This window comes from Nocardioides maradonensis, assembly GCF_054777115.1.
Genome location: NZ_BAAHAZ010000002.1, coordinates 247131 through 302726, shown reverse-complemented (window position 1 = coordinate 302726; position 55596 = coordinate 247131). Strand labels below are relative to the sequence as shown.

Genomic DNA, 55596 nt, shown 5'->3' with positions numbered 1-55596 from the left:
CGGCCCCGACGGCGTACCTCTCGCGACGCTGCTGCCGGTCGTCTGGGAGGGCGACCGCGTCATCGCGCACATGGCGAAGGCGAACGACCACTGGCGCGCGATCACCGACGACACGCCTGCCCTGGTGATCTGCCCCGGGCCCGACGCCTACGTCTCGCCGTCCTGGTACGCCGCCAAGGCCGAGCACGGCCGCGTCGTACCGACCTGGAACTACACGGCCGTGCACCTCACCGGCACCGCCGTCGTGCACCAGGACCCTGCGTGGTTGCTGTCGGCCGTGACAGCGCTGACCTCGGTGCACGAGAGCGGTCGTGCCGAGCCGTGGGCGGTCTCCGATGCGCCTGAGGCGTACGTCGAGGGCCAGCTGCGCGGCATCGTCGGCCTCGAGATCACCGTCACCGGCGTCGATGGCAAGGCCAAGCTCAGCCAGAACCGCTCGGCCGCCGACCGGGCCGGGGTGGTCGCGGGGCTGCGGGCCGAGGGTGACGCGGGGTCAGCCGCCGTCGCCGAGGCGATGGATCAGTCCCAGTAGAGCTCGCCGATGGTGGTGCCGTCGTCGGCCTGGATGGGTTCGACGTCGCGGGTGCCTCTAGGGGTGACGACGCGGCAGAGGCCGTGGGGTGTGGTCCACCGGTAGGCGCCGAGGCCGATCTGCTCGACCTGCCATCCGGGGTCGTGGGTCTTGATCCGGTGGTGGAGGCGGGTCAACGGGGCGTGGTTGCGGTCGGTGGTCTGGCCGGGTGGGCCGCCGGGGTCGTACGGGGTCACGTGGTCGTGATCCAGGCGGCGGGTGCTGCTGACCGAGTGGGGGAACGCGTCGCCGCCGGTACGCAGGATGCCGCGGGTCCGCATGCGGGTGGGGTGTTCGTAGGCGTGGCTCGTCTGGATCGCGTTGAGGTCCAGCACGGGCTGCAGCTTCACGTTGCGGTGCCCGACCAGGTCCTTCACTTGCTCGAGCAGGAGGGGGCCGAGGTCCTCGCACCGGGCCACACCGGCGTCGGCGAGGGTGGCTGCGGTGACGTGGAAGTAGAGGACCGCCTCACGCCGGGGCTTGTCGGGCAGTGACGGTGCGTCCGGTCCGCCGAGGAGGCGGAGTACGGCGGCGGGGTCGGCCATCAGCGCCAATGCTTGGGCCCGGAGCTGGTCGCGGGTGGGCTGCTCGGTGTGGGGGTCGAGGTTCTGGGCGAGCTTGTCGGCGAGGTCGTCGAGGAAGGTGTCGATCTCGACCAGGTCGGCGAGAGGGAGCTGCGCGGCAAGACGTCCGGTGGCGGGCTCGCAGGCACCGGCTTCTCCACCGAGGCGGTCGCCGGCACGGGGACGGGACCGCCAGACCCCGACCCGCTGTTCGTCGGCGGCGATCCTAGCGCGGTGGGCGTCGAGGTCGGCCTCGATGACCTTCGCTTCGGCGACCTGGAGCAGCTTCCCAGCAGGGAGCTGCCACGCGGCTGCGACCGCCACGTCGACCAGAGCAGCGGCATCGAGCGACAACGGCCGGGTCATGGCGGCGATCTTGCGGGCCACCCACACTTCGATCCGCAGCGCACCGACCTGCTCGAACAGCAGGGGCAGGCGGTGGCGCAGGTCGAGGGCGTCGGCGGCGAGGTTGCGGGTGGCGATCACGCCGGCCTTGCGGGCGATGGCGAGCTCGGCCCAGCACAGCTCGCTGACCGGTGGGGTGCCGTCGGCGCCGAGCTGGATGAGCCGATCCCCACCGGGCCGTTCGATGGGTTGTTCGGTGTGGAGGTCTGCCCAGGCCAGGACGAGCTCGATCTCCTCGACTGCGGCCTGTCGTTGGGTGCGGGCATTGTCGACCAGGCTGGCGAGGATGCCGCTGTGGTCGAGGTGGTGATCGCCCGAGATCATGTCCCCATTTTAGTCGTACAGGTGTGCGAGACAAGTGGATAAGCCTGTGAGTTGTGTGGAGAACTGGTCACATTTCGGAGGGGTGGCTGTGGGTTGGTTTCGATACGCCGCTCGCTGGCGCTCGCAGCTACTCAACCAACGACGAGGAGGGCGGCCGCGCAGCTGCGGCGCGGGCGCAGCGAGCAGCCTTGATGGGGGGTGCCGGGCGGCTACGGTGCAGCCGCCCCCGACCGACCCCGAGGACAAGCCCCCTACCGCATCACCCGCCGCAACGTGACGAAGCGGAGCATCGTGGCCAGCCCGTTCGCGGCCACGAGCACCACGAGCTCGGAGAGGCGCGAGGGGGACGGGTCGTCCAGGTGAAGCACCCCCAGCGCGCCCGAGGTGAGCAGCAGCCCGACCCCGAACGCGATCAGCCCCGCCACGTGGTGGCGCACGAGCCCGGCCCGCGAGCGGATCCCGAAGGTGAGGCGGCGGTTGACGGCGGTGTTGCCGATGGCGGTGACGAGGAGCGCGACGAGGTTCGCGAGCTGGGCGCCGACCGAGATCCGGCCGACCAGGTAGAGCAGCAGGTACGCCGCGGTGCTCAGCACCCCGACCGTCGCGAACCGCGCCGCCTGGGTGGCCAGCTCCTTCCCCGGTTCGGTACGCCGCACCCCCTCGAGATCGATCCGCCCGCCGACCAGGCCGCGGGCGAGCCGGGCGACGCCGAGCAGGTCGTCGCGGATCGTCGTACCGATGTCGACGCGGGAGTCCGGGTCGTCGACCCAGTCGACCGGCACCTCGTGGATCCGCAGGCCCGCGTCCTCGGCGAGCACGAGCAGCTCGGTGTCGAAGAACCACCCGTCGTCCTCGACGAGCGGCAGGAGCCGCTCGGCGACGTCGCGCCGGATCGCCTTGAACCCGCACTGCGCATCGGAGAACCCCGCCGACAGCACGCCCTGCAGCAGCAGGTTGTAGCCGCGCGAGATCAGCTCGCGCTTCGGGCCACGCACCACCCGGCTCCCCCGCGCCAGGCGGGTACCGATCGCGAGGTCGGAGTGCCCCGACAGCAGCGGCGCCAGCAGCGGTGGGAGGGCGCGCAGGTCGGTGGAGAGGTCGACGTCCATGTAGCCGACCACCTCGGCCCGCGACCGGCTCCACGCCTCCCGCAGCGCCAGGCCGCGCCCCTTGCGGTCCAGGCGCAACGCCCGTACGCCGGGCACCTGCCGCTCCAGCCGCGCCGCGATCTCCCAGGTGCCGTCGCTGCTCGCGTTGTCGGCGATCGTCACGGTCGCGTCGACGCCGGCCGAGCCGAGGTAGTCGACGAGGCGACGTACCGACGGCTCCAGCGCTCGCTCCTCGTTGTGGACCGGGATCACCAGCTCGACGGCACTCACGCGTTCTGGCCCATCCCGGTCGAGGTGGAGGAGGTCGACGTCAGGTCGTAGACCGTCGTGCCGCCGATCGTGGTGGCGGTGAAGCTCGACGCGACCCATGCCGTGATCTGCTCGGCGACCGAGTCGCCCGACGCACCGGGACCGCCCATCCCACCGGGGCTCCCGCTCGCGATGAAGTAGTGGATCCTGCCCGCGGCGACCTCCTGCTGGAACTGGGCGAGGGTCGGGCTCGACGCGGTTCCGTTGAAACCGCCGATCGCCATGACCGGCTCGCCGCTCGCGAGCTGGTAGCTCGCTGCGCTGCTGGACCGGACCGTCGCCGCCACCCAGGTGTACGACGCCGCGTCCTGCTGCAGCGCGGCCGTGAGCTCGCTGCTCACGCTCTCCCCACCGAACATCCCGCCGGCCATCCCGCCGGCCATCCCGCCGGCCATCCGCGGCCCGCCGCCCATCCGCGGCCCGCCGCCCATCCCCGACACCGGACCCGCGGTCACGATCGAACCGGTGTGTGCGGTGCCCACCGTGTCCAGCGTGTACGCCGCCGGCCCGATCGACGTGGTCAGCACCGCCGCCAGCACCAGCCCCACCACGGTCCGCCGGTCCAGCCGATCCACCACGAGCAGCAGCGCCGCGACGCCGAAGCCGAGCATGATCACCGGCCAGCGCAGGACGTCGTACGGGCTCCGACCGGCCTGGCCGAGCAGCACGAACGCCCAGGCAGCGCTCCCCGCCACAGCGACGGCGAGCACCACCCGCGCCCACGACTCCGAGCGCGAGCGCCACAGCACCGCCGAGCCGATCACAGCGGTCATCGCGATCCACGGAACCAGCGCCACCGTGTAGTAGTCGTGGTAGATCCCGGCCATGAACGAGAAGGTCAGGCCCGTGACCAGCATCGAGACACCGGTGAGGAGCAGAGCGGCGCGAAGCCGATCGGTGCGGGGCGCGCGACGCAGCGCGACCAGGCCGCCGACGAGCACCACCAGCGCGGCCGGCAGCAGCCACGAGATCATGCCGCCGGAGACACCACCGAACAGCCGCAGGATCCCCGCGTCCGACGAGAAGCCCGCGTTGCCCAGCCCCCCGGTCTCCGATCCGGTGAGGCGACCGAGCCCGTTGTAGCCCAGCACCAGCTCGAGGATGTTGTTGTTCGCGGAGCCGTCGATGTAGGGCCGGTCCGCGGCCGGCCACAGCTCCACGACGCAGATCCACCAGCCCGCACTGGCGATCAGGGCGCCGAACGCCACCAGCAGGTGCCGGACCCGGCGTCCCAGCGAGGTCGGCGCCGCGACCAGGTACACCAGCACGAAGGCCGGTAGCACCAGGAACGCCTGCAGCATCTTGGTCAGGAAGGCGAAGCCCACCAGCACCCCGGCCAGCGCCAGCCAGCGACCCCGCGCGACCTCCGCGGACCGCAGCGTCGCGTAGCCCGCCGCGACGAGCAGCAGGAGCAGCAGCGCGTCCGGGTTGTTGAACCGGAACATCAGCGACGCCGAGGGCGTGAGTGCGGTCGCCGCGCCCGCGATGAGGGCGGCGCGGGCGCCGGCCACCCGGCGTACGGTCAGGTAGGTGAGCCAGACCGTCGCGACGCCCATCAGGGCCTCGGGCACGAGGATGCTCCACGAGCTCAACCCGAACACGCGCACCGACAGGTCCATCACCCACAGCGACGCGGGCGGCTTGTCGACGGTGATCGCGTTGCCGGAGTCGAGCGAGCCGAAGAAGAAGGCCTTCCAGCTCACCGAGCCGGCCTGGACGGCCGCGGAGTAGAAGGAGTTGGCCCAGCCCGACGCCGAGAGCGACCACAGGTAGGTCACCGCGGTGGTGAGCAGCAGCGCGGCGAGGCCCGCCTGCTCGGGGTGCGGCCGTCGGCGACGCGGGGACGTGGGCGCCGACGGCGCCACCGGAGGATCGAGGAGTGCGGTCATGCCCCCGACGATGGCGGCGCGCGCTGTGCCCGGCGTCCGACGGACCTGTGAGCCTGTTGTGACTCGTCGCCGGACGCCGGGGCTGAGGTCATGCGGTGTTCATGCTCACCAGGGCGATCGGCTTGGTCGTGGGGGCGCTGCTGCCGCCCGCCTTCTCGACCGTGATGCCGAGCGCCTTGGCCGGCCCTGCGTTGCCCGTGACCACGTAGGTGAGGTCGGCCCCGTCCTCGAACAGCCCGGCCGGCTTCATCGTGCCCGAGGGGGCCAGCAACCACAGCTCGTAGACGTGACCGGCCGGCGCCTGGGTCATGCCCCGCGCCACCACCACCGCGCTGTTGAGCGCGACCGAGCGGTAGACGGTGACGCTGCCACCGCCGGCCACCTCGCCGGCGTACCTCTGCACGTCGGCAGCGTGGATGACCTGGTCCTGGGCGCTGGGCGGGGCGACCGACGAGCGGTCCCACGGGTGCAGCACGACGGTGGTGCCGCCGGCGACGATCGCGGCCGCCGCGGCGGCCAGGCCGACCTGCTGCCACAGCCGGCGTCGCAGCGGACGGACGTTGTCGGGAGCGGGCTCCGCGGGCACCGGCGGCAGCGGACGTACGTCGGCGATGCCGGCCAGCACGCTCGCGCGCAGGCTCGGCGGCGGCGTCTGCTCGGTGGTCGCGGCGATCTCGACCGCGGCGGCCTGCAGGTCCGCGACCTCCTGGCGGCAGGCCTCGCAGTCCGCGAGGTGCCGCTCGAAGTCGGCTCGTTCGGCGTCGTCGAGGGCGTCGACGGCGTAGGCACCGGAGAGTGCGTGGATGTCGCTGCTCATCGGTTCACCCCCACTCCCAGAGTGTCTCTCAACCGGATCAGGCCGTCCCTGATCCGGGTCTTCGCCGTCCCGAGCGGCAGGTCGAGCAGGCCGGCGACCTCGGTGTGCGTGTAGCCGCCGAGGTAGGCCAGCGACACCGCCTCCCGCTGCACCGGGGTGAGCGTCGCGAGCGCGCTGCGCACCCGGCGCGCCTCCAGCGAGGCGTGCGCCGCCTCGGCGGTCGAGTCGTGCTCGACCTCCTGGTTGCGCCGCTCGTAGGCCTCGTCCCGGCGGCCCGCGGCCTCGGCGGACCGCACCCGGTCCACCGCGCGCCGGTGGGCGATCGTCAGGATCCAGGCCTGCGGGCTGCCCTTCGCGGCGTCGTACCGGGCCGACGTGCGCCACACCTCGAGGAACGCCTCCTGGGCGACCTCCTCGGCCTGGTGCGGGTCGCGGACGACACGGCGCACGAGCCCGTAGACCCGGGCGGACGTGGCGTCGTACAGCTCGGCGAACGCGGCCTGGTCACCGCGCGCCGAGCGGCGCAGCAGGTCGGCCAGGTCGGGGATGCCCGCACCGGGCGGCGCCTCCGGCGAGGAGGTGCCGCCCGGTTCGGGGTGTGGCTGGTCCATGGGACTGATTCTTCCCTCAGGTCACATCTTGGGGAGGAGGACCTGGTCGATCACGTAGACCGTGGCGTTGGCGGTGGGGATGTTGCCGCACAGGACGTGCGCACCGTCGACGGTCATGCCGTCGGTGCTGCCCGCCACGGTGACCTTGTCCTTGTTGAGGGTGGTCTGGGTGCCGACGACCTGGCTCGGGTCGAGCTGGCCGGCGATGACGTGGTGGGTCAGGATCTCGGTGAGCACCTTCTTGTTGGCGAGGACGGCCTTGAGCTGCTTGGCCGGGATCTTCGCGAACGCGTCGTCGGTCGGCGCGAAGACGGTGAGGCCCGAGGCACCGTTGAGGGTGTCCACGAGGCCCGCCTTGGTGACGGCGGCGACGAGGGTCTTGAGCAGCGGGTTGTTGCTGGCGGCGGTCGCGACGGGGTCGTTGACCATGCCGTCGAAGGAGCCCGCGCCGGAGGTCGGGATGGCCGAGCAGGCCGGGCCGAAGGTCTGCGCGCCGGCGTCGGAGGCCATGCCGGTCGAGGCCGCCGTCGTGGTGGTCGTGTCGGCCGCGTTGTCGTTGTTGCTGCCGCATGCGGACAGACCGCCGGTCAGGGCGAGGGCGAGGGCTGCGACAGCGCCGGTACGGCGAAGGGTGCTGGTCATGGTCATGCCTTCCGAAGAGTCAGACCCGTGGTGGGTCCTGGTGAAAGTGGTTCGGAGCGAGTCGGGGATCGGATGGGTCGGAGTCGTCACGAGACCGACACCGAGATGGACTGGATGCCGCTGGAGCCCGACGGGAACGGGGTCGCGCGGACGGCGGACTGGACGGTGCCGGCGCCGTCGGTGACCCGGCAGCTGAGCAGGTGGGTGCCGGGCGTCGCGGACCACCGGTGGAACCACTGGCGCCAGTAGTCGTTGCCGCCGGAGGGTCCGAGCTGCGCCTCGGTCCACGCGCCCCCGTCGATGCTGACCTCGACCTTGGCGACGCCGCCGGACTCCTGCGCCCACGCGACCCCGCCGATCACGACGTCGCCGGCCTTCAGCTGCTGCAGCGCGCGCGGGGTGTCGATCCGGCTGGAGATCCTGATCGGCGCGTCGGTGGCCCACCCCCGCTGCGTCCAGTACGCCGCGTGCCCGGCGTACGTCGTGAGGGTGAGCCGGGTGACCCACTTGGTGGCGCTGATGAAGCCGTAGAGGCCGGGGATCACCATCCGGGCGGGGAAGCCGTGCTCCCGCGGCAGGGGTACGCCGTTCATGCCGACCGCCACGATCGCGTCGCGGCCGTCGGTCGCCAGGGCAAGCGGGGTGCTGATGGTCATCCCGCCCACGTCGGTGCTGAGGATCTGGTCGGCGCCAGCCTGCACGCCGGCCCGGTCCAGCAGGTCGGCGAGTCGTACGCCGAGCCAGCGCGCGCCGCCGACGTACGGGCCGCCGACGCTGTTGCTCACGCAGGTGAGGGTGATGTCGCGCTCGACCAGCGGCATCGCGAGCAGCTCGTCGAAGCCGATGCTGAACGGGTGGTCGACCATCCCGTCCACGGTGAGGCTCCACGAGGAGCTGTCGACGACGGGGACGTCGAGGCGGGTGTCGACCCGGTAGAACCGGCCGTTCGGCGTCACGAACGGCGTGATCCCGGGGACGGTCCGGTCCAGTCCGGCGGCGAGCGGTCGCGCCGCGTCCACCGGCGGCGGGAGCGTGATGTTCTCCGGTCGGGCGCGGTGGCTGATCACCTTGCGGCCGAGCTCGCCGATGCCGGTGGCGCCGACCGCGACCACGCCGAGGCCGATCAGCACGGCACGTCGCGAGCCCGCCTCCGCGCCGGAGGGGTGCTCCAGCCGGAGCAACCCCAGCAGCGCGAGGGACGCGACCACCGCGGCCGCCACGCTCGGCAGCACGTCGCTCGCCGTCGCGATCGGCCGGGTCAGCGCGCACACCGCCGCCACGGCGGAGAGGAGCACGAAGGCACCCACCCCGAACGCCGTACGCCGCCGGGCCAGCGGCCCGACCACGCAGCTCACCAGCAGCACCACGACGAGCACCGAGCCGGTGAGGATCGTCTTGTCGTGGGTGCCGAAGTGGCTGATCGCCCACTCCTTGACCGGGGTCGGGGTGTGGTCGATGACGACCGATCCGACGGCCAGGACGGGCGACGCGGCGGGCGTGGTGAACGCGGCGAGCAGGTGTCCGGCGGCGAGGCCGAGGCCTCCTGCGGCGGGTCCGAGGGCGGCGGTGGCCAGGCGGTTCCTCATGGCACCTGTTCGGTGCCGGGACGTGTTCCGGATGGGACCCATCCGCTGAGCACAGCGGCTCCGAACACCGGTCATGATGCAACCGACGCACCCTCGCCGGGTGGCCGTGATCGGGTCGGGCGTGGCCGGCCTGACGGCGGCGTACGTCTGCTCGTACGACGCGCAGGTGACCCTGTTCGAGGCGGCCGGCCGGCTCGGCGGGCACGCCGACACCCACCGCGTCACCGACCCCACCGGCCGCGAGCTCGGCATCGACACCGGCTTCATCGTGCACAACGGGCGCACGTACCCGACGCTGCTGCGGCTGTTCGCCGAGCTCGGCGTCCCGACCCAGGAGTCGGAGATGTCGATGTCGATGGCCGACGAGGCCAGCGGGGTGACCTGGGCCGGCGCGCGCGGGCTCGGTGGCCTGGTGCCGGCCGGCGGTGCGCGCCACCTCGGCGCACACCTGCGCATGCTGCGCGAGATCCCGCGCTTCCACCGCGCCGCGCGCGCCCTCCTCGAGACGAGCGGCGAGGACCTCACGCCACTGGCCGACTTCCTCGAGCAGGGCGGCTTCTCGGCGTACTTCGTCCGGCACTTCATGGAGCCGCTCGTGGCGGCCGTGTGGTCCTGCGACCCGGAGCTGGCGGGCGCCTACCCGGCCCGCTACCTGTTCGCTTTCCTCGCCCACCACGGCATGCTGTCGGTCACCGGCAGCCCGACCTGGCGCACGGTGACCGGCGGCTCGAAGGTGTACGTCGACCGCGTGGCCGCCGCCCTCGAGCAGCGCGGCGGACACGTCCGGCTCGGCGCCGCGGTCACCGGCGTCCTCGACACCGGCAGCGCCGTCGAGGTCACCGTGGACGGAGTCCGCGAGACCTACGACCAGGTCGTCATCGCGACGCACCCGCACCAGGCCCTAGCGCTGCTCGACGACGCGACGCCGGCGCACAAGGAGGTGCTCGGCGCGATCACCTACTCGCCGAACACCGCAGTGCTGCACACCGACATCTCCCTGCTCCCGGACGCCGACCGGCTGCGCGCCTCCTGGAACTTCCGGCGCCGCCGCGAGGGCGCGGGCCCGGTCACCATCACCTACGACCTCACCCGGCTGCAGCGGCTGCCCACCGAAGCGCGCTACCTCGTCACCCTCGGTGGCGAGGGACTGATCGACCCCGAGCACGTCATCGACGTGATGTCCTACGAGCACCCGCTCTACACCCCCGAGAGCGTGGCGGCGCAGCGCCGACTGCCCGAGCTCGACACCGATCGGATCGCGTTCGCGGGCGCGTACCACGGCTGGGGCTTCCACGAGGACGGCGCACGCTCGGGCGTCGCGGCAGCGGGTCGGCTCGGCCATCCCTGGGGGACGACCGGGCCGGCCCGCGAACCCGCCCCGCAGCTCTACCGCACCACCGTCGAGCACGTACGCCGCCGCCCCTGGCCGCGTGCCTTCCGGCTGAGGTCGTGGATGTGGGTGGTCGACCTGGACGAGGGCGCCGAGCCGCCGTCGTACGGCGTCCTCGGCACCTTCGAGGCGCGCGACCACCTCGGCGACCCGCACCTCTCGATCCGGGAGAACCTCGCCCGCTTCCTGCGCAGCCACGACATCGACCTGACCGGCGCACGCGTCAGGATGGCCGCCCAGCCCCGAGCCCTCGGCCACTGCTTCAACCCGATCAGCGTGTTCTGGTGCACGGCACCCGACGGCAGCCCGCTCGCGACCGTCGTCGAGGTGCACAACACCTACGGCGACCGGCACGCGTACCTGCTCGAGCCCGGCAGCACCACCGTCGGCAAGCAGATGTACGTCTCGCCCTTCCACGGCGTCGACGGCTCCTACCGCGTCTCCGCACCCGAGCCCGGCGACCGGCTGCGCATCTCCGTGGTGCTCCGCACCGATGACGGCGCCACCTTCACCGCCACGCTGAACGGCACGCGGGAGCCGGCCACCGGCTCCACCTTCGTGCGCGCCGCCATGGCCGGGATCCGCGACAGCCTGCTCATCCGCGCGCACGGGATCGCCCTCTGGCTGCGGCGTCTTCCCGTGCAGCCCCGCCCCTCCCACCACCAGGAAGGTGTCCGATGACCGTCACCCAGACCCGGACCGTGCCGCTGTGGCGCGACCTGCCCGCGCCCCCGCCGGGCCCCCGCACCGCCGTCAGCGCGGCGATCGCCCGGGCCCTCTTCGTGGCGGCGGTCGACCGGCTGCCCGTGACGGTCCGGCTGCACGAGGAGTCGGGCGTGCGGGTCCTCGGCCGCGGCGGTCCCGAGATGCACGTACGCCGCCCCGACGAGCTCTTCGCCCGGCTCGGCCGGGACGCCAACATCGGGTTCGGCGAGGCGTACCTGACCGGCGCCTGGGACGCTCCCGACCTGGCGGGCTTCCTCACCGTTCTGGCCGCTCGCCTGGAGCACCTGGTGCCCCGGCCGCTCCACGCGGCACGCGCCGTCGTGATCCCGCGGATCGGCCGCCACGACCACGGTCGCGAGGAGGACACGCAGCGCAACATCGCCCACCACTACGACCTCTCGAACGACCTCTTCGCGACCTTCCTCGACCCGACGATGACCTACTCCAGCGCCTGGTTCGAGGAGGGCGACGACCTGGAGCGGGCCCAGCTGCGCAAGATCGACGCGCTGCTCGACCTGGCCGGCGTCGGTGCCGGCACCCGGGTGCTCGAGATCGGCACCGGCTGGGGCGCGCTCGCGATCCGCGCCGCCTCGCGCGGAGCAGTCGTCCGGTCGATCACGCTGTCCGAGGAGCAGGCCGAGCTGGCGCGCTCGCGGGTCGCGGACGCCGGCTTTTCCGGCTCGGTGGAGGTCGACCTGTGCGACTACCGCGCCGTCTCCGGTCAGTACGACGCGGTCGTGTCGGTCGAGATGATAGAGGCCGTCGGCTGGCGGTACTGGTCGACGTACTTCTCGACGATCGACCGGGTCCTCGCCCCGGGCGGCCGGGTCGCGATCCAGGCCATCACGATGGCCGACCACCGGATGCGGGCGACCCGCGACGGCGCGACCTGGATCACCAAGTACATCTTCCCCGGTGGCTTCCTGCCCTCGGTCGCGGCGCTCGACCGCACCACCCGCGCGGACACGACGCTGCGGCTCACCGGCCGCACCGCGCTCGGGACGCACTACGCGGAGACGCTGCGCCGCTGGGACGAGGCGTTCACCGCGCAGGCCGACCGGGTGGCGGAGCTCGGGTTCGACGGCGACTTCCGCCGGATGTGGCACTACTACCTGGAGTACTGCCGCGCCGGCTTCGCCGCCGGCTACATCGACGTCCACCAGCTGCTGTTCACCCGGGAGTCCGCATGACCACCGACCTCGCCCCTCGGCTCGCACACGTGGTGAGCCCGCTCGTCGAGGAGCTCCCCGTCCGGCTGCGCGCCTGGGACGGCTCCGAGGCCGGGCCCACCGACGCTCCGCTCGTCGAGCTGCGCAGCCCGCAGGCACTGCGCCGGCTGCTGTGGAGCCCGGGCGAGCTCGGTGCCGCGCAGGCGTACGTCAGCGGAGACGCGGACCTGCCGGGCGACCTGGACACCACCCTGGGGCTTCTGATGGGTGCGGGGCGAGAGGCCGCTCCCGGCGTACGTCCTCGGGTGCGGGCGCTGCTGCGGGCGCTGCGGGTGGCGCGGGAGGCCGAGCTGCTCGGGCGCCCGCCGGCCGCTCCGGCGACGCAGGCAAAGATCCGGGGCCGGCTGCACTCGCGGGCCCGCGACCGGGCCTCGATCAGCCACCACTACGACCTCTCCAACGAGTTCTACGCGCTGATCCTGGACGAGTCGATGGCCTACTCCTCGGGCTACCACGCCACCCCCGGCACGCCGCTGGCCGAGGCCCAGCAGGCCAAGCTCGACCTGATCATCGCCAAGCTCGGTCTGCAGCCGGGCGACACGCTGCTCGACGTCGGCTGCGGCTGGGGCTCGCTGACCCTGCACGCGGCGAAGAAGGGCATCCGGGTCACCGGCGTCACCATCGCCGCCGAGCAGCAGCGGTTCGTGAAGGAGCGCATCGACGCGCTCGGGCTCGGCGAGCTGGCCCAGGTGCGGGTGTGCGACTACCGCGACGCCACCGGCCAGTACGACGCCGTCGCCTCGGTCGAGATGGGCGAGCACGTCGGCGAGGGCAACTACCCGACGTACGCCCAGCTCCTGCACGACCGCGTCCGGCCCGGCGGGCACGTGCTCGTCCAGCAGATGTCGCGCACCGGCCGGCACCCGGGCGGCGGCCCGTTCATCGAGTCCTTCATCGCGCCCGACATGCACATGCGACCCGTCGGCGAGACGGTCGCCTTCCTCGAGCGGGCCGGCCTCGAGCTGCGCGACGTCCACGCCCTGCGTGAGCACTACGTGCTCACTGTCGCCGGCTGGCTGGAGCGCTTCGAGAGCAATGTCGACCGGCTGACCGAGCTCGTCGGCGAGGAGATGGTCCGCGTCTGGCGGCTCTACCTCGTCGGTGGAGGCGCCGCCTTCCGCGACGGCCGGATGGGCGTCGACCAGATCCTGCTCGTGCGTCCCGGCGCCGACCACCACCTCCCGCTGGCGCGGTCGTGGTGACCGTCCTCGCTGCCGCCCTCGCGGTGGCGGTCGTGATGGTGGGCGCGGCCGCGTGGTCGCGCCGCCTCCAGAGGTACGCCGTCGTGGACGCCGCCTGGGGAGCGGCCTTCGTGGCAGCGGCCGTTGTGGGGGCGGTCGCTGCCCAGGTCGCGTCCGGCGGGTCGGGTGGCACGATCGCCCGGCGCTGGCTGCTCGTCATCCTCGTCGCGGTCTGGGGCGGGAGGCTGACCTGGCACCTGCTGGGACGGGTGACGACGTCCGACCACGACGACCCGCGCTACGAGCAGATGATGGGCGGGCCCTTCCGCGAGGTGCCCTTCGGGCGGGTGCTGGTCAAGGTGTTCCTCCTCCAAGCCGTCGCGGTGGCGATCGTGTCCGCCCCGGTGGTCGCGGGCGAGGCCCTCGCCCCGGACGGTGCGTGGGCCTGGCAGGTCGTCCCCGGGGTCATGCTCTGGGCGGCCGGCCTGGTCTTCGAGGCGGTGGGCGACGCGCAGCTCGCGGCGTACCGCGCCGACCCCGACCGCGGACCGGTCCTCGACACCGGCCTGTGGGCCTGGACCCGCCACCCGAACTACTTCGGCGACGCCTGCGTCTGGTGGGGACTGTGGCTGGTCGGCGGTGTGGCCTCCGGGCCCTGGGTCGCCCTCGCCACGCTGCCCGGGCCCGTCGTGATGACGTGGTTCCTCACCGTCGTCTCCGGCGCCCGGCTCACCGATCGCCGCATGGAGGGGCGTCCAGGCTGGGCGGAGTACGCCGCCCGCACCCCGATGTTCCTCCCCCGCCCACCCCGACGCTGACCCTCCTACGTCGAAGTCAGGCCGACCCCAGCACGTGCCGCAGCGCTGGCTCGAGGGTCGGGAAGCGGAAGCGGTGGTCCAGCCGCTCGAGCACGGCGGGCTGGACGCGCTGGCTTGCGAGCGCGACCTCGCGCGCACCGTCCGCGCCGAGCAGCAACCTGGGGCCGAACGACGGGACCGGCAGGACCGCGGGCCGGTGGACCGCCCGCCCCAGCGCCTTCGCGTACGCCGATCCGGTGACCGGAGTGGGAGCCACCGCGTTGACCGGCCCGGACAGGCGCTCGTCGACGAGCGCGCGCAGGTAGACGTCGAGCAGGTCGTCGATGCCGATCCACGACTGCCACTGGCTGCCGCCGCCGACCGGGCCGCCGAGGCCGGCGGCGTACAGGGGGCGGAGCAGCGCGAGGGCGCCACCGGCCGGGCTCTGCACGATGCCGGTGCGGACGCACACCACCCGCGACGCACCCGAAGCCGCCGAGGCCGCCTCCTCCCAGCCCGCCACGACGTCGGCGAGGAAGCCGTCGCCCCGCTCGCTGTCCTCGGTGAGCAGCTCGTCGCCCCGGTCGGCGCCGTACAGGCCGATCGCGGAGGCGGAGACGAAGGTGCCCACGCCCGCCCGCGCGGCCAGCTCGGCCAGCCGCCGGGTCGGCTCGATCCGGCTGTCCCGGATGGCCGCGCGGTGCTCCGCCGTGAAGCGTCCGGCGATGCTCGCGCCGGCCAGGTGCACCACGGCGTCGACGCCGTCGAGCAGGTCGGGCGCCGGCGAGGACGGGTCCCACTTCCGCTCGTCCGGACTCGACACCGCTCCGCGGACCAGCCGCACGACCCGGTGGCCGCCGGTGGTCAGGAACGCGGTCAGCGCCATACCGACGAGCCCGCTCGCGCCGGTGACCGCCACCGTCAGGGGCGCGTCCCGCAGCGACCGCGCCCACGAGTGCGCGGTCAGGTCTCCGAGCAGCTGGCGCTGCCGGTAGCCGAACATCGGCGCCACGAACCGCGCCGGCGCCGTGGTCGAGACACGGTCGGTCAGCGAGGACCCACCGGCCGCCGGCTCGATCCGGTGCTGGTGCCGCCACCGCACCGGTACGACGAACGGCCGCGACACCAGCTCGTCGACGAACTGCTCGCCCTCGACGTACCCCTCCGGGTCGTGCCGCGCCACCCAGCGCCGTCCCGCGGGCAACGCGAAGACGGCCTCCCCGTCACGCAGCGAGGACGCCTCCTGCAGCACCCTGATCGGCTGCCACGGCGGGGTCAGCCGGTGCACCGCGCCGGGGCGCGCGTGCCAGGCGAACACCTCCTCGGCGGGAAACGGCAGGTCCTGGATCCGCTCGAACATCGCTCTCCTCCTCGACGCCTCAATGGCCGCGCCGCAGCTCCTCGTACGCCGCCAGCGCCGACGCGCGCTCCTCGCCGTGGTCGACGATCGGAGCCGAGTACCCGTCCGGCGGCCCCGCACGCCACGGCTCGTGGATCTCCTTCGGCCCGAGCCCGCGCAGCTCGGGCACCCAACGCCGGATGTAGTCGCCCGAGGGGTCGAACCGGCGCGACTGGGTGACCGGGTTGAAGATCCGGAAGTACGGCGACGCGTCGGTCCCGCAGCCCGCGGTCCACTGCCAGCCGTGCTGGTTGCTGGCCAGGTCGCCGTCCACGAGGCGCGTCATGAAGTGCCGGGCACCGTGCCGCCACGCGACCTTGAGGTCCTTGACCAGGAAGGACGCGACGAGCATCCGAACCCGGTTGTGCATCCAGCCCTCGGCCCGCAGCTGCCGCATCCCGGCATCGACGAGCGGGTAGCCGGTGCGGCCCTCCGCCCACGCGGCGAGCCGCTCCGCCAGCAGGTCGCCGCTCACCCACGGGAGCCCGTCGAGCTGCGGGTGCAGCGAGGAGCGCGCCGACTCCGGCTGGTGGTGCAGCACGTCGGCGTAGAACTCGCGCCAGGCCAGCTCGGCGCGGTACGTCGTGTCGTCGGGCCCGAGGTCGGCGAGCAGGGTGCGCGGGTGGATCGCCCCGATCTTGAGGTACGCCGAGAGCCGTGACGTCGAGTCCAGGTCCGGGCGGTCCCTCTCCTCGGCGTAGTCGGGCAGCCGCTCCAGGAACTCCGACCAGGTCCGGTGGGCGGCGGCCTCACCGGCCTCCGGGAGGACCGTGCCGTCGAGGTCCGGGTCGTCGGGGAGGTCCTCGGTCGGCAGTCCCTTCCACGTCGTCGCCGCGGCGTCCGAGGCGGCCGGAGCCCGCCAGCCGTGGGCCAGCCAGGCCTTCAGGAAGGGCGTGAACACCTGGTACGGCGTCCCCCCGCCCGTCAGCAGCCGCCCCGGCGCCACGGCGTACGGCGATCCGGTCCGGACCAGCGGGACGGTGAGCGCGGACTCGACGCGGCGGTCGCGCTCGGCGCCGTACGGACCGAAGTCGGCGGAGACGTGCACGGCCTCCGCGTCCGCCTCCGCGGCCACCTGCGCCAGCACGTGCTCCGGGCGCCCCGACCGCACGACCAGGCCCGGCCCGCTCGCACGCAGGTCCGCGTCGAGGGCGCGCAGCGAGCGCAGCAGGAACGCGACCCGCGGAGCGCCGGAGGGCCGCAGCAGCGCGGGATCCAGCACGAACAGCGGCACCACGCCGTCACGCCCGCCCGCCGACGCCGCGGCCAGCAGCGCGGCGTGGTCGGCCAGGCGGAGATCGCGGCGGAACCACAGCACCTGCGTCGCCATGCGTCGTCCTCCCCGTCGGTCCTCGTCCGTGGTTCGGAGCCGTGCCGATATCGGATGGCCGGCCGATCTGCCTCGACCGTAGCCTCTGGTCCGTGCCCGCCCCCGACGTCCCTGACATCGCCGACGTCCAGCGCCGCACCCTCGCCGTGGTCGTCACCGGCCAGGTCCTCGGCGGCGCCGGGCTGGCCGCCGGCATCACGGTCGGGGCGCTGCTGGCCCAGGACATGCTCGGCTCCGACGGGCTCGCCGGCCTCCCGATCGCGCTGTTCACCCTCGGCTCGGCGCTCACCGCCTACCTCGTCGGCCGGATCAGCCAACGCGCCGGCCGCCGGGTCGGCCTCGGCCTCGGCTTCGCGGCCGGCGGTGTCGGCGCGCTCGGTGTCGTGCTGGCGGCCGCGCTGGACAGCGTCCCGCTGCTCTTCCTCTTCCTGTTCGTGTACGGCGCCGGCAGCGCCACCAACCTGCAGGCCCGGTACGCCGGCACCGACCTCGCCACGCCCGCGACCCGCGGCCGCGCGATCAGCACCGCCCTCGTCGCGACGACGGCCGGAGCGGTGGCGGGGCCGAACCTCACCGAGCCCCTCGGCCACCTCGCGCACCACCTGGGTCTGCCGCCGCTGGCCGGCCCGTTCCTGCTGGCGGGCGTCGCCTACCTGGCCGCCGGCACCGCCCTGTTCGTCCTGCTCCGACCGGACCCGCTCCTCCTCGCCCGCAGCCTGACCGACGCGACAACACGGGATGCGTCGACCGACGTACCGAACAGGCGGATCCCGGCCGGCGCCTCCCTCGGCGCCACGATCATGGTGCTCACCCAGATCGCGATGGTGGCGATCATGACGATGACGCCGGTGCACATGCGCGAGTTCCACCACTCGGTGGGTGACGTGGGCGTGGTGATCGGCCTGCACATCGCCGCGATGTACCTGCCCTCGCCGCTCACCGGCCTGCTCGTGGACCGGCTCGGCCGAGTGCCGATGGCGGTGGCCTCGGGCGTGGTCCTGCTCGCCGCGGGCGTCGTCGCGGCCACGTCACCGGGTGGCTCGATGACCCTGACGGTCCTCGCGCTCGTGCTGCTCGGGCTGGGCTGGAACCTCGGCCTGATCTCGGGCACCGCCATCGTCGTCGACGCGACGTCACCCGCCGATCGGCCGCGCACCCAGGGCACCATCGACGTCCTCGTCGCCCTGTCCGGCGCGGGTGGCGGCGTGCTGTCGGGCGTCGTGGTCGCGGTGAGCAGCTATGCCGCGCTGTCGCTCGGCTGCGGTCTGCTGGCGCTGGGCCTGGTGCCGGTCCTCGCCCTCACCCGGAGCGCGGTTCAGCCGGCCAGGTAGGCGACGCCGACGGCGTGCTCCTTGTCGAAGCCCTCACCGGTCAGGTCGCACACGAGCTTCTCGATCTTGCCGCCCACGAGCGGCACGCTCGCCTTCACCTCGAGGTCGTAGGTCACGACGGCGCCGTCCCCCTGGGCGGCCACCCGGACGGTCCCGGACATCGAGGTCGGCTTGCCCGGGGTGTCCACGGCGTAGGACGCCTGCGCGCCCGTCCACGACGCCGTGATGATCGCGCGGGTGCTGTCGCCGACGAACTTCTTCGCGAATGACGGCACCCCGACCACGGCCTGCTGCTGGTCGGTCACCACCTCGACCTCGTCGCCCGACCCCGTCACCGTGGTCGCGCTGGAGATCGCCGCGGTCGCCTCCGCCACCCCGTCCCAGTACGCCGGATCCTGCAGCATGGCGAGCACGTCGGCGACGGGGGCGGCGTAGGCGAGGTCACGGGTCAGGCGCATGCGCCCATCATGGCTGAAACACGTTCTACCGACCAGCGCTACTGACCGCGGCGCGCGATCGCCAGCAGGTCCCGCACCGGCCCCGCCGGCGGCCGCGGGCCGCCGATCCACGCGGCCCGGAACTCTCGGGTCAGGTCCAGGTCGACCGGGACGGAGACCAGCGTGCCGAGCTCGACGTCGGCACGTGCGGCCTGCGCCGACACGAAGGCGGGCGGCCCACCGGCGCGGACCGCGGCCAGGATCGCGGCGTTGGTGGCCAGCTCGACCTCGGGCTCCGCGAGCCGCCTCCCCGCGTCCGCCATCGCCGCCTCGACGACCGCCCTGGTCCCCGAGCCGCGCTCGCGGCAGATGAGGGCCCGCTTGGCGAGGTCGCCGGCGCCGACCGGCCGCCGCCGTCGCGCCCACGCGTCGTCGACCGCGGCGACCAGCACCAGCTCGTCGACGCCGACCACGACGGTGGACAGGCCGGCCAGGTCGTCGGGTCCCTCGATGAAGCCCAGGTCGGCCTCGCCCCGGCGTACCGCTGCGACGACCTCGCCGGAGTTGGCGGCTCGCAGGCTGACCGTGACGTCGCGGGTCTGCCGGAGCCGGACGAGCCAGCGCGGCAGCAGGTACTCCGCCGTCGTCATCGACGCGTGCACGTGCAGCTCCTCGGAGCGACCGCGGCGCAGCGTCGCGAGGGCCACCTCGATCTCGGCGGCCCGCGAGAGCAGGTCGTTGCTCCACTCGACCATCAGCCGGCCGGCGGGCGTGAGCACGGACCCGCGCGGAGCGCGCTGCACGAGGACCAGCCCGGTCTGCGTCTCCATCGCCCGGATCCGCTCCGACGCCGACTGCTGGGAGATCCCGTTCGCCCGGCCCGCGGCGCCGATGCTGCCGAGCCGCGCCACGTCGACGAGCAGCCGCAGCGAGGGCAGGTCCGGGAGCGTCGTCGCCATGGTCACAGGCTAGCCCTGTGGGGCCACAGCGAAGCGGTCCCTACTGCGGCGCGCCCCCGACGACGACGCTGGAGGACATGAGGATCCCCTACGGCCCGAACTGGTACGCCGCCGTCATGGGCACCGGCATCGTCGCCGTCGCCCTGGTCGGCCTGCCCGTCGCCGTGCCCGGCGCGACCAGCGTCGCGCTCGGGTTCTGGGTCGCGGCTGCCGCACTGCTCACCGCGATCACCGCGGTGCTGGTGCGCGAGTGGCGCCGGGATCCCGTCCTCCTCCGTCGTCAGTACGACGACCCGCAGCTCTCCCACTTCTACGGCGCTCCCGCGATGGCGCTGATGACCGTGGGCGCGGGCGCGCTCGCCGTGGGGCACCGGCTGATCGGGGCCGACGCAGCCCTCGCCCTCGACGGCACGCTCTGGACGTCCGGCACCCTGCTCGGCCTGTGGACCGCGGTGGCCGTGCCGTTCCGCGCGATCACCGCCCACGAGGTGCGCGACGACAGCGCGACCGGCGGCTGGCTGATGCCGGTCGTGCCGCCGATGGTGTCCGCCACCGTCGGCGCCGGCCTCGTCCCGCACCTCCCGGCCGGTCAGCCGCAGCAGACGCTGCTGCTGCTCTGCTACGCGATGTTCGGCCTCACCGTCGTGGCCGGCCTGCTCGTGCTCACCCAGCTCTGGCAGCGCCTGGTCCGGTACGGCGACCTCGCCCCGGCCGCCGTGCCGACCGTCTGGATCGTGCTCGGCTTCCTCGGCCAGTCGACCACGGCTGCCCACCACCTGGGCGCGATCGCGCCGACCGTCGTCCCCACCTACGGCCACGCCCTCGCCATGCTGGCCGTGGTCTACGGCGTCCCAGTGTGGGGGTTCACCCTCCTGTGGACCGCGCTGGCGCTGTCGCTGACGATCCGCCAGGTCCGCGCCGGGCTGCCCTTCGCGCCGACCTGGTGGTCGTTCACCTTCCCGATCGGCACCGTCGTCACGGGCACCAGCGCGCTGGCCGCCGCGACCAGCCTGGATCTGTTCCGCTACGCCGCCGTGCTCGTCATGCTCGGCCTGCTCACCGGCTGGCTGGTCGCTGCGACCGGCACCCTCCGGGCGTTCGTGCCCGTAGCGTGGCCTCATGGACGAGCACCTGCTCCTGCTACGACATCTGACCGCCTGGGCCGACAGCAAGAGGCGATCCTTCGACCCTGATCTCCTCACGGAGATCCTGGAGCTCCGCGACCGGTACGACGACCTGCCCTACGGCGAGTGGCCGGCCGGCAGTGCGGAGCGCCTGCTGCTCGTCACCTGGCCCGCCTACGGCGACAACCTGCCGGAGTCCGACCTGCTGGCCGAGACCCTCGACACCTACTGGGGCTTCCTGCGGGCGACAGGTCGGATGAACGCGCGATCCGCCAGTCCGGCGGACCTGCGCAAGGAGACCCGCCGCGCCCTCCCCAAGATGGCAGCGGCGTACGACGACCCCGCGAACCACTCGCAGTCCCGGGTGCTGCAGTCGTTCGGCAACAGCATCGGGATCTCGCTCGACGGGGCAGAAACCGTCGAGGAGCTCCAGCAGCGGATGGACCAGATCACGGCCGCCTGGAATGCACTGCCCCAGGACGAGCGCATCCGACTGATGCCGGACCCCTCACCGAAGAGCACCCGTGCTGCGGCGTACACGGCCCAGGCCAACGCGCTCGTCCCTGAGCCTGAGAGTGCCGACGAGATGATGGAGCCCGGCGAGCTCGCCGTGTCCGCCGAGAACGCGCGGAGCTCTGGATTCGTCCGCGACTGCCTCCGGCTCGCCGACTGGGCGGCGGACGGCCGGAAGGAGCTGACCACCCGTGGCCTCCTCCGTCCGGCGATCGCCCGGGAGGCCTACGAGTTCCTCGACCTCTGGCCGTGGGAACGCGGCTACGAGGCGCTGCAGTACCCGCCCTTCCGCGATCCGGAGCTCGCCCGGCCCGAGGTCGACGCCGTCCGGGCCGAGGCGTACCTCAACGCGTGGAAGAGCGCCGGTGACTGCCTCCCTCTCGACCGGCTCTGGTTCGCCCTGACCAGTGCGGAGCTCATCGACGAGACCCGCACCCGCGCCGTTCGCAGGCGGCCCGACCCCGAGACCGACGAGGAGTGGCGCAACCTCGCCCTGACCCTGACGATGGGCCTGTGTCTGCGGCTCGGCTCCTATGCGATCGAGCCGCTCACCGGCGTACTCCTGACAGGACTGGTTGCTGACGCTCCGACGCCGCTCGCCGACATCGAGGCCTGGTGGGACTCCCGGTGCCCTGACGTGTTGCGCGACCTCGAGGGAGTCGGTTGGCAGACCCGGCTCGATGGAGTCTGGTACCTCTTCGCGGACTGCAACCTGTGGACCGTGGACGACCGCCGCTACGCCCTGACCGACCTCGGTCGCGACTTCGCACTCACCTACGTGAGCGCGCTCGACGACGGGCTGTTCGACCGCTGAGGGCTACGCCGCCGGCAGGCCCAGGAGGTGGCGCTTGACGAGCGCCATGTCCTCCTCGAGAGGCTTGAGCCGAAGGTCGACGACCTCGGCGACGTGGTCGAGCTTGGTCTCGAAGGCGTCCATCCGCGTGCTCAGCGCGTCGATCCGACCATCGATCCGCACTTGGAGCGGGAGGAGGTGATCACCGATGCGACGATCTATCCTCGTATCCAGGTTGTGCACCACCCAGCGCAGCATCGCGGCGGTGCCCGCGAGCACGGTGATGACGGCGACGGCCGCCGCGAGCCAGGTGTTCACGCTCTCCATTGTGCCTTCTCCCGAGCCGACGATCGAGCCCGACGAGAGTAGGTCGATCCCAACTCCGTGAGCAATGTGCACGCACGGCACCTGTGGACGGGTCAGCAGCTCAGCGCGCCGGCAGCAGCGCGGTCAGGGTCCGCCGCAGCCAGTCGCCGTACTGCTCCGGCGACCACCCCGTCGTACGCCGCAGCAGCAGGTGCGTCTCGGCCTGGCCGCTGAGCGCCACCGTCTCCCGCTGCCAGTCCGGGTCGTCCGCCGCCACCGCGAGCCCGTCGCGGCAGGCGGCGTCGACGAAGGCGTGCAGCAGCTGCCGGGTCGCGGCGCGGCCGGCCGTGAACGCCTCGACCAGCTCCGGCTCCCCGGACTGTGCCTGCAGCGCGACCTCGAAGAGGTCGGCGGCACGGCCCATCAGCGCGACCGTCCCACCGACGAGGGCGTCGATCCGGACGGCCACGAGGTCCGGTTCTACACGACCGACCACCACACGGCGGTGCCCACCGACGGGCCGATGGTCATCGACGACCCGGTCGGCACCGAGGCGGAGCGGGAGCGCGCCTACCGGTCACAAGAAGTACAGGCGGTTCAGTGACACCGACTCGGCGGGCGGGGAGTCGACGAGCTCGCCCTCGAAGGTGACCCGGCCGGCGGGCGAGACGTCGACCGTCCCGAGCCGGGCGTTGCGGACCAGGTCGGCGGGACCGATGCCGCGCGTGTGCTTCACCCCGACCCGCCGGCGCCGCGTGGGCAGGCCGTCGGCCGGGGAGCCGAGCGAGGCCGCCGCAGCCGCGGCCTGCGACACGAAGGCGACCGACAGCTCGGCGGGTGCGGCGCCGTACGCACCGAGCTGCTTGTCGATGACCAGCGGCTGGCTGGTGTCGGTGGAGGCGTTGGGGTCGCCGACCACGCCGTACGCCGGGAACCCCGCCTTGATGACGAGCTGCGGCTTGGCTCCGAAGTGGTCGGGCCGCCACAGCACGATGTCGGCGAGCTTGCCGACCTCGATCGACCCGACCTCGTGGGCCAGGCCGTGCGCGATGGCGGGGTTGATGGTGAGCTTCGCGATGTAGCGCAGGACCCGGATGTTGTCGTCGTCGCCGTCGCCCTCGAGCGCGCCGCGCTCGACCTTGTTCTTGCCGGCCATCGCGAAGGTACGCCGGACCGTCTCGCCCGCGCGGCCCATGCCCTGGGCGTCCGACGAGGTGATGCCGATGACCCCGAGATCGTGCAGGACGCCCTCGGCGCCCATCGTCCCGGCGCGGATCCGGTCGCGGGCCATCTCGGCGTCGCCCGGCAGGTCGATCTTCAGGTCGTGGGCCGACACGATCATCCCGAAGTGCTCCTCGAGCGCGTCGCGCCCGAACGGCAGGGTCGGGTTGGTCGAGGAGCCGATCACGTTGGGGACGCCCGCCATCTTCAGGACGTTCGGCACGTGGCCGCCGCCGCAGCCCTCGATGTGGAAGGCGTGGATGGTGCGGCCCTCGAGCACCGCGAGGGTGTCCTCGACCGACAGGCACTCGTTGAGGCCGTCGGTGTGCAGCGCGACCTGCACGTCGTGCTCCTCGGCGACCCGGAGCGCCGTGTCGAGGGCGCGGGTGTGCGCGCCCATGTCCTCGTGCACCTTGAAGCCGCAGGCGCCGCCCTCGACGAGCGCCTCGACCAGGGGCGCCTCGACCGAGGACGATCCGCGCGCGAGGAAGCCGATGTTCACCGGCCATGCGTCGAACGCCCCGAACGCGTGCCCCAGGGCCCACGGCGAGTTCACGCCGACGCCCCAGACCGGCCCGAACTCCTGGGCGATGATCGTGGTGACGCCCGAGGCCAGCGAGGCCTCCATGATCCGCGGCGAGAGCAGGTGCACGTGGGTGTCGATCGCTCCGGCGGTCGCGATCAGGCCCTCACCGGACACGATGGTCGTGCCGGTCGAGGTGACCACCTCGACGCCGGGCGTGGTGTCCGGGTTGCCCGCGCGCCCGATCGCGACGATCCGGCCGTCCTTGATGCCGATCGAGGTCTTGCGGATCCCCTGGACCGCGTCGATGACCACGACGTTGCTGATGACCACGTCGCAGGTCTCGTGCAGCGACCTGCCCTGCAGGTGCATGCCGTCGCGCGCGGTCTTGCCGAAGCCCGCGAGGAACTCGTCGCCGGGGTGCTGGGAGTCCGACTCGACCCGCACCACGAGCCCGCTGTCGCCGAGACGCACCCGGTCGCCGGCGCGCGGGCCGTGGGTGGCGATGTAGTCGGCCGGGTCCTGGTCGGCCCAGGAGCCGATCGGGCCGACCTGGCCGTGGCAGCCCTGCATCGAGTGCATCCGGTGGTCGTCGCTCCTGGTCATCGCGTGCCCTCCTCGTCGTCGGCGCCGTCGGCCTCGTCGAAGGTCGTCAGGTAGCCACAGGCGCGCGCCTTCTCCAGCGCGGCCGCCGCGGCACCGGGGGCGTCGAGCGGTCCGTCGACCAGACCCGCGAACCCGATCGCGACCCGGTCACCGCCGATCGGCACCAGCTCCACCCCGACGACTGCTCCGGGGTCGAAGCGGACCGACGAGCCGGCCGGCACGTGCAGCCGCATCCCGTACGCCGCTGCCCGGTCGAAGGCCAGCCGCGGGTTGGTCTCGAAGAAGTGGAAGTGCGAGGTGACGGTGATCGGCACGGCGGCGGTGTTGCGCACCGAGAGCTCGACCGCGGCGGGCGGCACGGCGTACCCCTCCCCCTCGCCGGCGATCGCGGCCCCGGGCGCCTCCGCGCCGAGCGAGCCGGCGCCGCGGAACGGGTCCTCGATCACGCACAGCCGGGTGCCGTCGTCGAAGACGGCCTCGACCTGCAGGCTCGGCAGCAGGTCCGGTACGCCGGGCAGCACGTCGTCCGCGGAGAGCACGCTGCGCGCGGCGTCGATAGCCTCGGCCAGCCGGGCCCCGTCGCGCGCCCTCTCGCAGGCGGTGTCCGCGATCAGCGCCGTCGCCTCGGGCAGGTTCAGCCGCAGACCACGGGCGCGGCGCGCGCGGGCCAGCTCGGCCGCGGTGAAGATGAGCAGCCGGTCGCGCTCGGTGGGGGTGAGCCGCATCGTCGTACCTCCAGGTCAGTGCGCACCGTGGTGCAGCGGCAGGACGCCCTCCTCGACCACGAGCAGGCGCTCGCCCTCGAGGTCGATCCGCCGCGAGAACAGCCAGTAGAGCAGACCGGCGACGGGCAGGCCGACGAACATCGAGTAGTCGACGTCGCCCAGCCGGTGCGCGATGAACCCGGTGAACGGGGTGGTCACGAAGAACGGCACCATGATCGCGGTCGAGAGCAGGTAGGCGGCGATGCCGTTCCAGCCCCAGCGGCCGTACATGCCGCGCGGGTTGAAGATCTCGCGGATCACGTAGGCGCCCCGGCGGACGAAGAAGTAGTCGACCAGGTTGATCGCGGTCCACGGCGTGAACAGGTAGGCCAGGAAGATCAGCGCGTTGCCGTAGAAGGAGTTGAACCGGTCGACGCCGACGGTCTGCGCCACGACGAAGACGATGAGCGCCATCGCCACGATCGTCGCTGCGCGCAGCCGGCGGCCGCTGCGGGCCGGGCGGAACGAGTCGATGATCGAGATCATGCTCAGCGATCCGCCGTACTGGTTGATGGCCATGATCGCGAGCAGGCCGACGAACAGCAGGAACGAGACGAGCCAGCCGAGGCCGGGCGCCAGCGAGTCGCCGATCGCGGTGAACGCCTTGACCGGGTCCGGCTCGTCGGGCGCGAGCGCGGCGACGGCCGAGCCGAGCGCGAACACCCAGATCGCGGAGACCGCGCTCGGCAGGTAGGTCCACCAGAACGTCGAGCGGGTGCCGGTGGTGGCGGGCAGGTAGCGCGAGTAGTCGGAGACGTACGGCGCCCAGCCGAGCTGGAAGCCGGCCACGATGACGAAGACGGTCATGACCGCGGCGAAGTGGAACGGACCGGGCTTCCAGAGCGCGGCCGTGTTCGCGACGTTGGCGACCACGGCGATGGTCAGGATGACGAGCGCGACCACCATCGGGATGGCCAGCCAGTGCTCGACGTGGTGGATCCAGCGGTAGCCGTAGAGGGCGATCACGGCGGCGACGAGGGCGGCGAGCGCGTAGCCGAGCGTGCTGCTCGGGACGTGGAAGAGGTGCTGGGCGGCCGCGCCGGAGAGCAGCGCGTCGGAGGTGTTGTAGGCGACGTAGTTGACCAGGGCGAAGACCCAGACCGTGAGCGCCGCGCCCAGGTAGCCGAACTGCGGCCGGGACTGGACGAGCTGCGGCAGGCCGAGCTGCGGACCCTGCGAGGAGTGGAACGCCATGAAGAAGGTGCCGAACAGCGATCCGACGAACGTCGCGACCACGGTCCAGAACAGCCCGGCGCCGACCGCGAGGGTGGCGACGCCGGTGGACATCCCGGTGAGGTTGATGTTGGCGACCCACCAGATGGCGCCGAGCGAGGACACCTTGCCGTGGCGCTCCTCGTTCGGGATCCAGTCGATCGCGTGCTGCTCGATCCCGGTGTCGGTGGCGTGCTCGGTCATGCGGTGTCCTCCGTCGGCTGTGCCGGAACGTTCCGGCACTACGTCGAGGCTACGAACGTTCGCGCCCGGATGAAAACCGGGGGTCTCGGATCCCGAGACGTGGCCACCCTCTAACCTCGACCGGGTGACCCGCCCGACCCTCCACGACGTCGCCCGTCAGGCAGGGGTCTCGACGACCACCGCGTCCGACGCGCTCTCGGGCCGCGGCCGGGTCTCCGAGCGCACCAAGGACCGGGTCCGCGCCGCCGCGGAGGAGCTGGGCTTCGTGCCCAGCAGCACCGCCCAGCACCTGCGCCGCGCCCGGGTCGGGGCCATCGGGCTGTACCTGCCCGAGCTCACGACGAGCATGAATTACTACACGCAGGTGACCTCCGGATGCCTGCGCCGCGTCCACGAGGCCGGCTACGACCTGACGCTCCTCGCACCCGCCACCGCGGACCGCTCGCAGGGCAACCCGCGCGTCGACGGCATCGTGATGATCGACCCGGTCGCCGGCGACGTGACCATCGAGCAGCTCGCCCGCGCTCGTCTGCCCATCGTCACCGGCGAGCGCAGCCGCCGGCTCGACCTGGACCCGGCCGGCGTCGTACGCGTCGACCACGAGCAGGTCATCACCACGGTGCTCGACCACCTCGCCGCGCGGGGCGCCCGTAGGCCCGTCCTGCTCGCGCCCGCCGACGGCTCGGACTGGGCCGCCTCGCTGCGCCGCGGCCACACCCGTTGGTGCACCGCTGCCGGCATCGAGCCGACGATCGCGACGGTCGCCTTCGCCGCGGGTCCGGACGAGATCACCGCGCTGGTGCGGGAGATCCTGCGCAACACCCCCGAGGTCGACGCGATCGTCTCGGCGCCCGACGCCGCTGCCCTCGGGGTCGCGGGCGCCGCCGCCGAGCTCGGCCGCACCATCGGCACCGACCTGCTCGTCGCCTCGTGCGTCGACAGCCCCGCCATGGAGCTCGCCAGCCCGCGGATCACCGCCGTCGACCTGCACCCGCTGGAGTTCGGCCGCGCGTGCGCCGACCTCCTGGTCGACCTGCTCGAGGAACGGGCCGGTCGCGGCGAGGAGCGGGTGCGCGGGTTCGACCTGGTGGTCCGGGCGTCGACCCGCGGCTGAGCACGCCGGGACGTCATACGGAGGGAGCACTGGAGCGCTCCCTCCGTATGACGTCCGCGGGCATCAGCGGGCGCGCCGGATGTGACCGGGGCCTAGCGAGGCCCGATTCGCTCCAGCCGGGTCCACCCCGTCCAGCCCCGCTCCTCCAGCAGTGCCAGCAGCCGCGGGGCCATCGGCACCAGGTCGAGGAAGAGCGAGTCGAGCAGCGCCACCAGCTCGTCGGGGATCGCCGCACCCTGCCAGGCCTCCTCGTCCGCGGGGTCCGCGGCCTCGATGGAGGCCACGAGGGCGTCGACCAGCCCCACGATCCGCGGGTCGTCGGGCGCCCAGGTGATCGCGTCGGCCAGCTCGGTGTAGAGCGCGGCCGTCGCCGGGTCGTCGAGCTGGGTGTTCTTCAGCTCCATGAACAGCCCCATGTGCTCGGGGGTCTGGGCCGCGACCATGATCCAGGCATCCCGCTCGCCGGCGATCAACCGCTCGTCGATGCCCATCGCCCGCAGCCGCGCCAGGTACGCCGCCGCCTCGGCCGGCAGCGCCAGGTTGTCGCCGGCCGCCAGCTGGGCGATCCGCTCCCGGTGCCGCCGCCGCTCCCGGATCTCCGCGCGCAGCCGCCGGTCGATCTCCGCCACCGCGACGGCGAACTCCGCGTCATCGGCGTCGAGCAGCTCCGCCACCCGCGCGAGCGGTACGCCGGCCTCGGCCAGCGTGCGGATCTTGATCAGCTCGGCGACTGCCCGGGCGTCGTACCGCCGGTAGCCGGAGTGGTCGCGCTCGGGCTCGGGCAGCAGGCCCTTGGCGTGGTAGTGCCGGACGGCGCGGATCGTGACGCCGGCGTACGACGCGAGCTCTCCGATCGTCAGCATGGCCGTGTCTCCCTGTCCTCGGCGGGTGCCAGCGTCGTTCGGGTGGTGCGATCGCAAGGCGGCGTCGCGATGGCATACCGGGTCGTCTTCCGAGCGGCGGCAACGCAGCGAGCGTGCCGCCCGGGCGGCGCTGGCGCCGCCACGGGACAGGGAGACACGGCCATGGGATCAGCGTGCCGCAGGGCGGATGAAGAGGCGCAGCGCCCACGCGGCGCTCACCGCCGTGATGAACAGGCACCACCCGATCGTCCAGGCGAGGTCGCTGCCCGGGTCCCCGCCGGCCAGGTAGGCCCGCAGCGTCTCGATGACCGGCGTGAACGGCTGGTGCTGCGCCACCCAGGCCAGACCGGGCGCCATCGAGCCGGTCGGCACGAACGCGCTCGACAGGAACGGCAGCAGCATGAGGAACATCGGGGTGTTGCTGGCCGTCTCGACGCTGCCCGCGGCCAGGCCGAGGGCGACGCAGAGCCAGGTCAGGGCGATCGCCAGGAGCGTCAGGACGCCGATCGCGCCGACCCAGCCGTCCACGCCGGAGTGCGGCCGGAAGCCCAGCGCGAGGGCGAGCGCGAGCACCGCACCGACGGCGATCGCGGTCTGCACGAGCGCGGCCAGGACCAGCCCGGTGAGGACCGACGACCGCGCGATCGGCAGCGTCTTGAACCGGTCGATGATGCCCTCGGTGGAGTCCTTGGCCGCGTAGATCGCGATGCTCAGCGCCACCGACGACACCGTGATGACGAGGATGGCGGGCGACACGTAGGCCAGGTAGGCGCCGCGTCCACCCCCACCGGGCAGCCCGGCGCCCATGGTGCCGCCGAAGACGTAGACGAAGAGCAGCAGGAAGAGCACCGGCTGGGCGATCAGCATGATCGTCAGGGACGGGTAGCGCAGCATGTGCAGCAGGTTGCGGTGGAGCATGGTGCGCGCGTCGCGCACGGCGTAGGCGACGGTGGACATCACACGGCCTCCTTCTCGGCGGTCGGGTCGAGCTCGGTCAGGGCGAGGAAGACGTCGTCGAGGGTGTCGCGGCCGGCCTGCGCCTTGAGCTCGGCCGGCGTGCCCTCCGCGACGAGCCGGCCGCCGTGCAGGACCCCCACGGTGTGCGCGAGCTGGTCGGCCTCCTCGAGGTACTGGGTGGTGAGGAAGATCGTCACGCCGTCGGCCAGCAGCTCACGGACGATCTCCCACAGGTCGCGCCGGCTGCGCGGGTCCAGTCCGGTGGTCGGCTCGTCGAGGAAGATCAGCCGCGGCCGGCTCACCAGCGTCATGGCCAGGTCGAGGCGCCGCTTCATCCCGCCGGAGTACGTCGCCGCGCGCCGGTCTGCCGCGTCCACGAGGCCGAACCGGACGAGCAGCTCCTCGGCCCGCGCGCCGGAGTCGGGACGGGAGAGGTGCGCGAGGTCGGCCATCAGCCGGAGGTTCTCCCGGCCGGTGAGCAGCTCGTCGATGGCCGAGAACTGCCCGGTGACGCCGATCCTGCGGCGTACCTGGTCGGCCTGGCGACGTACGTCGGCGCCCGCGACCTGCACCTCACCCTCGTCGGCGGCGAGCAGCGTGGAGCAGATGGTGACGGTGGTGGTCTTGCCGGCGCCGTTCGGCCCGAGCAGGGCGTAGACGGTGCCGGCGGGGACGGTGAGGTCGAGACCGTCGAGGACGGTGGTGGCGCCGTACGCCTTGCGGAGTCCGGTGATCCGGAGGGCTGGAGTGGTCATGTCCGCAAGCGTCGGGGGTTGACGCTGCGTCAAGGTCAAGCCCCGAGATCGAGCTCCTTGCCGAGCCGCTCGAACAGGACAGGTTCGGTGTAGGCCTCGATCTCCACGATCCGGCCGCCCACCACCGTGAAGACCATGACGCTGAACAGCGCCCCGCCGAGGGTGATGACCACACCCGCGCTGCCGTTGACGAGCGCCGGATGCACCGCGCGATCGGGGTGGGCGTACATGATCGCGTTGCCGGCGACCCGCTCCGCGCCGAGGTACGCCGTGATGCCCGCGCCTGCGTCCGACCGCAGCACGACCTCCGGATCGAGGACCCCCACGAGCCGCTCGAAGTCGCCCTCGTGGGCGGCGGCGAAGAAGGCGTCGACGACCTCGCGCTGGCGGACGGGGTCGCGCTCGGCGGCGGAGGCCCCGCGTCCTCGCTCGGCTCAGTCGCAGCCAGGTCTCCCCGACGGCGTCCTCGGCCTCGCTGGTCGAGCTGAGCATCCGGTAGGCCACCCCGAACAGGTGGCGGCGGTGCTCCTCGAAGCGCTCGGCCAGCCCGTCGTCGTACGCCATCCGGTCCCTCCCGAGAAGAATGCTCGGCCAACCTGTCACATCCCACCGACAGCGCGTGTCAGTGATGACATGACCACCATCGAACCCCGCATGCCCAACCCCGCCACGATCCTGCCGCAGGCCTACAAGGGCATCGGCAACCTGCTCGCCGCCTCCGCGTCGGGCGGCCTGCCCGCCACCACCATCGAGCTGGTCGCGCTGCGCGTCAGCCAGCTCAACGGCTGCGCCGCCTGCATCCAGGGCCACGTCATGACCGGACCGACCGCCGGCCTGACCACCTCGCAGATGGTCGGCCTGGCCGCGTTCCGCGAGTCCCCGTTCTTCGACGAGGCCCAGAAGGCCGCGCTCGAGCTCGCCGACGCGCTCACCCGGCTCGCCGGCGCCACCGACGCCGTCCCCGACGAGCTGTGGCGCGAGGTGACCAAGCACTACGACGAGACCCAGGTCGCCGCGCTCATCATCACGATCGCCACCCACAACCTGTTCAACCGGATCAACATCGCGGTGCGGGAGGACGCGCAGCACCCGTTCTGGACGCGGTGATCCCTCGGCCCCACGCGGCGTCCTTCCCCGACGCTAGGGTCGGGGGATGGACGCCGGCGCGGTGCAGGCCGCCCTCTCCCACGAGGAGCAGCGGTGGCAGCGGCGGGTGCAGGAGCTCGCTTCCGAGGTACGCCAGTTCCACGACGCGTCGCGCGACACCAACGCCGACGACGAGCACGACCCGGAGGGCGCCACGATCGCCTTCGAGCGCGAGCGATCCGCCGGCCTCCTCACGGCCGCCCGCCACCAGCTCGAGGAGATCGCCGCGGCGCGCCGGCGCCTGGCCGACGGCAGCTACGGACGCTGCGAGGTGTGCGGCGAGAGGATCCCGTCCGGACGGCTGCAGGCCCGGCCCACCGCGCGGACCTGCGTGGCCTGCGCCGGCTGACGGCGGGCTACCCCGCGGTCGGCCAGGGTTCCGCTCCCGTAGTCCGGGGTGTACGACGTGTCAGCGCCCCGCTCGACCAACAGCTCGGCCGTGCGCCGCTGCCCTCCGCCGCAGGCGTGCCAGAGCGCCTGGTCGAGGTCCTCCTGCGCCGGCGCGGGCAGGGCGTCCAGGAGCTCGGCGAGCCGGTCGGTCATCCCGAGCGCCGCCGCGTGCCAGGGCTTGTCGACACGGGCGCCGCTCGCGACGAGCAGCCGCGCCACGTTCCAGCAGCCGTAGCCGATCGCGTTGTCCAGCGGCGTGCCGATGGAGCCGTCGGGAGCCTCGAGGTCCGCTCCGGCCTCGACGAGGACCCGGGCGACGTCCGCGTCGTCGCTGCTGGCCGCCCAGTGCAGCGGTGTCTCGCCCGTCCCGTCCGGCCCTCGTACGTCGAGCTCCGCGCCTGCCGCGACGAGGATCCGCGCGACCTCGGGTCCGTTCGGGAAGTACCCCGGCCAGTCCGTCACCACGTGCAACGGGCTCCTGCCCTCCTTCGGGCCGAGCCACCACGTTACGAGGTCCGGGTGCTCGGTGAGCAGCGCCCGCAGCCGCTCGGCCTCGCCCCACCGGATGGCGACGTAGGCGTTCAGCAGGTCGTCATCGGTCGGCACGGGCCCGACGCTACGCCTCGGCTCAGGGCTCGTCGGCCGACGACGAGCCCGGCACCCCGGCGCTCAGGCGGGTACCGGCGCGACCGGTCGGGGTGCCGCGGCCGGCTCGGGCAGCGCGGCCGCGCCCTCGTCGTACGGCTCCAGCCCCGCGAGGACGCTGTCGAGCCGAGCCCGGTCCAGGCTTCCGGTCCACTGCCCGACGAGGACCGTGGCGATCGCGTTGCCGGCGAAGTTCGTCAGCGCACGCGCCTCCGACATGAAGCGGTCGATGCCGACGATCAGGCCGACACCGTCGACGAGCTCGGGCCGGTGCGAGCTCAGACCGCCGGCGAGCGTGGCCATGCCCGCGCCCGTCACGCCGGCCGCGCCCTTGGAGGCGATCATCATGAAGACCAGCAGCGACACCTGGGCGCCGAGCGAGAGCGGCTCGCCCATCGCCTCGGCGATGAACAGCGAGGCCATGGTCAGGTAAATCGCGGTGCCGTCCAGGTTGAAGGAGTAGCCCGTGGGCACGACCACGCCGACGGTCGCGCGGTCGACGCCGGCGTGCTCCATCTTGGCCATCAGCCGCGGGAGCGCCGACTCCGAGGACGACGTCGACAGGATCAGCAGGAACTCCTTGCCGAGGTAGCCGAGCAGCCGCAGGACGTTGATCCGGGTGGTGACCCACAGCAGCGTGCCCAGGACGCCGAACACGAACAGCGCGCAGGTCACGTAGAAGCCGACCATCAGCACGGCGAGGCTCGTCAGCGCGTCGACGCCGGTGCTGCCGACGACGGAGGCCATGGCGCCGAAGGCGCCGATCGGCGCGGCCCACATGATCATCGCCAGGATCCGGAAGACGAGCCTCTGGGCGTGACCGACCGCGGTCACGACAGGAGCGCCCGCCGAGCCGAGGCCCTGGACGGCGAAGCCGACGAGCAGCGCGATGAGCAGCGTCTGCAGCACCTCACCGGAGGTGAGCGCGGACAGCATCGAGGTGGGGATGATGCCGAGCAGGAAGTCGGTGGTGCCGCCCGCGTCGGTCGCGACCTGGGCCTGCCCGGCTCCGGCGATGGCGCCCGTCACCCGCAGCCCGTCACCCGGGTGGAGGAGGTTGCCGACCACCAGGCCGATGCCGAGCGCGACGGTGGACATGGCCGTGAAGTAGGCGAGGGCCAGCCCGCCCACCTTGCCGACCTTCGCCGCGCTCGAGACCGAGCCGACGCCGAGGACGATCGTGCAGAAGATGACCGGCTGGATCATCATCTTGATCAGCGCCACGAAGCCCTTGCCGAGCGGCGCGAGCTGCACGGCGAAGCTGGGCGCTGCCAGGCCGACGACGATGCCGAGCGCGACGGCGGCCAGCACGGCCGGGTAGAGGTACTTGGTCCGGTTCCTGGGAGCGGCGGTGCTCACGACGTTCCTCCTTGCTGCGGGCCGGCCCGGTGCCGTCCCCTCGGCGCACCACCTTCCGCGCAGATGTGACCGTGGTCACCCTTGTGGTCGTTGTGTTCGCGGCCCGCCCCCGCGGCCGGTGGAACAATCCGGTCATGGCCCGCGCCTCCTCGTCCGGTCGCCTGCACCGCGCCGGCGAACCGTCCCTCGCGCGGCAGATGCTGGTGCTGCAGGTCGTCGTCGTGCTGCTGCTCGGAGCAGCGGCGATCGCCCTGGCGGCGTACGACGCCCGCCACGACGCCCGCGCGGACGCGACCCACGAGGTGACCGGTGTGGCGACCACGTTCGCGGCGTCGCCGGACCTCCTCGCCGCGGTGCAGACGCGCACGCCGAGCCGGGTGGTGCAGCCGCTGGCCGAGTCCGTACGGCACGCGACCGGTGTCGACTTCGTGACCGTGATGTCGATGAGCCGGATCCGCTACAGCCACCCGAACCCGGCCGAGATCGGCAAGCGGTTCATCGGCGACGTCGGCGACGCGCCGCAGGGCCACGTCTTCACCGAGGAGTACGCCGGCACGCTCGGCCCGTCGGTCCGTGCAGTCGCTCCCATCCGGGACGCGCACGGCAAGGTCGTCGCGATGGTGGCGGTGGGGATCACGGTGTCGGCGATCGACCGGCGGATGACCCGCACCCTGCTGGTGATCGTGGCCGCCTCGGCCGGGGTGCTGCTGCTCGGCCTCGCGGGCACCTGGCTGGTGTCGCGCCGGGTACGCCGCCAGACCCACGGGCTCAGCGCCGACGAGCTCGGCCGGATGTACGAGTTCTACGCGGCCGTCCTCGGCGCCATGCGCGAGGGTCTCGTGCTGCTCGACGACGCGGGCCGCGTGCAGCTCACCAACGACGAGGCGCGCCGGCTGCTGGACCTCCCCGAGGACGTCGTCGGGCGTCGCTTCGACGACCTCGGCCTGGCTCCCGGCCTGGTCGGCACCGCCCTCGGCGCCACCGCCAGCAGCGACCACCTGTACGCCGCCGGCGACCGGCTCGTCCTGGTCAGCTCCTCCCCGGCGACCTGGGAGGGTCACGAGGTCGGCGCCGTCGTGACGCTGCGCGACCAGACCGAGCTGCGCGCCGCGACCGGCGAGCTCGAGCTCGTCCGGGGCCTCACCGACTCCCTGCACGCGCTCACCCACGAGGCCGCCAACCGGCTGCACACCGTGGTGTCCCTGATCGAGCTCGGCCGGCCCACCGACGCGCTGGAGTTCGCCACCGCCGAGCTGCAGCTGAGCCAGGACCTCACCGAGCGCCTCGTCGCCGCTGCCGGCGATCCCGCGCTCACCGCGCTGCTCGTCGGCAAGACCGCGGAGGCGGCGGAGCGCGGGATCGACCTCGCCGTCGAGGGCGAGCTCCCCGACCTCGGCGGCATCGCGGGTCGCGACCTCGTCACCGTCGTCGGCAACCTGGTCGACAACGCCTTCGAGGCCGTCACGGCTGCGCCCGAGCGGAAGGTCCGCGTCCGCTTCTCGTACGCCGACGGCGCCGTGATCGAGGTCGACGACAGCGGCCCCGGGCTGACCCCCGAGCAGGCCGAGCACGCCCTGACCCGTGGCTGGTCGACGAAGGCCGAGGCCGGGCACGGGCTCGGGCTGGCGCTCGTCTCCGGCGTCGCGCGCCGGCACGGTGGCGAGGTGACGATCGACCGCTCCGACCTGGGTGGCGCGCGCTTCCGGGTCACCCTGGCGGCGGACCGATGAGCGCGCTGCCGCCGATCCGGGTGCTCGTGGTCGAGGACGAGGCGATCGCGGCCGAGGCGCACGCGGCGTACGTCCGACGGCTCGACCGTTTCACCCTCGTCGGCGTCGCCCACAGTGCCGCGGACGCGGTCCGGCTGCTGCGCCGCGAGCCGGTCGACCTGCTGCTCCTCGACCTGCACCTGCCCGACGGCCACGGGCTCGCCCTCCTCCAGCGGCTCCGCGCCGAGGGCGTCCTCGCCGACGTCATCGCGGTGACCTCCGCCCGCGACAAGGACGTCGTCCGCCGAGCGGCGACCCAGGGGGTCGCGAACTACCTGCTCAAGCCGTTCACCTTCGCGGGCTTCCAGGCCAAGCTCGAGCAGTACGCCGCCTACCGCGCCCAGCTCGCCGAGTCCGCGCAGTCCGTCGTCCAGGGCGAGATCGACGCGATGTTCGACGCGCTGCACCGACCGGCGACCACGCTGCCGAAGGGGATGAGCGCGGAGACGCTGACCGCCGTGCTGGCCGCGCTCCGGGACACCGGCGCCGCCCTGTCCGCCTCCGAGATCGCCGCCCGCACCGGGACCTCGCGCGTCACCGCCCGGCGCTACCTCGAGCACCTCGCGGACCGCGGCGAGGTGACCCGCGGGCACCGCTACGGCGCCGGGCGTCCCGAGGTGGAGTACCGCCTGCAGCAGCGCTGAACACCCCCGACGACGGCTTCGGCGGTTCTGCTAGCGTCCTTCTAGTCTAGTAAGTCACTAGACATTGATGGTTCTCGAGGAGACCCCCATGCTCACCACCCCGCGGATCGGCCGCCTGGCCACCCTCGCCACCGCCGCCGTCGCGACGCTCGCCGTGGCCGTCCCCGCCTCCGCCACGCCCACCGCCCCGCCGGTGACCGTCACGACCGACAGCCTCGGCGCGCACGCGGGCGGCGACATCTTCGTGGCGCCGTACTCCTTCGGCGGGTCGGGCTACGCCAACGCCGCCGAGATCCTGAGTCCCGACGGCAGCAGCGTCGTCTGGTCCCACCCCGCCGACCCCGGTACGACGATCGCCGACTTCCGCACCCAGACCTACCGCGGCCGTCCGGTCCTCACCTTCTGGCAGGGCAAGGGCCTCGGCGGCCTGGCCACCGGCACCGACTACATCTACGACGACCACTACCGGAAGATCGCCGAGGTGCACGCGGGCAACGGGCTCAGCGCCGACGGCCACGAGTTCCTCATCACCCGCCGCAACACCGCGCTGGTGCTGGCGTACACGAGGTCGACCGCGGACCTCACGTCGATCGGCGGCCCCGCCGACCAGGCCGTCATCAACGGCGTCGTGCAGGAGATCGACATCCGCACCGGCAAGGTCCTCTTCGAGTGGAACAGCGCCGACCACGTGCCGTACGCGGAGAGCCACCAGCCGCTGCCGGCCAGCGCGAGCACCCCGTGGGACTGGTTCCACGTGAACGCGGTCAAGGTCGACAGCACCGGCAACCTGCTCATCGACGCCCGCAACACCTGGACGGCGTACGACGTCGACCGGCGTACCGGCGCGATCAACTGGAAGCTCGGCGGCAAGAACAGCTCGTTCACGCTGCGCGCCGCGGACGGCACCCGGCTCAACGACGCGGGCGACATCTTCGCGTGGCAGCACGACGCCGAGGACCACGGCAACGGCGTGTTCACCGTCTTCGACAACGAGTCGGCGGGCACCGCGAACACCGGCCAGAACGCCTCGAGCGAGTACCCGAGCAGCCGCGTCACCACCGTCCGGCTCGACATCCGCCGTCACACCGCCACCCTGGTGAAGGAGTACGACGAGCCCACCACCTCGCTCGCGTCCTCGCAGGGCAACGCCCAGGTGCTCGACAACGGCGACATCCTCACCGGCTGGGGCTCGCTCAACCACCTCTCCGAGTTCAGCCCCTCCGGCGACGTGGTCTTCGACGCGTCGTACCCGGCCGGGTACGTCAGCTACCGCGCCTACCGGCTGCCCTGGCACCCGGCCGCCGACTGAGCCCTGCCGAACGCGTGGCGGGGGGTCGTTCTGTGACGATGGTGTCGTGAGCGACTCCCCCCACACGTTCGTGCCGGTGCCGCCGGCCGAGCGACCGCGACGTACCCGCCGCACCGCCCGGGTGCTGCTCGTCGACGACCGCGACCGGCTGCTGCTCCTCGCCGACTCCGACCCCGGGCTGCCCGGCTCCGGCTGGTGGATCACCCCGGGCGGCGGCATCGACCCGGGCGAGACCGACCTCGAGGCCGCGGTCCGCGAGCTCGCCGAGGAGACCGGGCTCCGGGTCACGCCGGAGGAGCTGCTCGGCCCGGTCCTGGTACGCCGCGTCCTCCACGGCTACACCGACGTGGTCATCGACCAGGAGGACGTCTTCTACGCCTGCTGGGTGCCCGCCTTCGAGGTCTCCGACGCAGGCCACACCGAGGACGAGCGGCTCACGCTGACCGCGTGGCGCTGGTGGTCCCGCGACGAGCTCGCCACCACCGACGAGCTCGTCTGGCCGGTGTCGCTGCTGGAGATGTGGGCCGACGCCGACGCCCGCCGCACCTCCGGGGATCGCAGCCGGCCCCCGGGCGACGGCGGCCTGGTCGAAGAGTCGTCGGTGCCGGTGGGCTGATGTCGAGATGCAGCGGAGATTGACGGCCTTTCCGCAGGGGATTCGAACGAAACGGGCCGCATCTCGAGTGGCCGTCAATGTGGACGGGCGGGCTCTCATCCGAGGACCGCATTCGAGGAAGTACGGTGAACCCGATGGGCCGGATCCTCGCTGGGACGACATTTGGTCGGGCCGCGTATGCTGGGGTCGAGACCGCAACCTGCGAGGGTCGGCCGTCCCTGCATCGGGATCGCCGTTATCGACTAGGTAGGTGCGGCAATCTTGAGGCGGTGGCGCCATGGCCACGCAGGTTCGACCCGAACGACTCGCTCGACAGGTTCCCCCAGACCCCGCTCTGCCGGTCGGCGCGTGGTGGCCGGAGAGCCGCCGCCTGCACGACTCGCTCGCCGAGTTGTTCGCGCTCTGGCCGCCGGAGGGGGGCCGGATCCGTCGCGTCCTCTACTCCCCGCCCGACTGGGACGACCACCCGCGTTCAGTCCCCGTCGCCGGTCGCTGGGTGAAGACCGGGAGCTTTCCTGACGACGACACCCACGAGCTGGTCCTGGGCATGGCCGACGGCAAGCGGCTCAGGCTCGCGGTGATCGCGCCCGACACGCCTCCTGCTTCAGCGGCTCGCCTGCTCGCCCTGGCCTCGGGTTCGGCCGAGCGCGACGGCGCCGTGACCGGATGGGAGAACGAGGGCGGCCGCGCGTGACGACGCTGCAAGCCCAGTACGGCGACCTGGCGGGCCAGATCAGGTCACGCGGGCTGCTGCGCCCGCGGCCGGGGTCCTACGCGGCGCATGCTGCGATCGTCTTCGGTGCTCTGGCCGTCGTCATCGTGGCCATGGCCTCGTGGCGGCACTCGTGGTTGCTGCTGCTGGTCGCACCCTGCCTGGCGATCATCTCCACCCAGATCGGCTTCCTGGGCCACGACGTGGGTCACCTGCAGGTGACGCGCAACAGGCTCCGGAGCAGGGTGCTCGGGCTGCTGGTCGGCAACCTCGCGGGCGGTCTCAGCTACGGCTGGTGGGTCCGCAAGCACAACGCCCACCACGCCCACCCGAACGATCCCGACCGCGACCCCGATGTCGCCGCCGGCGTGTTCGTCTGGACGCGCGGCCAGGCTGACCGTCGTACCGGAGCAGCAGCCTGGGCCACGCGGCACCAGGCGGCCCTCTTCTTCCCCCTCCTCCTGGGCGAAGCGCTCAACCTGCACGTCTCCAGCATCCGGGAGCTCTTCGCACCCGGGCTGCGTCACCGCACCGCCGAAGCCGCGACGCTGACCCTGCACTTCGTCGGGTACGCGGGTCTTCTCGTCGCCACGCTCACGTGGCCGCAGACGATCGCCTTCGTCGCGATCCACAAGGGCATGCAGGGCCTCTACCTCGGCACCGCCTTCGCCCCCAGCCACAAGGGCATGCCCGTGCTCGACGCGGAGCAGTCGCGCGATCCCCTGCTGCGCCAGATCCTCACCTCCCGCAACGTCCGCGGCAGCTGGTTGACGACGGTCGCCCTGGGCGGCCTGAACTACCAGATCGAGCACCACCTCTTCCCGAGCATGCCGCGAGCCAACCTCCGGCTCGCCCAACCCGTCGTCCGGGCCTTCTGCGCCGAACGTGGGGTCCCGTACGTCGAGTGCGGCGCCTTCGCCTGCTACGCGGCTGGGCTGCGACACCTGCACCAGGTCGGCGCCGGAGTCCGACGATCCGTGACGGCGATGCGCCCGCCGGACGCATCGTGACTGTCCTACCGACGGGCTCGACCGGCGGGCCGGTCCGGCTCCGCATGGCCCGGCTTCTCGGCCGCAACACGCTCGACGGAGGCTGGTGGCCCCGCACCAGGGGACTCGGGGTGGAGCTCGCCGCACTCCTCGACCAGCTCCCGACGCGATACGGCGAGGTGAAGGAGGCGTGGGTGTCGGCAGCGGACTGGGGGTCGCTGCCGACCGTCGTGACGGGACCCGACGGCGTGGTGCAGGTGCGGTCCTCGCCTCCTGGCCAACCCCACCTGCTTCGGCTGATCACCCGTGGCCGAGGAGAGATCCACCTCCTCGTCGTACCTCACCGGCTCACCCGAGGCAAGGGTGAGGATGCCCTCCTCGCGGCGGCAACCCACGGGAACGCGCACTCGGCGCTCGAGCTGCTCGTCGAGGTGACCGACCATCCCGAGGTCGCCGAACGGGACCTGTGGGTCGACCATGCTCCAGCGGTCGCTGCCGTCCCCCGCCCCAACATCGCGCCGACGGCGCGAGAACGACGCGGAAGCCTCACCCGCCTCCTCGCCAGGGTCGAGCTGGCTCGCGGGCTGGAGCAGGCACAGGCCCACGGTGCCCGGATCGACCGGTACGCTCTCCGCACGGCTCAGGAGGCGACGTTCGACGCCTTGCTGCACTTCGCCGACGCTCTCGAGGAGCTGTGCTGGCCGGTGCCCCGGGGCATCCAGCTCGAGATCCAGATGCACCGGATCGTCTGCGGGCGCCGCAACCAGGACGCGGGCGGCTGACCTGACGGCCCTCCCGAGCCCGCTCCGTCAACAACCAGGAGCGGGACCTCAGTGCGCCATGTCGACAAATCGACTGTAGTGACCCTGGAACGCGACCGTGATGTCCCGGGTCGCGCCGTTGCGGTGCTTGGCGACGATCAGGTCGGCCTCGCCGGGGCGGGTCGACTCCTTCTCGTAGACGTCCTCGCGGTGCAGCAGGATGACCATGTCAGCGTCCTGCTCGATCGAGCCGGACTCACGCAGGTCCGACATCATCGGGCGCTTGTCGGCACGCTGCTCCGGACCACGGTTGAGCTGCGAGAGCGCGATGATCGGGACCTCGAGCTCCTTGGCGAGCAGCTTGATCTGCCGGGAGAACTCCGAGACCTCGAGCTGACGGGACTCGACCTTCTTGCCCGAGCTCATCAGCTGCAGGTAGTCGATGACGATCAGCTTGAGGTCGTGCTTCTGCTTGAGCCGGCGCGCCTTCGCGCGGATCTCGGTCATCGTCATGTTCGGGGAGTCGTCGATGAACATCGGGGACGCCGACACCCGCGCCACGTGGCGCGCCATCCGCTCCCACTCCTCGGTCTGCATCTTGCCGGTGCGGATGTGGTTGAGCGACACCCGCGCCTCGGCCGACAGCAGACGCATCACGATCTCGGCGCGCGTCATCTCCAGGCTGAAGAAGACGCTGGTCAGGCCGTTGCCGATCGACGCGGCCCGGCAGAAGTCCAGAGCAAGGGTCGACTTGCCCATGGCGGGACGGGCGGCGACGACGATCATCTGGCCGGCGTGCAGGCCGTTGGTGAGGTCGTCGAAGTCGGCGAACCCGGTCGGGACACCGTAGATGCCCGCCTCCCGGTTCTCGATCGCCTCGATCTCGTCGAGGACGCCGTCCATGATGTCGCTCAGCGGCGCGTAGTCCTCGGCCTTGCGCCGGTCGGTGACCGAGTAGATCTCGGCCTGCGCCTCGTTCACGATCGCGTCGACATCGCCCTCCTCGGCGTACCCGATCTGGACGATGCGGGTGCCGGCGTCGACCAGTCGCCGCAGGATCGCCTTCTCCTTGACGATCTCGGCGTAGTAGCCGGCGTTGGCGGCGATCGGGACGTTGGCGGTGAGCGTGTGCAGGTACGCCGCTCCTCCGATCTTCTGCAGCTCGCCGCGGCGGGTCAGCTCGGCGCCGACGCTGATCATGTCGACCGGCTCGTTGCGGCCGTACATGTCGAGGATCGTGTCGTGGATGGACTCGTGCGCGGGACGGTAGTAGTCGACCCCGCGGACCACCTCGACGACGTCGGCGATCGCGTCCTTGGAGATCATCATCGCGCCGAGGACGGACTGCTCGGCGGCGAGGTCCTGCGGGGGCGTCCGACCGCCCGACGGCGCGTTGCCGGGCTCGTACGGCGCCGGACCGTCGCCCCACTCCTCAGGCTCCCAGGCCTCGGCGGCGCTCACCGCAGATCTCCCCCTTCCGCCCTGACGGGCGAGCCGACTGCACTCCCTGCATGGCTAGTCTCGGGGTCCGACAGAAACCGCGAAAGCCCGTTATCCACAGGGGCTGTGCATAACCGAGGACGGCCCGTGGACGACACGCACCAGCGGTGTGCACGCGCTGGGGAGGGACCTGTGGACAGACCTGTGTTCCTCGCCAGTAATAAGCCGGTGACCTGCGGAAACGCGGACTCACACCTGTGGACGGAAAGTTTCTGGGGTGTGATCCCGTTCACCGGACGGTCACCGGTACGCCGCCGCGCGGTCCCCGGTGGCCCTACCACCACCCACGGCCGGCCGCAGCGTTTTCCACAGGACGAGCGGCGTTATCCACGCGCACCGAGGCGCGGGCCGTGCGGCTGAGGCGGGCGGACCGCGAGCTGCTCGGTCTCGCCGTCCCCGCGTTCCTCGCCCTCATCGCCGAGCCGTTGTTCCTGCTCGGCGACGCGGCGGTCGTCGGCCACCTGGGCACCCGCCAGCTGGCTGGCTTCGGCATCGCCGGCACGGTGCTGCAGACCGTCGTTGGGCTCTGCATCTTCCTGGCCTACGGCACGACCGCCGGCGTCGCCCGACGGCTCGGCGCCGGGGAGCGGGACGCCGCGCTGCGGCAGGGTGTCGACGGGCTGTGGCTGGCCGTGCTCATCGGCGTACCGATCTCGGTGCTGGTGGCGGTCGGTGCGCCCGCGCTGATCGCCGCCTTCGGTGCCGGACCCGACATCGCGGGCCCGGGCACGACGTACCTGCGGATCGCCGCCGCCGGCACCACCCCGCTGCTGGTCTCACTGGCCGCCACCGGCGTGCTGCGCGGGCTGCAGGACACCCGTACCCCGCTCGCGGTCGCCGTGGTCGCCAACGCCGCCAACCTGCTGCTCAACGTCGCGCTCGTCTTCGGCCTCGGCCCGCTGCCCCGGCTCGGTGTCGCCGGGTCGGCCCTCGGGTCGGTCCTCGCCCAGCTCGGTGCGGCTGCCGTCCTCGCGGGCGTGGTCGCGCGCGCCGCTCGACGTGAAGGGGCGGGCCTGCGCCCCGACCTGCCGGGCATCCGGGCGGCGGGTCGAGCCGGCGTACCCCTCCTGGTGCGCACGCTCACCCTGCGCGCCTCGCTGCTCGTCACGACGTACGCCGTGGTCCGGACCGCCGCCGGCTCTCCCACACCGGTCGCCACCCACCAGCTCGCCATGACGATCTGGGGCTTCCTGGCCTTCGCGCTGGACGCGATCGCCATCGCGGCCCAGGCCATCGTCGGTCGCTCCCTCGGCGCCGGCGACGCGGACGCCACCCGGGCCGCCACCGCCCGGATGGTGCGCTGGGGCGTCGGCTCGGGCATCGTCACCGGCCTCGCCCTGGCCGCCGCCTCCCCCTGGCTGGGCGCCCTCTTCACCCCCGACCCCTCGGTACGCCGTGCCCTGGTGCCCGTCCTGCTCGTCGCGGCCCTGTTCCAGCCCGCCGCCGGGGTCGTCTTCGTGCTCGACGGGGTGCTCATCGGCGCCGGCGACGGCCGCTACCTGGCCGCCGCGGGCCTGGTGGTGCTCGGCGGCTACGCTCCGCTCGTGCTGGTGACCGGAGCGACGTCCGCGGCCCTGCCGTGGATCTGGGCGGTCTTCGGCCTGGTCTTCATGGGCGGTCGGCTGATCACCCTGCTGCGCCGCGCCCGCGGCGTCGCGTGGCTGGTGGTGGGCGCGTGAGGCCGCTCGGTCTGATCGGCTACGGCTTCCTGTTCGTGGCGATCAAGGTGAAGTTCGGCGACGTCGACGTGATGGTCGACCCGCTGGGCTGGGTGCTCGTGCTCCTGGGCCTGCGCCGGCTGGCCCGCACCGTCGACCTGCCGGCGACGATGGCGCTGACCTACCTCGGCATCCTCGCGCTGCTGTGCTCGGGACCGCTGTGGTGGCCGGCCACGGCCCGCTCGCTGGAGGCGGGCGATCCGGCGGTGCTCTGGTCGGTCGGCCTCGGCGAGCTGCTCTTCTCCGCGGTGCTCTGCCACGCGATGGCCACCCTCGCCCAGGAGGCGAAGGAGGGCGCAGCCCTGGTGTGGTTCCGGATCTGCGAGGCGGGTCTGGTGGTGGGGGCCGTGACCCCGCCCCTCTACTTCGGAGCGCACCTGAGCTGGCTCAAGGGCGTCGGCGACCTGGGCGCGGTCCTGCAGCTCGTGGTGCTCGTCCTGTGCTTCGTCTACTCCGGGCGCACCTGGGCCGGCGCCCCCGAGAAGCCCGTGCCGGCCGAGAGTACTGACGAGTAACCAACCGGGCTCGGCGCTCGTTGACGGTCCATGGAGCGCGAGACACCCACCGACTGGACGCCGCAGCAGCGTGACGTCGTGATCGGCATCCTCACCGATGTGATCGCCATGGCGCCGGACCTCCCCGGCCACCGCGGCCGGGCGTCCCGCTCCGCGGCCCTGCTCCTGCTCGACCACACCTGCCCGTGGCTCAGCGCCGACGAGCGCGCGGACCTGGCTCGTACCTGCGAGCTCGCCGCGGCCCGCCACTCCGCCTGAGCACCGCCCGCGAAAACGCCGAGAGCGGCCGGTCCCACCGGGACCGGCCGCTCTCTCGTGTCTGCGTCAGGACGCGACGACGGTGAGCGCCACCGAGGCCGAGACCTCGTCGTGCAGCTTGACCGACACGGCGTGGTTGCCCAGCGCCTTGATCGGGCTCGCGATCACGATGGTGCGCTTGTCGATCGCCTCGCCGGTGGCCTCGCCGAGCGCGGACGCGATGTCCGCGACGGTGACCGCACCGAACAGGCGACCGCCCTGGCCGGCCTTGACGGCGACCTTGACGGCGTTGCCCTCGAGCTTGGCCTTCAGCTCCTGAGCGTGGGCGACGTCGCGCACCGCGCGGGCAGCCCGGGCGCCCTTGATGGCGTCGGCCTGCGACTGCGCGCCGCGGGTCCAGCGGATCGCGAGACCCTGCGGGACCAGGTAGTTGCGGCCGTAGCCGTCCTTGACCTCGACCACGTCACCGGCCGAGCCGAGACCGTCGACCTCGTGGGTCAGGATGATCTTCATGTCTGCTCTCTCCTTCTCTCAGGCCCGGATCAGCGGCCGGCGGAGGTGTAGGGCAGCAGGGCGACCTCGCGGGCGTTCTTCACGGCCATCGCGACATCGCGCTGGTGCTGGACGCAGTTGCCGGTCACCCGACGCGCACGGATCTTGCCGCGGTCGGAGATGAACTTGCGGAGCAGCGCGGTGTCCTTGTAGTCGACACCGGTCGCCTTCTCCTTGCAGAACTGGCAAACCTTCTTCTTGGGCTTGCGGACGACTGCCTTCGCCATTGTGGTGCTCCTCCTTCAGAGCCCGGCGGCCCCAGTCACGGACCGCCGGAATGGTTGATGAATGTTGGTTAGAACGGGGGCTCGGAGCTGCCGACCCCGGGCGTGGCCCACGGGTCGTTGCTGGCAGGCGAGCTGCCACCGAAGTCCGACCCGCCCGAGGACTGCTGACCGCCCCACGGTCCGTCGTTGCCACCGGAGGGACGGCCACCGCCGCCACCCTGCTGGCCACCGCCGTAGCCGCCACCGCCGCCCTGGCCGCCGGAGCGGCTCGCCCGGGTGACCTTCGCGGTCGCCCAGGTCAGCGACGGGCCGATCTCGTCGACCTGCAGCTCGTTGACCGTGCGCTTCTCACCCTCACGGGTCTCGTACGAGCGAGACACCAGCCGGCCCTGCACGATGACGCGCATGCCCTTCTGGAGGGACTCGGCCACGTTCTCCGCGGCCTGCCGCCAGATCGAGCAGCGCAGGAAGAGGGTCTCCCCGTCCTTCCAGTCGTTGCTCTGCCGGTCGAACGTCCGCGGGGTCGAGGCCACCGTGAAGTTCGCGACGGCCGCGCCGGACGGCGTGAACCGCAGCTCCGGGTCGTCGGTCAGGTTGCCGATGACGGTGATGACGGTGTCGCCTGCCATGGATGTCTCCTCGAGTGTGACGATCGGGTGAGCGGAGCCCTCATCGTGTCCGACGCCACCGACAAGCGGTAGCGGCTGTCCACAGGGCCCCGTCGGGACGCGTCAGTCGGCGCGCAGCACCTTGGTGCGGAGGATGGCCTCGTTGAGACCGAGCTGGCGGTCGAACTCGTCGACGGTCGCCGGCTCCGCGGTGAGGTTGAGGACGGCGTAGATGCCCTCGGCGTGCTTGTTGATCTCGTACGCCAGGCGACGACGACCCCAGATGTCCACGTTGTCGACGGTGCCACCGTCGCCGCGAACGACGTTGAGGTACTTGTCGAGGGACGGCTGGACGGTCCGCTCGTCGAGACTGGGGTCGAGGATGACCATCACTTCATACTTGCGCAAAGCGGTCTCCACCTCCTCTGGACTTGGCGGCCACGGACTTTCCGTGGCAGGAGGGCTCTGCAGTCGCCGGCCCTCCGCACCTGGTGCGCGGCAGCCGAGCGACGTGTCAGGTTAACAGCGGCCCCGGCGGCGTACCGAATCGAAGGCGCTCGCCTCAGCCGAGCCGGACCGGGTTGCGCGCCAGGTCCTGGCCGGCGACCGACAACGCGCCGCTGAGCGAGGGCGCCGACGTCTTCACCTGGTACGGAACGCCGACGCAGGTCGACGCCGCGCCGTAGCTCCACGGCTGGCTCGCCGAGTCGACGGCCTGCCCGCTGTCGTCGTACACCGTGAACGTCACGGAGGTGCCGTCGGAGATGCCGCTGACCTGGAACCAGGCATAGATCGTGTCGCCGGTGCCGACGCCGCTCAGCGACGGCGTGCCCGAGCAGCTCGACGACGAGGTCGTGCTCCATCCCTCGGCGGTCGCGGTCACGCCCTGGGTCTGCTGGCTGGGGTTCGGCATGGACTTCAGGTACGGCGACCGGTACGACGGGTCGCCGCCCCGCTGCGCGATCGCGATGATGTCCTGTGCCAGCGCCACGGGCCGGATCAGCGCCGAGCCGCCGGTGAACTCCCCGGCGTTGCCCTGTGCGGTCGTCGCGGTGATGACCGCGTCGTTGACGCCGATCAGCTCGCCCCGGTCGTTGATCGACGCGCCGCCGGAGTTGCCCGAGCCGATCCGGACGTCGCTGTCGATCCAGGCGCGCTGGGTGTTCAGGTCGCTGTTGGCCTCGAACGTCGCCACCACGCCCTTGGTGACCGTCAGGGACGGCGAGAGCTGGTCGCTGGTCTCGAGGCTGGCCAGCGCGGGGAAGCCCAGCGCGGTGATCTCGTCACCGGTGCTGAGACCGTCGCTGTCGCCCAGCGGGATCGGGGCCGGCAGCTGGTCCGCGAGTGCGGCAGGGTCGATGGCGTTGCCGTCGGCGTCGGCGGTGATCTGGAGGACCGACAGGTCGAGCACGCCGTCGGTGACGATCGGCTTCGCCTCGTACGCCGCCTTGACCGGCTTGTCGTCCTGGGGTGAGGTCAGCGCGATCAGCAGGGTGGCGGGGTTCTCGACGTCGACGCTCTCCCCGGGCGCCTGCGGGTCGCCGACGTGGCCCGCGGTGAGGATCAGGCCGGTGTCGCTGATGATGCTGCCCGAGCCGGTGTAGACGGGCTGGCCGCTGGAGTCCTCCGCGATGATGAAGACGCTGGCCCGCTTCGCCCGCTCCAGGGCGTCCTTCGAGAGCCCGCCGGAGGAGCCGCCGGAGTCGTGCCCGAGGACGATGCCGAGCACGACACCGCCGATGACGAGCAGCAGCGCGAGCGCGGCCGCGCTCCCGATGAGCAGGCCCTTGCGTCGGCGCTTGCGGGCCATGCCGCGCTGCGCCGTACGGGCGTCGACGGCCGGGACGACCTCGATCTCGCAGCCCGCGGTGGGGTGGCCGAGCATGATGGTGGTCGGCTCGGTGATGCGGCGCTGGGTGATCCGGTCGCCGTCGGCGTCGTACGAGCCGCCGGTCGAGCGGTCCACGAACCACCACCCGTCCGGGCGCGGCTCGATGACGGCGTGCTGCCGCGACACCGCGCTGTCGTCGATGCTGAGCTCCAGGCCGGGCTCGCGGCCGATCCGGATCGCGCGTCCCGGGGCGAAGCGCTCGGTGCCGGTGTTGGTGCGCACCACCAGGCCGGGTCCGCCGAGGCCCGGCACCGGCGGTGCCACCGGCACGCGGGTGACGTCGAGGTCGGCGGGCGGCAGCACGCCGGGGGCGCCGACGGGTCGCTGCGCCGGCGTACCGCCGGGAGCGAAGCGGCTCGCGGGCGGGGTCGGAGGCGCCGGCGGTACGACGACCTCGGGGCTGAGCTCGACCACGATGCCCGTGGTCTCGTCGCCGATCCGGACGGGGACCGGGCCGGTGAGCGCGAACCCGGAGATCCGCTGGGTGCCGACCCAGCTGCCGGCGGTGCTGCCCACGTCGGCGACGTGCCAGCCGCGCCCGTCGGAGCGCAGCTCGAGGTGCCGCCGGGAGACCGACGGCCGGTCGAGGACGACGTCGGCGCCAACACCCCGCCCGATCGTGACGACGCTCGGTTCGTCGAAGGTCCAGGTCTTGCCACCCGCGGCGATCCGAAGTCTGGTCATGGTGGTGCACTCCCCAATCCGGCGCCCGCGAAAACCGGCCCGAGTGACCGTCGGCAGCGGCTCCTAGGCTAGAGGCATGACGACCTTGCGCATCGGTGCCCATGTCGACCAGGCCGACCCCGTCGCGGAGGCCGCTGCTCGCAACGCCCCGCTCGTGCAGTTCTTCCTGGGCAACCCGCAGTCCTACAAAGGCCCCGTCGTCGAGTACGCCGACGGCCCCGCCGCCCTCCGCGCGGCCGCAGAGTCGGCGGGCGTCGACCTGTACGTGCACGCGCCGTACCTCATCAACGTCGCGACCACGAACAACCGCCAGCGGATCCCCAGCCGCAAGCTGCTGCAGCAGCACATGGACGCCGCCGCGGAGCTCGGCGCCAAGGGGCTCATCGTCCACGGTGGTCACGTCCAGGACGAGGACGACCCGGCCAAGGGCTTCGACAACTGGCGCAAGGCGATCGAGGCCACCGACCTGAAGATCCCGCTGCTCATCGAGAACACCGCCGGCGGCACGAACGCGATGACGCGCTACCTGGACCGGATCAAGGGCGTCTGGGACGCGATCTCGTCGGCGGAGGGAGCGGACATGGTCGGCTTCTGCCTCGACACCTGCCACGCGCACGCGGGCGGCAACAAGCTCGAGACCATCGTCGACGACGTCCTGGCCATCACCGGTCGGATCGACCTGGTGCACGCCAACGACAGCCGCGACGACTTCGACTCCGGCGCCGACCGGCACGCCAACTTCGGTGCCGGCCGGATCGAGCCCGACCTGCTCGCGCACGTCGTCCGGGAGGCCGCCGCACCCGTGGTGTGCGAGACGCCCGGCGGTGCCGAGGACCACGTCGCCGACTTCAGCTGGCTCCGCGAGCGGCTCTGACGAGCGGTACGACGCTCCACCGCCCCATCGCCGTCGCGACGGGGATCATCCACCACACAGCCAGGCCCCCCGCTGCGGCGTGCTCGACCACCTCAACCCGGTCGAACGGACCGCGCTGCGCCGCCGCGCGCGGCGTACGTCCCGGACCCCCTGAGCCACCGGGGGCCCTCCCCCGAGATGGAGGGCCCCCGCTCCGGAAGGTCGGTCAGCGCACGAGGGAACCGAACACCACCGCGTTGCCGATCGGGTCGCCCCGGTGCAGCGGGCCACCGAGGCTCACCAGCCGGAGCTCCGGCCGGGTGGTGGAGCCGAACACCTTGGTGGCGGGCAGCTGCCCCTGCGGGTAGAAGGCGATCCGGGTGACCCGGTACCGCGCGGGTGCCCCGTCGCGGCGGGCGAGGACGACCGCGTCGCCCCGACGCAGCCGGCCCAGCCGAGTGAGGGCGCCGCGCTGGCCGACCGATCGCTCGATGAAGCCGGCGACGACGGTGATCCCGGGCCCGCCCGCGAGGGCGGAGCTCCTGTCCCAGCCGGCGGCGCGCAACGGCGGCAGCGCCAGGTTCCGCCCGCCCGCGTCGGCTCCGAGCCGGACGACGCGGACGTCGAGCCCGAGGTGCGGGATCCGCAACCGGGTCGGCGGCGAGGGCGGCGTCGCCACGGTGCTGGCGGGCCGCGGATGGGCGGCGGTCGGCTCGGTGCGGGGCGAGCGATGCCCCACGCCGGCGACCCCGGCGACCACCATCAGCGCCAAGCAGCTGAGGAAGGCGTAGGCGACGAAGCGATGTGTCCGCGAGTACGACGAGGTGCTCATCTGTCCTCCCGAGGAGTCGTGACCATGCGGTCGAGGTGCGCGAAGACGACGACATTGGCCTGGTAGCCGCCGCGCGCGGGGTCGTAGCTGCCGCCGCAGGTGATGAGGCGCAGCTCGGGGTCGGGGGTCTCGCCGTACACAGCTCGCGTGGGGAACCTGCTCTTGGCGAACGCCGTCACCCGGTCGACCGAGAAGACGGCGGTACGGCGGTCGCTCCGGTCGACCCTCAGCCGGTCACCGGGCCGGAGCGCGGAGAGCCCGTAGAACACGGCCGGGCCGGTGTCGGAGTCGACGTGGCCGGCCAGGACCGCGGGCCCGGCGTCGCCCGGCACCGGACCGAGGTCGTACCAACCGGCGGTGCCGGCCCGCGACAGCGGCGGGACCTGCAGCTCACGCTCGGCCGTCAGGCCGAGCTTCATCAGCCGGGTCGCGACGTTGATCCGCGGGATGGCCAGGCGCAGCGGCCGGACACGGTTCGCCGGCGCGGCCGCGGCCGCCGACCCGATGGCACGGTCCGACGTGCGCGCGGCCTCGTCCGAGGTCGCGGCCGCCGGATGACCCGGGCGCAGGAGGACGACACCGGCCAGGACGAAGGCGAGCACGGCGATGCCCGCCCATCCCGCGCCGCCTGGAGGTGCCCACCGAGGAGACATCGTCATCAGCTCCGCATCACCGGGACGGTGACGGCCACGGCGTGGGCGAAGACGATCACGTTCCGCCCGGTCGCCGTGTCGTAGCTGATCAGACGGGCCAGCGGCTTGAGCGACGCCCCGTAGACCCGCTGGCTCGGGAAGTGCGCGGCATCGACGCTGGCGACGGCGTCGACCACGAACCGGATCACGCTGCCGTCGGAACGGACCGTCGTGAACCGATCACCCCGGTGCGCCCGGTCCAGTCGCGCGAACACGCCGCTGGCGTCGCCGACGATGACGGCCGGACCACGCTGACCCGGCGCCGCGCCCTGGGAGAACCAGGCCGCCCGGCCCGCGCTCGGCGTACCCAACGTGCCGGCGGGCGTCATCCGGACCTGGTCGAGCCGGACCTTGACTCCCGCCGCGCCGAAGGCGAGCGAGCGCGGCCGTACCCGGTGCGTGGTGTTCCAGGTCCGGCTGACGTCGACCATGGAGCGCTGCTGCGGGGCGGCCTTGTGCTCCATGGCGGTCGGCATCGTCCGGTTGTCCGGCGCCTGGTCCCGGGAGCCGACCAGCGGCGCGAGCAGCAGAACGGCGACGGCCATCGCGGCCACCCCCCCGAGGACGACGAGCTGCTGCCGGGTCGGGCGCAGCGTCGGGAGGGAGGGGCGGGCGACCACGGCACGGCGTACCGGACGAGGCGCGCGCGACGGCGACCTCTGCGCGATGACCCGCGAACCCTGGTGCCGCCAGTGCGGGAGGAAGACGGACACTGGTCCCTGCATCGCCAGCCACTGCGCGATCCAGACGGCCGCGAGGACGGCCAGCAACGGACCGAAGCGAGCATCTGTGCCGACGAGGCGGACCACCGGATAGGTCACCAGCGCCTCGACGACGCCGGCGCCGAGCGCGAACGAGCTGGGCCAGTCACCGTCCCACCGGCGTTGCTGCAGCAGGTGGTAGACGCACTCCCAGCCGAGCCCGAGCGCGGTCAGGACGCCGAGCCCGAGCAGGGCCGTCGGGACGGTGATGCCGCCCAGCAGGGCGCCGACCAACGCAGCGACGGGTACGCCGACGACGACCGCCACGAGGAGCCGGGTCTGGATCCGGCCGGTCAGGGTGGGGGTCACAGCGACTTCCCTCCCATCCAGCGCAGCCATCCGGTGAGCGAGCGCCAGGGACCGAGGCGCCGGCCGACACCGAACGCGGCGAGCTCGTCGGCGATCGTCAGGGCGGCGTGCTGCATGCCGGCGAAGGAGTCGACCGGGCCGTAGTGACCACCACGTGCCGTGGCACCGCTGGCGAAGATCCGGCCGTCGCCGCTCGCCCCGCCGATCACCTCGAACCGCCCGTCGACCCGCAGGCCTCCGAGCCGGTTGAGGCCGACCGGGCTGAAGGCCAGCAGGTCGGCGACCAGTCCGTGGTGATCGGAGTCCGACCGCAGGCCGGTGGCGTCCAGGACGTGGTCGGCCGCGAGCGCCATCTCCTTTCCGTTCTGCAGCCGGACCGAGGCGATGACCTTGGTGCCGCGAGCCATGAACGAGTCGACCTCACCCACCACTGCCTCGTACCAGCCGTCGAAGCGGCCCTGTCGGAGCAGCTCCGCCGTGTCCGCGCGGTACGGCGAGGAGGTGGCGCCCCAGTCCTCGATCAGCTGCAGCCGCTCCTCCTCGTCGGTGGTCGCGAGCAGCTGGTCGCGGAGCTCACCGCCGTACGCCGCCTTGGGGAAGCCGTGGTCCTGGTGCACGAAGCCCAGGCCGATCCGGCGGCTCGGCCGGGTGCCGTCGTCGACCGGCCAGTCCCGCACGACGTGCCACACGTGGATCTCGGCGCCGTTGACCTCACGGGCCCGGGCGAGCCGTGCCAGCAGGTGCGAAGCAGCCATGCCAGCACCGCGCACGATGACGGATCCGCCCTCCCGCTGCAGTCGCTCGATGACGTCGTCGTGGGTCTCGTACACGTGCCGGAGGCGCTCGGGGTGCTCGCCGGCCCGGAACGCCTCGGCCGCGGGCGTGAACGCGGGGCCCGGAGCTCCGAGGGCGAGGTGCACGTGGTCGCACTGGAGGGCGCGGAGGCGGTCGTTCTTGCGGCAGACGACGAAGTAGCCCCCCTCCGCACGCTTGAACAGGTACTCGGCCTGCGCCACGACCGCCATCCGGGACCAGCCGATCCGGCGTGCCTCGCGGGTGACGCCGCGGTGCATCAGCCCGACGGTCGGTGTGTAGACGTCCGTCATGACCGGCTCGCCGAACACACGAGCCAGCGGCTTGACCGAGCGACTGCTCCAGGCCTCCTCGACGGCGTACCCCGGAAAGCCCCAGGGGTTGTCGACCCGTGAGCTCGAGTCGGAGCGCAGCCGGTCGTCGAGGGTGAGGCCGGAGGCCACGCACCGGTCGACGAGGGCGCCGGTCGGCTGACGCTGCGCCGTGACGACGGCAATGTCGTCCTCCGCGACGCCGCCGATGCGAAGTCGGTCGACGAGGGTGAAGGAGCCGAGGCCGCCGCCGATGCTGACGACCTTGGCATGGGTGATCGGGATGTTCTGCGCGGCGAGCTGCTCGGCGCGGACGAGACGCTCCGTCTGCTCGCCGCTGCCCGCGCTCTGCGGGGAGATCGTGGTGGGCACGAGCTGCCTTTCTGTGGCAGGAGATGGGGGACGGTGTGGTGCGGCTGCGTGACTCAGCCGCACCACACCTGTCAGTGCCGGTCAGCCATGCCGCCGCCGGGTGCCGGCGACGACGAGGGCGCCACCCCCGACGAGCAGCAGGCTCCAGGCCCAGTACGACGCTGCGTCGTCCGCACCCTGGTCGCCGCTCATCGCCGGGCGGGCCGTGCCGCCGCCACCCGCTGCGACCGGTCCGGCCGGCATCGGGAAGGCACCCTGCTGCGGGTTGACCAGCTGCTGGATCGGCCCCGGCACCCCGGCAACGACGCTGCCGGACGGGACGCCCTGGCCGACACCCGCCAGCGAACCGACGTTGGCCGCCGGGTCCAGCACGGAGGACTGGCCGCCACCCGCCGCCGCAGCCGGAGCCACACCGGTGAGGAGGACGGACCGGCGGATCGCCGTACGCGAACCGTCGGCCTGGGTCGCCGTGACCTCGATCGGAGTGCTCTGGTCACCGACCCCCGCCGTGACACGACCCGTGCACCGGGTGCTCTCGCCGGGCGCCAGGTCCGTGCTGGAGCAGCTCATCGGGCTGCTGCCGGCCGTTCCCTGGATGCCGCTCATCCGACCGTCACTGGTGTTGGTGACGGTGACCGCGACGGGCTGGCTCGAGCCGGCCGGCACCTTCACCGTGCCCGCGGAGCCCGCCGTCTTGCCGTTCACCTCAGGCGCCGCCATGGCGAGCGGCTGGCTGCCCGGGCCGGTGCCGTCGTTGCCGGCAGGGCTCGGGGTCACCGGGTAGCTGGTGCCACCGATCGTGACCGTGCCGTCGGGGTTCACCGGGTAGGCGGTCCCGCCGACGTTGACCGACCCGTTCTTGACCGGGTACTTGACCCCGTTCACGGTGATCGAGCCGGACTGGGTGGAGCCGCCCGGCGCGGTCGAGCCCTGGCTGGGCGTGACCGGGTAGCTGGTGCCACCGATCGACACCGTGCCATCCGGGTTCACCGGGTACGACGTACCGCCAACAGTGACGGACCCGTTCTTGACCGGGTACTTGACCCCGTTCACGGTGATCGAACCCGGCTGCGACGACCCGCCCGGCGTCGACGGAGCGACCGGGTAGCTCACGCCACCGATCGACACCGTGCCATCCGGGTTCACCGGGTACGACATGCCACCGACGGTCACCGACCCGTTCTTGACCGGGTACCTCACCCCGTTCACCGTGATCGAACCGGGCTGGCTCGAACCACCAGGCGAGGTGGAACCAGGCGTCGACGGCGTCACCGGGTAGCTCACGCCACCGATCGACACCGTGCCATCCGGGTTCACCGGGTACGACATGCCACCGACGGTCACCGACCCGTTCTTGACCGGGTACGTGACCCCGTTCACCGTGATCGAACCGGGCTGGCTCGAACCACCAGGAGTCGACCCACCCGGGTTGGAACCACCCGGGTTGGAACCACCCGGAGTGGAACCCGGGTTAGAACCACCAGGCGAGGTGGAACCAGGCGTCGACGGCGTCACCGGGTAGCTCACGCCACCGATCGACACCGTGCCATCCGGGTTCACCGGGTACGACATGCCACCGACCGTCACCGACCCGTTCTTGACCGGGTACCTCACCCCGTTCACCGTGATCGAACCGGGCTGGCTCGAACCACCAGGATTCGACCCACCCGGGTTGGAACCACCCGGAGTCGAACCCGGGTTAGAACCACCAGGCGAGGTGGAACCAGGCGTCGACGGCGTCACCGGGTAGCTCACGCCACCGATCGACACCGTGCCATCCGGGTTCACCGGGTACGACAT

The 55596-nt window shown here is 72.6% G+C and carries 55 protein-coding genes (1 of these 55 cut by a window edge); 22 read left to right on the top strand and 33 right to left on the bottom strand.

What is annotated here, in order from left to right:
* A protein-coding gene (locus ACYVAQ_RS03120) for an FMN-binding negative transcriptional regulator (protein WP_460786989.1) crosses the window boundary here: on the top strand, positions 1–532 show its 3' portion. Its footprint begins 89 nt before the window's first position; only the last 532 of its 621 coding nucleotides appear in the window; its start codon lies off the left edge, out of view; its stop codon occupies positions 530–532.
* Here ACYVAQ_RS03120 and ACYVAQ_RS03115 read toward each other — a convergent pair.
* From ACYVAQ_RS03115 to ACYVAQ_RS03085, 7 genes are all read right to left on the bottom strand, one after another.
* Positions 520–1863: a hypothetical protein gene (locus ACYVAQ_RS03115; RefSeq protein WP_460786988.1), complete on the bottom strand. Its 1344-nt coding sequence runs from the start codon at positions 1861–1863 to the stop codon at positions 520–522. The two genes, ACYVAQ_RS03120 and ACYVAQ_RS03115, sit on opposite strands and share 13 nt — an antisense overlap.
* A gap of 251 nt (positions 1864–2114) precedes the next feature.
* Positions 2115–3242 carry a bifunctional glycosyltransferase family 2/GtrA family protein gene (locus tag ACYVAQ_RS03110; RefSeq protein ID WP_460786987.1) on the bottom strand — a complete coding sequence of 376 codons (1128 nt, stop codon included), beginning with the start codon at positions 3240–3242 and terminating at the stop codon, positions 2115–2117.
* Positions 3239–5170 (bottom strand): ArnT family glycosyltransferase, encoded by a 1932-nt coding sequence (locus ACYVAQ_RS03105; RefSeq protein WP_460786986.1) that lies wholly within the window; start codon positions 5168–5170, stop codon positions 3239–3241. The genes ACYVAQ_RS03110 and ACYVAQ_RS03105 overlap by 4 nt, the downstream gene beginning before the upstream one ends.
* Positions 5171–5258: 88 nt before the next feature.
* Positions 5259–5987, bottom strand: coding sequence for an anti-sigma factor (locus tag ACYVAQ_RS03100; RefSeq protein WP_460786985.1), 729 nt, complete (start codon positions 5985–5987; stop codon positions 5259–5261).
* Complete coding sequence (sigK, locus tag ACYVAQ_RS03095; protein ID WP_460786984.1) at positions 5984–6598, bottom strand: ECF RNA polymerase sigma factor SigK; 615 nt, start codon at positions 6596–6598, stop codon at positions 5984–5986. Before sigK ends, ACYVAQ_RS03100 begins: the two co-directional genes overlap by 4 nt.
* A gap of 21 nt (positions 6599–6619) precedes the next feature.
* Complete coding sequence (locus ACYVAQ_RS03090; protein WP_460786983.1) at positions 6620–7240, bottom strand: fasciclin domain-containing protein; 621 nt, start codon at positions 7238–7240, stop codon at positions 6620–6622.
* Positions 7241–7326: 86 nt separating this feature from the next.
* A complete protein-coding gene (locus tag ACYVAQ_RS03085; protein ID WP_460786982.1) occupies positions 7327–8826 on the bottom strand; it encodes a molybdopterin-dependent oxidoreductase in 1500 nt (499 codons plus the stop codon).
* Positions 8827–8926: 100 nt separating this feature from the next.
* Here ACYVAQ_RS03085 and ACYVAQ_RS03080 point away from each other — a divergent pair, with 100 nt between their 5' ends.
* From ACYVAQ_RS03080 to ACYVAQ_RS03065, 4 genes are read left to right on the top strand one after another with little or no spacing between them, the layout of a single operon-like run.
* Positions 8927–10897 (top strand): DUF1365 family protein, encoded by a 1971-nt coding sequence (locus tag ACYVAQ_RS03080; RefSeq protein ID WP_460786981.1) that lies wholly within the window; start codon positions 8927–8929, stop codon positions 10895–10897.
* Positions 10894–12132, top strand: coding sequence for a class I SAM-dependent methyltransferase (locus tag ACYVAQ_RS03075; RefSeq protein ID WP_460786980.1), 1239 nt, complete (start codon positions 10894–10896; stop codon positions 12130–12132). The genes ACYVAQ_RS03080 and ACYVAQ_RS03075 overlap by 4 nt, the downstream gene beginning before the upstream one ends.
* Positions 12129–13373 (top strand): class I SAM-dependent methyltransferase, encoded by a 1245-nt coding sequence (locus ACYVAQ_RS03070; RefSeq protein WP_460786979.1) that lies wholly within the window; start codon positions 12129–12131, stop codon positions 13371–13373. The genes ACYVAQ_RS03075 and ACYVAQ_RS03070 overlap by 4 nt, the downstream gene beginning before the upstream one ends.
* On the top strand, positions 13367–14170 hold the full coding sequence (locus tag ACYVAQ_RS03065; RefSeq protein WP_460786978.1) for a DUF1295 domain-containing protein: 804 nt from the start codon (positions 13367–13369) through the stop codon (positions 14168–14170). Before ACYVAQ_RS03070 ends, ACYVAQ_RS03065 begins: the two co-directional genes overlap by 7 nt.
* Before the next feature lie 16 nt (positions 14171–14186).
* On the opposite strand, the gene ACYVAQ_RS03060 is transcribed toward ACYVAQ_RS03065, so the two are convergent.
* Both ACYVAQ_RS03060 and ACYVAQ_RS03055 read right to left on the bottom strand, forming a co-directional pair.
* Positions 14187–15509 (bottom strand): TIGR01777 family oxidoreductase, encoded by a 1323-nt coding sequence (locus tag ACYVAQ_RS03060; RefSeq protein ID WP_460786977.1) that lies wholly within the window; start codon positions 15507–15509, stop codon positions 14187–14189.
* A 19-nt stretch (positions 15510–15528) separates the two neighbouring features.
* Positions 15529–16878: a cryptochrome/photolyase family protein gene (locus ACYVAQ_RS03055; RefSeq protein ID WP_460786976.1), complete on the bottom strand. Its 1350-nt coding sequence runs from the start codon at positions 16876–16878 to the stop codon at positions 15529–15531.
* Between the two features lie 92 nt (positions 16879–16970).
* Here ACYVAQ_RS03055 and ACYVAQ_RS03050 point away from each other — a divergent pair, with 92 nt between their 5' ends.
* Positions 16971–18209 carry an MFS transporter gene (locus ACYVAQ_RS03050; RefSeq protein ID WP_460786975.1) on the top strand — a complete coding sequence of 413 codons (1239 nt, stop codon included), beginning with the start codon at positions 16971–16973 and terminating at the stop codon, positions 18207–18209.
* On the opposite strand, the gene ACYVAQ_RS03045 is transcribed toward ACYVAQ_RS03050, so the two are convergent.
* A complete protein-coding gene (locus tag ACYVAQ_RS03045; protein ID WP_460786974.1) occupies positions 18194–18667 on the bottom strand; it encodes a DUF2505 domain-containing protein in 474 nt (157 codons plus the stop codon). The two genes, ACYVAQ_RS03050 and ACYVAQ_RS03045, sit on opposite strands and share 16 nt — an antisense overlap.
* Before the next feature lie 38 nt (positions 18668–18705).
* Positions 18706–19605 carry a LysR family transcriptional regulator gene (locus tag ACYVAQ_RS03040; RefSeq protein WP_460786973.1) on the bottom strand — a complete coding sequence of 300 codons (900 nt, stop codon included), beginning with the start codon at positions 19603–19605 and terminating at the stop codon, positions 18706–18708.
* Between the two features lie 77 nt (positions 19606–19682).
* On the opposite strand from ACYVAQ_RS03040, the gene ACYVAQ_RS03035 reads away from it, so the two are divergent.
* Both ACYVAQ_RS03035 and ACYVAQ_RS03030 read left to right on the top strand, forming a co-directional pair.
* Complete coding sequence (locus ACYVAQ_RS03035) at positions 19683–20798, top strand: TDT family transporter (RefSeq protein WP_460786972.1); 1116 nt, start codon at positions 19683–19685, stop codon at positions 20796–20798.
* The gene (locus ACYVAQ_RS03030) at positions 20725–22056 is read left to right on the top strand and encodes a hypothetical protein (RefSeq protein ID WP_460786971.1); all 1332 of its coding nucleotides are present in this window, start codon (positions 20725–20727) and stop codon (positions 22054–22056) included. The genes ACYVAQ_RS03035 and ACYVAQ_RS03030 overlap by 74 nt, the downstream gene beginning before the upstream one ends.
* Before the next feature lie 3 nt (positions 22057–22059).
* On the opposite strand, the gene ACYVAQ_RS03025 is transcribed toward ACYVAQ_RS03030, so the two are convergent.
* From ACYVAQ_RS03025 to ACYVAQ_RS03005, 5 genes are all read right to left on the bottom strand, one after another.
* The gene (locus tag ACYVAQ_RS03025) at positions 22060–22353 is read right to left on the bottom strand and encodes a hypothetical protein (RefSeq protein ID WP_460786970.1); all 294 of its coding nucleotides are present in this window, start codon (positions 22351–22353) and stop codon (positions 22060–22062) included.
* A 109-nt stretch (positions 22354–22462) separates the two neighbouring features.
* A complete protein-coding gene (locus ACYVAQ_RS03020) occupies positions 22463–22810 on the bottom strand; it encodes a hypothetical protein (RefSeq protein ID WP_460786969.1) in 348 nt (115 codons plus the stop codon).
* A gap of 108 nt (positions 22811–22918) precedes the next feature.
* Positions 22919–24691, bottom strand: a complete 1773-nt coding sequence (locus ACYVAQ_RS03015) for an urease subunit alpha (protein ID WP_460786968.1) — start codon at positions 24689–24691, stop codon at positions 22919–22921.
* Entirely contained in the window at positions 24688–25416 is a 729-nt protein-coding gene (gene ureA / locus ACYVAQ_RS03010) for an urease subunit gamma (protein ID WP_460786967.1), read from the bottom strand. Before ureA ends, ACYVAQ_RS03015 begins: the two co-directional genes overlap by 4 nt.
* Positions 25417–25431: 15 nt before the next feature.
* Positions 25432–26871, bottom strand: coding sequence for a purine-cytosine permease family protein (locus ACYVAQ_RS03005; RefSeq protein WP_460786966.1), 1440 nt, complete (start codon positions 26869–26871; stop codon positions 25432–25434).
* Positions 26872–26995: 124 nt separating this feature from the next.
* On the opposite strand from ACYVAQ_RS03005, the gene ACYVAQ_RS03000 reads away from it, so the two are divergent.
* Positions 26996–27985, top strand: coding sequence for a LacI family DNA-binding transcriptional regulator (locus tag ACYVAQ_RS03000; RefSeq protein WP_460786965.1), 990 nt, complete (start codon positions 26996–26998; stop codon positions 27983–27985).
* Positions 27986–28077: 92 nt separating this feature from the next.
* Here the strand turns inward: ACYVAQ_RS03000 and ACYVAQ_RS02995 are convergent, their stop codons facing one another.
* The 4 genes from ACYVAQ_RS02995 to ACYVAQ_RS02980 all read right to left on the bottom strand — a co-directional run bounded on the left by ACYVAQ_RS02995 (position 28078) and on the right by ACYVAQ_RS02980 (position 30886).
* Positions 28078–28848 (bottom strand): MerR family transcriptional regulator, encoded by a 771-nt coding sequence (locus tag ACYVAQ_RS02995; protein WP_460786964.1) that lies wholly within the window; start codon positions 28846–28848, stop codon positions 28078–28080.
* A gap of 168 nt (positions 28849–29016) precedes the next feature.
* A complete protein-coding gene (locus ACYVAQ_RS02990) occupies positions 29017–29805 on the bottom strand; it encodes an ABC transporter permease (protein ID WP_460786963.1) in 789 nt (262 codons plus the stop codon).
* The gene (locus tag ACYVAQ_RS02985) at positions 29805–30560 is read right to left on the bottom strand and encodes an ABC transporter ATP-binding protein (protein ID WP_460787070.1); all 756 of its coding nucleotides are present in this window, start codon (positions 30558–30560) and stop codon (positions 29805–29807) included. Before ACYVAQ_RS02985 ends, ACYVAQ_RS02990 begins: the two co-directional genes overlap by 1 nt.
* Before the next feature lie 35 nt (positions 30561–30595).
* Positions 30596–30886 carry a hypothetical protein gene (locus ACYVAQ_RS02980; RefSeq protein ID WP_460787073.1) on the bottom strand — a complete coding sequence of 97 codons (291 nt, stop codon included), beginning with the start codon at positions 30884–30886 and terminating at the stop codon, positions 30596–30598.
* Between the two features lie 307 nt (positions 30887–31193).
* Here ACYVAQ_RS02980 and ACYVAQ_RS02975 point away from each other — a divergent pair, with 307 nt between their 5' ends.
* Together ACYVAQ_RS02975 and ACYVAQ_RS02970 are read left to right on the top strand one after the other, a co-directional pair.
* Positions 31194–31667, top strand: coding sequence for a carboxymuconolactone decarboxylase family protein (locus tag ACYVAQ_RS02975; RefSeq protein ID WP_460786962.1), 474 nt, complete (start codon positions 31194–31196; stop codon positions 31665–31667).
* 46 nt (positions 31668–31713) lie between these two features.
* Positions 31714–32055, top strand: coding sequence for a TraR/DksA family transcriptional regulator (locus tag ACYVAQ_RS02970; protein ID WP_460786961.1), 342 nt, complete (start codon positions 31714–31716; stop codon positions 32053–32055).
* Here ACYVAQ_RS02970 and ACYVAQ_RS02965 read toward each other — a convergent pair.
* Both ACYVAQ_RS02965 and ACYVAQ_RS02960 read right to left on the bottom strand, forming a co-directional pair.
* Positions 31962–32702, bottom strand: coding sequence for an ankyrin repeat domain-containing protein (locus ACYVAQ_RS02965; protein ID WP_460786960.1), 741 nt, complete (start codon positions 32700–32702; stop codon positions 31962–31964). The two genes, ACYVAQ_RS02970 and ACYVAQ_RS02965, sit on opposite strands and share 94 nt — an antisense overlap.
* Positions 32703–32765: 63 nt before the next feature.
* A complete protein-coding gene (locus tag ACYVAQ_RS02960; protein WP_460786959.1) occupies positions 32766–34100 on the bottom strand; it encodes a cation:dicarboxylate symporter family transporter in 1335 nt (444 codons plus the stop codon).
* Between the two features lie 134 nt (positions 34101–34234).
* Between ACYVAQ_RS02960 and ACYVAQ_RS02955 the strand changes: the two genes are divergently transcribed.
* The 7 genes from ACYVAQ_RS02955 (at position 34235) to ACYVAQ_RS02925 (ending at position 40921) form a co-directional block, all read left to right on the top strand.
* Positions 34235–35830 (top strand): sensor histidine kinase, encoded by a 1596-nt coding sequence (locus tag ACYVAQ_RS02955; RefSeq protein WP_460786958.1) that lies wholly within the window; start codon positions 34235–34237, stop codon positions 35828–35830.
* Complete coding sequence (locus tag ACYVAQ_RS02950) at positions 35827–36513, top strand: response regulator (RefSeq protein WP_460786957.1); 687 nt, start codon at positions 35827–35829, stop codon at positions 36511–36513. Before ACYVAQ_RS02955 ends, ACYVAQ_RS02950 begins: the two co-directional genes overlap by 4 nt.
* Before the next feature lie 88 nt (positions 36514–36601).
* Positions 36602–37822, top strand: coding sequence for an arylsulfotransferase family protein (locus ACYVAQ_RS02945; RefSeq protein ID WP_460786956.1), 1221 nt, complete (start codon positions 36602–36604; stop codon positions 37820–37822).
* A gap of 46 nt (positions 37823–37868) precedes the next feature.
* Positions 37869–38438 carry an NUDIX hydrolase gene (locus tag ACYVAQ_RS02940; protein WP_460786955.1) on the top strand — a complete coding sequence of 190 codons (570 nt, stop codon included), beginning with the start codon at positions 37869–37871 and terminating at the stop codon, positions 38436–38438.
* A 277-nt stretch (positions 38439–38715) separates the two neighbouring features.
* Positions 38716–39132, top strand: coding sequence for a DUF5994 family protein (locus tag ACYVAQ_RS02935; protein WP_460786954.1), 417 nt, complete (start codon positions 38716–38718; stop codon positions 39130–39132).
* Entirely contained in the window at positions 39129–40160 is a 1032-nt protein-coding gene (locus ACYVAQ_RS02930; protein ID WP_460786953.1) for a fatty acid desaturase family protein, read from the top strand. Before ACYVAQ_RS02935 ends, ACYVAQ_RS02930 begins: the two co-directional genes overlap by 4 nt.
* Entirely contained in the window at positions 40157–40921 is a 765-nt protein-coding gene (locus tag ACYVAQ_RS02925; RefSeq protein WP_460786952.1) for a DUF5994 family protein, read from the top strand. The genes ACYVAQ_RS02930 and ACYVAQ_RS02925 overlap by 4 nt, the downstream gene beginning before the upstream one ends.
* Positions 40922–40969: 48 nt before the next feature.
* On the opposite strand, the gene dnaB is transcribed toward ACYVAQ_RS02925, so the two are convergent.
* Positions 40970–42361, bottom strand: coding sequence for a replicative DNA helicase (dnaB, locus tag ACYVAQ_RS02920; protein ID WP_460786951.1), 1392 nt, complete (start codon positions 42359–42361; stop codon positions 40970–40972).
* A 389-nt stretch (positions 42362–42750) separates the two neighbouring features.
* Between dnaB and ACYVAQ_RS02915 the strand changes: the two genes are divergently transcribed.
* The 3 genes from ACYVAQ_RS02915 to ACYVAQ_RS02905 are packed head-to-tail and all read left to right on the top strand — an operon-like array spanning position 42751 to position 44891.
* Entirely contained in the window at positions 42751–44079 is a 1329-nt protein-coding gene (locus tag ACYVAQ_RS02915) for an MATE family efflux transporter (protein WP_460786950.1), read from the top strand.
* Positions 44076–44633, top strand: coding sequence for a hypothetical protein (locus ACYVAQ_RS02910; protein WP_460786949.1), 558 nt, complete (start codon positions 44076–44078; stop codon positions 44631–44633). Before ACYVAQ_RS02915 ends, ACYVAQ_RS02910 begins: the two co-directional genes overlap by 4 nt.
* Positions 44634–44663: 30 nt before the next feature.
* The gene (locus tag ACYVAQ_RS02905) at positions 44664–44891 is read left to right on the top strand and encodes a hypothetical protein (protein ID WP_460786948.1); all 228 of its coding nucleotides are present in this window, start codon (positions 44664–44666) and stop codon (positions 44889–44891) included.
* A 66-nt stretch (positions 44892–44957) separates the two neighbouring features.
* Here ACYVAQ_RS02905 and rplI read toward each other — a convergent pair whose 3' ends face one another.
* The 5 genes from rplI to ACYVAQ_RS02880 all read right to left on the bottom strand — a co-directional run bounded on the left by rplI (position 44958) and on the right by ACYVAQ_RS02880 (position 48853).
* A complete protein-coding gene (gene rplI / locus ACYVAQ_RS02900) occupies positions 44958–45404 on the bottom strand; it encodes a 50S ribosomal protein L9 (protein ID WP_460786947.1) in 447 nt (148 codons plus the stop codon).
* Positions 45405–45433: 29 nt separating this feature from the next.
* Positions 45434–45670: a 30S ribosomal protein S18 gene (gene rpsR, locus ACYVAQ_RS02895; RefSeq protein ID WP_460786946.1), complete on the bottom strand. Its 237-nt coding sequence runs from the start codon at positions 45668–45670 to the stop codon at positions 45434–45436.
* Between the two features lie 68 nt (positions 45671–45738).
* Positions 45739–46299 (bottom strand): single-stranded DNA-binding protein, encoded by a 561-nt coding sequence (locus ACYVAQ_RS02890; RefSeq protein WP_460786945.1) that lies wholly within the window; start codon positions 46297–46299, stop codon positions 45739–45741.
* Positions 46300–46401: 102 nt separating this feature from the next.
* Positions 46402–46686, bottom strand: a complete 285-nt coding sequence (gene rpsF / locus ACYVAQ_RS02885; RefSeq protein WP_460786944.1) for a 30S ribosomal protein S6 — start codon at positions 46684–46686, stop codon at positions 46402–46404.
* Positions 46687–46840: 154 nt separating this feature from the next.
* Entirely contained in the window at positions 46841–48853 is a 2013-nt protein-coding gene (locus tag ACYVAQ_RS02880) for an FHA domain-containing protein (RefSeq protein ID WP_460786943.1), read from the bottom strand.
* 76 nt (positions 48854–48929) lie between these two features.
* Between ACYVAQ_RS02880 and ACYVAQ_RS02875 the strand changes: the two genes are divergently transcribed.
* Entirely contained in the window at positions 48930–49727 is a 798-nt protein-coding gene (locus ACYVAQ_RS02875; protein WP_460786942.1) for a deoxyribonuclease IV, read from the top strand.
* Between the two features lie 205 nt (positions 49728–49932).
* Here ACYVAQ_RS02875 and ACYVAQ_RS02870 read toward each other — a convergent pair whose 3' ends face one another.
* The 5 genes from ACYVAQ_RS02870 to ACYVAQ_RS02850 form a co-directional block, all read right to left on the bottom strand.
* Positions 49933–50538 carry a class F sortase gene (locus ACYVAQ_RS02870; RefSeq protein WP_460786941.1) on the bottom strand — a complete coding sequence of 202 codons (606 nt, stop codon included), beginning with the start codon at positions 50536–50538 and terminating at the stop codon, positions 49933–49935.
* Positions 50535–51197 (bottom strand): class F sortase, encoded by a 663-nt coding sequence (locus tag ACYVAQ_RS02865; protein ID WP_460786940.1) that lies wholly within the window; start codon positions 51195–51197, stop codon positions 50535–50537. Before ACYVAQ_RS02865 ends, ACYVAQ_RS02870 begins: the two co-directional genes overlap by 4 nt.
* Entirely contained in the window at positions 51197–52300 is a 1104-nt protein-coding gene (locus ACYVAQ_RS02860; RefSeq protein ID WP_460786939.1) for a sortase domain-containing protein, read from the bottom strand. Before ACYVAQ_RS02860 ends, ACYVAQ_RS02865 begins: the two co-directional genes overlap by 1 nt.
* Complete coding sequence (locus ACYVAQ_RS02855; protein ID WP_460786938.1) at positions 52297–53796, bottom strand: FAD/NAD(P)-binding protein; 1500 nt, start codon at positions 53794–53796, stop codon at positions 52297–52299. The genes ACYVAQ_RS02860 and ACYVAQ_RS02855 overlap by 4 nt, the downstream gene beginning before the upstream one ends.
* Before the next feature lie 81 nt (positions 53797–53877).
* Positions 53878–55410 carry a hypothetical protein gene (locus ACYVAQ_RS02850; RefSeq protein ID WP_460786937.1) on the bottom strand — a complete coding sequence of 511 codons (1533 nt, stop codon included), beginning with the start codon at positions 55408–55410 and terminating at the stop codon, positions 53878–53880.
* Between the last annotated feature and the right edge of the window lie 186 nt (positions 55411–55596).

What these genes read in the sequence shown, in the direction of transcription:
- ACYVAQ_RS03115 (WP_460786988.1), bottom strand. Translation starts at nt 1,863, where the DNA reads ATGATCTCGGGCGATCACCACCTCGACCACAGCGGCATCCTCGCCAGC.
- ACYVAQ_RS03105 (WP_460786986.1), bottom strand. Translation starts at nt 5,170, where the DNA reads ATGACCGCACTCCTCGATCCTCCGGTGGCGCCGTCGGCGCCCACGTCC.
- ACYVAQ_RS03100 (WP_460786985.1), bottom strand. Translation starts at nt 5,987, where the DNA reads ATGAGCAGCGACATCCACGCACTCTCCGGTGCCTACGCCGTCGACGCC.
- sigK (WP_460786984.1), bottom strand. Translation starts at nt 6,598, where the DNA reads ATGGACCAGCCACACCCCGAACCGGGCGGCACCTCCTCGCCGGAGGCG.
- ACYVAQ_RS03090 (WP_460786983.1), bottom strand. Translation starts at nt 7,240, where the DNA reads ATGACCAGCACCCTTCGCCGTACCGGCGCTGTCGCAGCCCTCGCCCTC.
- ACYVAQ_RS03085 (WP_460786982.1), bottom strand. Translation starts at nt 8,826, where the DNA reads ATGAGGAACCGCCTGGCCACCGCCGCCCTCGGACCCGCCGCAGGAGGC.
- ACYVAQ_RS03075 (WP_460786980.1), top strand. Translation starts at nt 10,894, where the DNA reads ATGACCGTCACCCAGACCCGGACCGTGCCGCTGTGGCGCGACCTGCCC.
- ACYVAQ_RS03070 (WP_460786979.1), top strand. Translation starts at nt 12,129, where the DNA reads ATGACCACCGACCTCGCCCCTCGGCTCGCACACGTGGTGAGCCCGCTC.
- ACYVAQ_RS03060 (WP_460786977.1), bottom strand. Translation starts at nt 15,509, where the DNA reads ATGTTCGAGCGGATCCAGGACCTGCCGTTTCCCGCCGAGGAGGTGTTC.
- ACYVAQ_RS03055 (WP_460786976.1), bottom strand. Translation starts at nt 16,878, where the DNA reads ATGGCGACGCAGGTGCTGTGGTTCCGCCGCGATCTCCGCCTGGCCGAC.
- ACYVAQ_RS03045 (WP_460786974.1), bottom strand. Translation starts at nt 18,667, where the DNA reads ATGCGCCTGACCCGTGACCTCGCCTACGCCGCCCCCGTCGCCGACGTG.
- ACYVAQ_RS03040 (WP_460786973.1), bottom strand. Translation starts at nt 19,605, where the DNA reads ATGGCGACGACGCTCCCGGACCTGCCCTCGCTGCGGCTGCTCGTCGAC.
- ACYVAQ_RS03035 (WP_460786972.1), top strand. Translation starts at nt 19,683, where the DNA reads ATGAGGATCCCCTACGGCCCGAACTGGTACGCCGCCGTCATGGGCACC.
- ACYVAQ_RS03030 (WP_460786971.1), top strand. Translation starts at nt 20,725, where the DNA reads ATGGACGAGCACCTGCTCCTGCTACGACATCTGACCGCCTGGGCCGAC.
- ACYVAQ_RS03015 (WP_460786968.1), bottom strand. Translation starts at nt 24,691, where the DNA reads ATGACCAGGAGCGACGACCACCGGATGCACTCGATGCAGGGCTGCCAC.
- ureA (WP_460786967.1), bottom strand. Translation starts at nt 25,416, where the DNA reads ATGCGGCTCACCCCCACCGAGCGCGACCGGCTGCTCATCTTCACCGCG.
- ACYVAQ_RS03005 (WP_460786966.1), bottom strand. Translation starts at nt 26,871, where the DNA reads ATGACCGAGCACGCCACCGACACCGGGATCGAGCAGCACGCGATCGAC.
- ACYVAQ_RS02995 (WP_460786964.1), bottom strand. Translation starts at nt 28,848, where the DNA reads ATGCTGACGATCGGAGAGCTCGCGTCGTACGCCGGCGTCACGATCCGC.
- ACYVAQ_RS02990 (WP_460786963.1), bottom strand. Translation starts at nt 29,805, where the DNA reads ATGTCCACCGTCGCCTACGCCGTGCGCGACGCGCGCACCATGCTCCAC.
- ACYVAQ_RS02985 (WP_460787070.1), bottom strand. Translation starts at nt 30,560, where the DNA reads ATGACCACTCCAGCCCTCCGGATCACCGGACTCCGCAAGGCGTACGGC.
- ACYVAQ_RS02975 (WP_460786962.1), top strand. Translation starts at nt 31,194, where the DNA reads ATGACCACCATCGAACCCCGCATGCCCAACCCCGCCACGATCCTGCCG.
- ACYVAQ_RS02970 (WP_460786961.1), top strand. Translation starts at nt 31,714, where the DNA reads ATGGACGCCGGCGCGGTGCAGGCCGCCCTCTCCCACGAGGAGCAGCGG.
- ACYVAQ_RS02955 (WP_460786958.1), top strand. Translation starts at nt 34,235, where the DNA reads ATGGCCCGCGCCTCCTCGTCCGGTCGCCTGCACCGCGCCGGCGAACCG.
- ACYVAQ_RS02950 (WP_460786957.1), top strand. Translation starts at nt 35,827, where the DNA reads ATGAGCGCGCTGCCGCCGATCCGGGTGCTCGTGGTCGAGGACGAGGCG.
- ACYVAQ_RS02945 (WP_460786956.1), top strand. Translation starts at nt 36,602, where the DNA reads ATGCTCACCACCCCGCGGATCGGCCGCCTGGCCACCCTCGCCACCGCC.
- ACYVAQ_RS02935 (WP_460786954.1), top strand. Translation starts at nt 38,716, where the DNA reads ATGGCCACGCAGGTTCGACCCGAACGACTCGCTCGACAGGTTCCCCCA.
- ACYVAQ_RS02905 (WP_460786948.1), top strand. Translation starts at nt 44,664, where the DNA reads ATGGAGCGCGAGACACCCACCGACTGGACGCCGCAGCAGCGTGACGTC.
- rplI (WP_460786947.1), bottom strand. Translation starts at nt 45,404, where the DNA reads ATGAAGATCATCCTGACCCACGAGGTCGACGGTCTCGGCTCGGCCGGT.
- rpsR (WP_460786946.1), bottom strand. Translation starts at nt 45,670, where the DNA reads ATGGCGAAGGCAGTCGTCCGCAAGCCCAAGAAGAAGGTTTGCCAGTTC.
- ACYVAQ_RS02890 (WP_460786945.1), bottom strand. Translation starts at nt 46,299, where the DNA reads ATGGCAGGCGACACCGTCATCACCGTCATCGGCAACCTGACCGACGAC.
- ACYVAQ_RS02880 (WP_460786943.1), bottom strand. Translation starts at nt 48,853, where the DNA reads ATGACCAGACTTCGGATCGCCGCGGGTGGCAAGACCTGGACCTTCGAC.
- ACYVAQ_RS02875 (WP_460786942.1), top strand. Translation starts at nt 48,930, where the DNA reads ATGACGACCTTGCGCATCGGTGCCCATGTCGACCAGGCCGACCCCGTC.
- ACYVAQ_RS02870 (WP_460786941.1), bottom strand. Translation starts at nt 50,538, where the DNA reads ATGAGCACCTCGTCGTACTCGCGGACACATCGCTTCGTCGCCTACGCC.
- ACYVAQ_RS02865 (WP_460786940.1), bottom strand. Translation starts at nt 51,197, where the DNA reads ATGACGATGTCTCCTCGGTGGGCACCTCCAGGCGGCGCGGGATGGGCG.